This window comes from Streptomyces seoulensis, from assembly GCF_004328625.1.
GTDB lineage: Bacteria > Actinomycetota > Actinomycetes > Streptomycetales > Streptomycetaceae > Streptomyces > Streptomyces seoulensis.
Window position 1 is genome coordinate 5,899,647 of sequence record NZ_CP032229.1, and the last position, 57,671, is coordinate 5,957,317.

Annotated in this window: 35 protein-coding genes and 2 pseudogenes (2 of these 37 cut by a window edge); 18 read left to right on the forward strand and 19 right to left on the reverse strand. The window is 73.6% G+C overall.

Annotation, left to right across the window (positions count from 1 at the left end; translation table 11 throughout):
* Nucleotides 1-1,426 carry the 5' portion of a non-ribosomal peptide synthetase gene (locus D0Z67_RS27150; RefSeq protein ID WP_051888056.1) on the reverse strand. The gene continues 230 nt to the left of window position 1, outside the view, so the window shows 1,426 of its 1,656 coding nt (coding positions 1-1,426); the start codon lies at nucleotides 1,424-1,426; the stop codon falls past the left edge of the window.
* 396 nt (nucleotides 1,427-1,822) lie between these two features.
* Here D0Z67_RS27150 and D0Z67_RS27155 point away from each other — a divergent pair, with 396 nt between their 5' ends.
* The 11 genes and pseudogenes from D0Z67_RS27155 to D0Z67_RS27205 all read left to right on the forward strand — a co-directional run.
* Entirely contained in the window at nucleotides 1,823-3,571 is a 1,749-nt protein-coding gene (locus D0Z67_RS27155; RefSeq protein WP_078873610.1) for an asparagine synthetase B family protein, read from the forward strand.
* 93 nt (nucleotides 3,572-3,664) lie between these two features.
* Entirely contained in the window at nucleotides 3,665-5,248 is a 1,584-nt protein-coding gene (locus tag D0Z67_RS27160; RefSeq protein WP_037775919.1) for a condensation domain-containing protein, read from the forward strand.
* The gene (locus D0Z67_RS27165; protein WP_051888054.1) at nucleotides 5,245-6,558 is read left to right on the forward strand and encodes an MFS transporter; all 1,314 of its coding nucleotides are present in this window, start codon (nucleotides 5,245-5,247) and stop codon (nucleotides 6,556-6,558) included. Before D0Z67_RS27160 ends, D0Z67_RS27165 begins: the two co-directional genes overlap by 4 nt.
* The gene (locus D0Z67_RS27170; protein ID WP_031183276.1) at nucleotides 6,555-7,847 is read left to right on the forward strand and encodes a condensation domain-containing protein; all 1,293 of its coding nucleotides are present in this window, start codon (nucleotides 6,555-6,557) and stop codon (nucleotides 7,845-7,847) included. The genes D0Z67_RS27165 and D0Z67_RS27170 overlap by 4 nt, the downstream gene beginning before the upstream one ends.
* Nucleotides 7,848-8,051: 204 nt before the next feature.
* Nucleotides 8,052-9,068, forward strand: a complete 1,017-nt coding sequence (locus tag D0Z67_RS27175) for an amino acid--tRNA ligase-related protein (RefSeq protein WP_078873608.1) — start codon at nucleotides 8,052-8,054, stop codon at nucleotides 9,066-9,068.
* Between the two features lie 51 nt (nucleotides 9,069-9,119).
* Nucleotides 9,120-9,965, forward strand: coding sequence for a class I SAM-dependent methyltransferase (locus D0Z67_RS27180; RefSeq protein ID WP_051888052.1), 846 nt, complete (start codon nucleotides 9,120-9,122; stop codon nucleotides 9,963-9,965).
* Nucleotides 9,966-10,033: 68 nt separating this feature from the next.
* Nucleotides 10,034-10,927, forward strand: a complete 894-nt coding sequence (locus tag D0Z67_RS27185) for an FAD binding domain-containing protein (RefSeq protein ID WP_051888050.1) — start codon at nucleotides 10,034-10,036, stop codon at nucleotides 10,925-10,927.
* Nucleotides 10,924-13,770 (forward strand): molybdopterin-dependent oxidoreductase, encoded by a 2,847-nt coding sequence (locus D0Z67_RS27190; RefSeq protein ID WP_051888049.1) that lies wholly within the window; start codon nucleotides 10,924-10,926, stop codon nucleotides 13,768-13,770. Before D0Z67_RS27185 ends, D0Z67_RS27190 begins: the two co-directional genes overlap by 4 nt.
* Nucleotides 13,767-15,023, forward strand: a complete 1,257-nt coding sequence (locus D0Z67_RS27195) for a His/Gly/Thr/Pro-type tRNA ligase C-terminal domain-containing protein (RefSeq protein ID WP_031183271.1) — start codon at nucleotides 13,767-13,769, stop codon at nucleotides 15,021-15,023. The genes D0Z67_RS27190 and D0Z67_RS27195 overlap by 4 nt, the downstream gene beginning before the upstream one ends.
* Nucleotides 15,020-16,129, forward strand: a complete 1,110-nt coding sequence (locus D0Z67_RS27200) for an LD-carboxypeptidase (RefSeq protein ID WP_031183270.1) — start codon at nucleotides 15,020-15,022, stop codon at nucleotides 16,127-16,129. Before D0Z67_RS27195 ends, D0Z67_RS27200 begins: the two co-directional genes overlap by 4 nt.
* A 66-nt stretch (nucleotides 16,130-16,195) precedes the next feature.
* Nucleotides 16,196-17,107 (forward strand): annotated as a pseudogene (locus tag D0Z67_RS27205) (XdhC family protein); the annotation flags it as partial.
* A gap of 51 nt (nucleotides 17,108-17,158) precedes the next feature.
* On the opposite strand, the pseudogene D0Z67_RS27210 reads toward D0Z67_RS27205, so the two are convergent.
* The 13 genes and pseudogenes from D0Z67_RS27210 to D0Z67_RS27270 all read right to left on the reverse strand — a co-directional run bounded on the left by D0Z67_RS27210 (nucleotide 17,159) and on the right by D0Z67_RS27270 (nucleotide 47,000).
* A pseudogene (locus tag D0Z67_RS27210) lies at nucleotides 17,159-18,165 on the reverse strand (IS5 family transposase).
* Nucleotides 18,047-19,426 (reverse strand): MFS transporter, encoded by a 1,380-nt coding sequence (locus D0Z67_RS27215; RefSeq protein ID WP_078873023.1) that lies wholly within the window; start codon nucleotides 19,424-19,426, stop codon nucleotides 18,047-18,049. The pseudogene D0Z67_RS27210 and the gene D0Z67_RS27215 overlap by 119 nt, the downstream one beginning before the upstream one ends.
* The gene (locus tag D0Z67_RS27220; RefSeq protein ID WP_031179235.1) at nucleotides 19,420-20,490 is read right to left on the reverse strand and encodes a GntG family PLP-dependent aldolase; all 1,071 of its coding nucleotides are present in this window, start codon (nucleotides 20,488-20,490) and stop codon (nucleotides 19,420-19,422) included. The genes D0Z67_RS27215 and D0Z67_RS27220 overlap by 7 nt, the downstream gene beginning before the upstream one ends.
* 13 nt (nucleotides 20,491-20,503) lie before the next feature.
* Nucleotides 20,504-21,979, reverse strand: a complete 1,476-nt coding sequence (gene argH, locus D0Z67_RS27225; RefSeq protein ID WP_051887447.1) for an argininosuccinate lyase — start codon at nucleotides 21,977-21,979, stop codon at nucleotides 20,504-20,506.
* On the reverse strand, nucleotides 21,976-23,214 hold the full coding sequence (locus tag D0Z67_RS27230) for an ATP-grasp domain-containing protein (RefSeq protein ID WP_031179237.1): 1,239 nt from the start codon (nucleotides 23,212-23,214) through the stop codon (nucleotides 21,976-21,978). The genes argH and D0Z67_RS27230 overlap by 4 nt, the downstream gene beginning before the upstream one ends.
* Nucleotides 23,211-24,287, reverse strand: coding sequence for a pyridoxal-phosphate dependent enzyme (locus D0Z67_RS27235; protein ID WP_051887448.1), 1,077 nt, complete (start codon nucleotides 24,285-24,287; stop codon nucleotides 23,211-23,213). The genes D0Z67_RS27230 and D0Z67_RS27235 overlap by 4 nt, the downstream gene beginning before the upstream one ends.
* A 14-nt stretch (nucleotides 24,288-24,301) precedes the next feature.
* A complete protein-coding gene (locus tag D0Z67_RS27240) occupies nucleotides 24,302-25,216 on the reverse strand; it encodes a GHMP family kinase ATP-binding protein (protein ID WP_051887478.1) in 915 nt (304 codons plus the stop codon).
* A gap of 50 nt (nucleotides 25,217-25,266) precedes the next feature.
* Nucleotides 25,267-29,679: a non-ribosomal peptide synthetase gene (locus D0Z67_RS27245; protein ID WP_051887449.1), complete on the reverse strand. Its 4,413-nt coding sequence runs from the start codon at nucleotides 29,677-29,679 to the stop codon at nucleotides 25,267-25,269.
* Nucleotides 29,676-32,918, reverse strand: coding sequence for a non-ribosomal peptide synthetase (locus D0Z67_RS27250; protein WP_051887450.1), 3,243 nt, complete (start codon nucleotides 32,916-32,918; stop codon nucleotides 29,676-29,678). Before D0Z67_RS27250 ends, D0Z67_RS27245 begins: the two co-directional genes overlap by 4 nt.
* Before the next feature lie 6 nt (nucleotides 32,919-32,924).
* Nucleotides 32,925-34,490, reverse strand: coding sequence for an amino acid adenylation domain-containing protein (locus D0Z67_RS27255; RefSeq protein WP_051887451.1), 1,566 nt, complete (start codon nucleotides 34,488-34,490; stop codon nucleotides 32,925-32,927).
* Nucleotides 34,484-46,492, reverse strand: a complete 12,009-nt coding sequence (locus tag D0Z67_RS27260; RefSeq protein ID WP_078873027.1) for a non-ribosomal peptide synthetase — start codon at nucleotides 46,490-46,492, stop codon at nucleotides 34,484-34,486. The genes D0Z67_RS27255 and D0Z67_RS27260 overlap by 7 nt, the downstream gene beginning before the upstream one ends.
* Before the next feature lie 10 nt (nucleotides 46,493-46,502).
* Nucleotides 46,503-46,718 (reverse strand): MbtH family protein, encoded by a 216-nt coding sequence (locus tag D0Z67_RS27265; RefSeq protein WP_165507376.1) that lies wholly within the window; start codon nucleotides 46,716-46,718, stop codon nucleotides 46,503-46,505.
* Nucleotides 46,719-46,739: 21 nt separating this feature from the next.
* On the reverse strand, nucleotides 46,740-47,000 hold the full coding sequence (locus tag D0Z67_RS27270; RefSeq protein WP_031179245.1) for an acyl carrier protein: 261 nt from the start codon (nucleotides 46,998-47,000) through the stop codon (nucleotides 46,740-46,742).
* 354 nt (nucleotides 47,001-47,354) lie between these two features.
* On the opposite strand from D0Z67_RS27270, the gene panD reads away from it, so the two are divergent.
* Nucleotides 47,355-47,774 (forward strand): aspartate 1-decarboxylase, encoded by a 420-nt coding sequence (panD, locus tag D0Z67_RS27275; RefSeq protein ID WP_037774297.1) that lies wholly within the window; start codon nucleotides 47,355-47,357, stop codon nucleotides 47,772-47,774.
* 103 nt (nucleotides 47,775-47,877) lie between these two features.
* Here the strand turns inward: panD and D0Z67_RS27280 are convergent, their stop codons facing one another.
* The gene (locus D0Z67_RS27280) at nucleotides 47,878-48,723 is read right to left on the reverse strand and encodes a calcium-binding protein (RefSeq protein ID WP_031179247.1); all 846 of its coding nucleotides are present in this window, start codon (nucleotides 48,721-48,723) and stop codon (nucleotides 47,878-47,880) included.
* Nucleotides 48,724-48,865: 142 nt separating this feature from the next.
* Between D0Z67_RS27280 and D0Z67_RS27285 the strand changes: the two genes are divergently transcribed.
* Both D0Z67_RS27285 and D0Z67_RS27290 read left to right on the forward strand, forming a co-directional pair.
* Entirely contained in the window at nucleotides 48,866-49,171 is a 306-nt protein-coding gene (locus D0Z67_RS27285) for a UBP-type zinc finger domain-containing protein (protein ID WP_031179248.1), read from the forward strand.
* 109 nt (nucleotides 49,172-49,280) lie between these two features.
* Nucleotides 49,281-51,068 (forward strand): cellulase family glycosylhydrolase, encoded by a 1,788-nt coding sequence (locus D0Z67_RS27290; RefSeq protein WP_031179249.1) that lies wholly within the window; start codon nucleotides 49,281-49,283, stop codon nucleotides 51,066-51,068.
* Nucleotides 51,069-51,138: 70 nt separating this feature from the next.
* Here the strand turns inward: D0Z67_RS27290 and D0Z67_RS27295 are convergent, their stop codons facing one another.
* Nucleotides 51,139-52,104 carry a DUF1152 domain-containing protein gene (locus tag D0Z67_RS27295; protein ID WP_031179250.1) on the reverse strand — a complete coding sequence of 322 codons (966 nt, stop codon included), beginning with the start codon at nucleotides 52,102-52,104 and terminating at the stop codon, nucleotides 51,139-51,141.
* 185 nt (nucleotides 52,105-52,289) lie between these two features.
* Between D0Z67_RS27295 and D0Z67_RS27300 the strand changes: the two genes are divergently transcribed.
* Together D0Z67_RS27300 and D0Z67_RS27305 are read left to right on the forward strand one after the other, a co-directional pair.
* Nucleotides 52,290-53,111, forward strand: coding sequence for an aldo/keto reductase (locus tag D0Z67_RS27300; RefSeq protein WP_031179251.1), 822 nt, complete (start codon nucleotides 52,290-52,292; stop codon nucleotides 53,109-53,111).
* A 36-nt stretch (nucleotides 53,112-53,147) separates the two neighbouring features.
* A complete protein-coding gene (locus tag D0Z67_RS27305) occupies nucleotides 53,148-54,155 on the forward strand; it encodes an aldo/keto reductase (protein WP_031179252.1) in 1,008 nt (335 codons plus the stop codon).
* A 6-nt stretch (nucleotides 54,156-54,161) separates the two neighbouring features.
* On the opposite strand, the gene D0Z67_RS27310 is transcribed toward D0Z67_RS27305, so the two are convergent.
* Nucleotides 54,162-54,818 carry a TetR/AcrR family transcriptional regulator gene (locus D0Z67_RS27310; RefSeq protein WP_031179253.1) on the reverse strand — a complete coding sequence of 219 codons (657 nt, stop codon included), beginning with the start codon at nucleotides 54,816-54,818 and terminating at the stop codon, nucleotides 54,162-54,164.
* Nucleotides 54,819-54,886: 68 nt separating this feature from the next.
* On the opposite strand from D0Z67_RS27310, the gene D0Z67_RS27315 reads away from it, so the two are divergent.
* Nucleotides 54,887-55,774, forward strand: a complete 888-nt coding sequence (locus D0Z67_RS27315) for an SDR family NAD(P)-dependent oxidoreductase (protein WP_031179254.1) — start codon at nucleotides 54,887-54,889, stop codon at nucleotides 55,772-55,774.
* A gap of 22 nt (nucleotides 55,775-55,796) precedes the next feature.
* Here the strand turns inward: D0Z67_RS27315 and D0Z67_RS27320 are convergent, their stop codons facing one another.
* Both D0Z67_RS27320 and D0Z67_RS27325 read right to left on the reverse strand, forming a co-directional pair.
* Nucleotides 55,797-56,657 (reverse strand): RNA polymerase sigma factor SigF, encoded by an 861-nt coding sequence (locus tag D0Z67_RS27320; RefSeq protein ID WP_037774299.1) that lies wholly within the window; start codon nucleotides 56,655-56,657, stop codon nucleotides 55,797-55,799.
* 95 nt (nucleotides 56,658-56,752) lie between these two features.
* Nucleotides 56,753-57,361: a TetR/AcrR family transcriptional regulator gene (locus D0Z67_RS27325; RefSeq protein WP_031179256.1), complete on the reverse strand. Its 609-nt coding sequence runs from the start codon at nucleotides 57,359-57,361 to the stop codon at nucleotides 56,753-56,755.
* A gap of 70 nt (nucleotides 57,362-57,431) precedes the next feature.
* On the opposite strand from D0Z67_RS27325, the gene D0Z67_RS27330 reads away from it, so the two are divergent.
* Nucleotides 57,432-57,671, forward strand: partial view of an NADP-dependent oxidoreductase gene (locus D0Z67_RS27330; RefSeq protein ID WP_031179257.1) — the start only. Its footprint extends 654 nt past the window's final position; the window shows 240 of its 894 coding nt (coding positions 1-240); the start codon lies at nucleotides 57,432-57,434; its stop codon lies beyond the right edge, outside the window.

Here is a 57,671-nt window from a genome sequence, read left to right on the forward strand (position 1 = left end):
CGCGTTCGACGGGCCCGGCCGGCGGGTCGCCCGCCGGTCCGGGAAGGGGCGGGGCGGGCAGCCGGGCACGGTCGACCTTGCCGTGCGCGGTGAGCGGCAGCCGGTCCACGGTCTGGAACCGCGCGGGCATCAGATGGGCGGGGAGCCGAGTGGCGAGCCGGTCTCGCAGGCCCGCCGTGTCACCGGCGACGTAGGCCGCCAACTGGGTCTCTCCGGAAGCCTGTTCGGCGACCACGGCGCACTCGCGCACCCCGGCCACCCGGCCAAGCACCGACTCCACCTCGGCGGGGTCGGCCAGATGACCTCTGATCTTGATCTGGTCGTCGGCCCGCCCGAGGAACCGCAGGAGACCGTCGGGGTCCCGAGTCACCAGGTCGCCCGTGCGGTAGGCCGGCCCGGCCAGGCCCTCGACGGGGACGAAGGCACGCGCGGTGGCGTCCGGATCGTTGAGGTACCCCAGACCCACACCCGGCCCCGTCAGCCACAGCTCGCCGTCGACGATCCGTGTCCCGAAGCCCGGCAGGGCGGTACCGATGGGCGGCTGGTCCGGCCAGGAGGCGGGCGGGCCGGTCAGGGTGTGCGCGACGGCCACATGCGTCTCCGACGGACCGTAGTGGTGGTGCAGCCGGCAGCCGGGCAGTTCCTCGAAGAACCGCCGCAGGCCGGGGGTGATCCGCAGGGCCTCGCCCGCCACGGCGACCTCCCGCAGAGCGCGGGGAAAGCTTCCCGTGTACGGCGCGAGAGCGGCGAGCCGGTCGAGTACGACGGGTGGAACGAACAGTCGCTCGATCCGGCGTTCGACGAGCAGTTCCGCCAGCCGCACCAGATCCCGGCGCTCCTCCTCGTCCGGCAGACACAGCACCCCTCCGGAGCAGAGCGCCGTGAACATCTCCTGCACGAACACGTCGAAGCCCAGCGGAGCGAACTGCAGCGTGCGCAGCGGCAGGCGCGAGGTGCTCGCCAGGGTCCACTCGACCAGGCCGTCCACCGTCCGGTGCGGCATCCCCACGGCCTTGGGCCGTCCCGTCGAGCCGGAGGTGAACACCACGTAGGCCAGCCCCTCCCGTCCCATGGCCGGACCGGGGCCGGTGCGCAGGTCCAGCCCCGGTCCGACCACGAGACGGGCCCCGCTCTCGCGGTGGATCTGCCGGACCCGGGACGGCGGGTAGCCGGGGTCCACGACACAGAACGCGCCGCCCGCCCGCAGGACCGCCAGCACGGCGACGGGGAGTTCCCCGGTCCGTCCGGTGCCGACGACCACCACCTCGCCGGACCGCAGCCCCGCGTCGGTCATGCGCGCGGCCAGCCGCCCCGACCGCTCCCACAGCTCGCCGCGGCTCGTCACCGAGCCCGCCGTCTCCACCGCGGGCGCCCCGGGGCAGTCCCGGGCCCCCTGCCCGACCAGCTCCAGAACGCGTGATCTCACCAGGCGTCTCCTCCACCGGGACAGGACACTTCGGACCGCTCGCGAGGGCTCGGCGCTGCCGGAAGCCTCGGTGCGTCAGCAGTGCACCAGAGCGGTGTTCCGGGGCTCGGGCCACGAACGTTCCCAGGCCATCTCCGTCACCGTGCCGTCCGCGTTCCCGGCGGACCGGGACCGCCGTCCGGGACGGAATCCCGACGGCGGGCCGGCCGGTACGGCCCGCCCCTAGCGTGACGGGCGTCAGGACGACGCGGGCCGGCCGGTCCGGGCCTGCGGGTTCCGGGGCGGCGCGCGGCACGCGGCAGGCGGCCGAGAACGAGGTGGGACCGGGTGGCGGGCATCGCGGGATGGACCGACGGACAGCGTGATCTGTCCGGCGAACACGCAGAGTTGGCCAGGATGGTGACCGGTCTGCGGGGGCGGGCCCGGGACGGGGGCGCCGCCTGGACGGAGCGTCGCGCGGCACTCGTCCAGAGCACCGACCCCGCCTGGCGCGGGCCCACCGGTCCGGCCACCGTCGAGCAGGACGGCCGCACCGTCGTCGTCGCCGTGTGCGACGGGCACCTGCGCGACGCCGCCGGCCTGTGGGACGCGCTCGGCGGCCGCCGCGACCACGGTCCGCGCCGGCCCTCCGACTCCGAGGTCATCGCCCGCGCCTACCTGCGCTGGGGGAGCGGACTGGCCGAACGGCTCGAAGGACTCTGCGCGTTCGCCGTCTGGGACGCCCGCTCGGGCGACCTCCTGCTCGGCCGCGACCGGATGGGCGTACGGCCCCTGAGCTGGACCCGCACCGGCGACGGCGTGGTCTTCGCCTCCGACGTCGCCACCCTCACCGCCCACTCACGGGTCACGCCCGAGGCCGACGCCGACGCCCTGTGCGCGCTGCTCACCCTGATGCGCGAGGACGGCCGCGGCGCGCTGCGCGGCGTCCACGATGTACCCCCGGCCACCGTGCTGCGCTTCGCCCCGGACGGCACGGTCCGCACCCACACGTACTGGACGCTGGAAGCCCACGAACACGTCCTGGACGCCGACGCCACGGCGAAGGAGGCCGACCGGCTGCTGCGGGCCTCGGTGTCCGCCGACATCGCGGGCCAGGACACGGCCGTCCTCCTGTCCGGCGGACTCGACTCCAGCGTGCTCGCCGGACTGGTCGCCACCGGCACCCGGCGCCGGCCCGTCACCGCCACCGTGTCCTTCGCCCACACGACCTCCCGCATCCCCGACCGCCCCTTCATCGAGGACGTCGTCCGCTTCTGGGACTGCGACCACGAGGACGTGGTGGTCGGCACCGACGAGGTCCGCGACCCGGCGACGCTCGCCGAGGTGCTCGCCGCCAAGGACTACCCCACCCCCTGGGGGGACAAGAACGTCACCCCGTACCTGCTGAGCAGGTCCCTCTCCACGCACGCCCAGGTGGCGCTCTCCGGCGAGGCGGCCGACACCATGTTCGGCGGTCTCTACGGGGACCTCGACGGCATCCCCGAACCGACGACCTTCCCGTGGCTGGAACAGGCCCGGCGCTTCGGGGTCACCCACGGCATCGGCACCGGACTGTTCGACCCCGCCCTGCTGCGCGCGATCGACGTCGACGGATACCTGGAGCGCGTCTTCCGCACCGCGCTCGACCGGGTTCCGGTGCTCCCGGACGACTCGCCGGGCCGTCGGGCCGTACGGCAGATCGACCATCTGACCGTCACCCGGCTGCTGGAACAGACGATGCTGCACACCGAACGCCTCGCCGCCGCGGCCGGCGTGCAGATGCGGTTCCCTTTCGCCGACCACGCGCTCTACTCGTTCATGTACAACGTCCCGGTCGCCATGAAGTTCAGCGGCGGACGCACCAAGAGCATCCTGCGCGACCTGGCCCGCGGCCTGGTTCCGCCCTCCGTGCTGGAGCGCAAGAAGTCCACCTTCCCCGCCCTCTACGACGACCGGTACAAGGCCGACGTCACCGCCCGTCTGCGCGCCCTGCTCGACGACTCCTCGGCGCCCGTGCACGCCGTCACCGACCTCGCGGCCGCCACCCGGGTCGCGGAGGACCCCCGGCTGCTCGACCGGGGCGGCTGGCTGGGCCGGGCGGACGTGGAGATGCTCCTCCAGCTCGACGCCTGGCTGCGCCGCCACCAGGTGCGTCTGCGGCTCTGAACCGGCGGGCCCGCCGGCAACCGGGGGTGCCCGCGAGGACGGTGCCCCCTCGACGAAACCACCACACGCGAACACCCTGGGAGACGAGCTTCGATGAACACCACCCGGCACAGCGTGCCCCTCTCCGTGGGGCAGGAGGCCATGAACGTGGCCTGGCGGCTCGAACCGCGGAAGTGGACCAACATCATCCCCGTCCCGCTCGCGGTCGAAGGCGAGCTGGACCTCGGCCGGCTGCGCGCCGCGGCCGACGTCCTGGGCACCACGTTCCCCCAGCTGCGGGGCCGGGTGACCGGAAGCCCCGGCGCCCACCGCCTCGACTGGGGCGACGCCCCGCCGATCCCCGTCACCGAGAGCACGACGGACCTCGGCCGCGACGAAGCGGTACGCGCGGCCTGGCAGGTGCCCTTCGACCTGCGCACCGGCCCCCTGGCCCGCCTCCAGGTCGTCACCGGCCCCGGCTGGCGGGTCCTGCTGCTGACGCTGCATCACATCGTCGGCGACGGCGCGTCCGTGCTGCTCCTGCTGGAGGCGCTGCGCCAGGCGTACGCCGGTGAGCCCGTGACCGTGCCCGACGACCCCGGCGTCCTGGAGGCACACGCCCTGCGCACGGTCCGGCTGGCGGAGGGCGAGGAGGGCGAACGCCGCCGCGCGTACTGGGCCGCCGAACTCGACGCCGGGATGGCCCCCCTCACCCTCCCCGCGACCCCCGCGGAACCGCCGCGCTACACCATGGTGAGCGACCTGCTGCCCGACGACCTGGTCGCGGGGCTGCGGCACCGCGCCGAGACCTCCGGCGTCTCCTACGTCACCGCCCTGATGGCGGGCTACTACGCCCTGCTGCGCCGGCACAGCGGCTCCTCGGACATCCTGTCCTTCCTGCCCCACCACGGCCGGACCGACCCGGAGACGCGCCAGCAGGTGGGCTACTTCGTCAACCTGCTGCCGATACGCGCCCGGATGAGCCCGGCGGACACCTACACCGACGTCATGCGGCAACTGCGCGGGCGGGTCAAGAACGCCCTCGCGCACGGCGAACTCCCGCAGCCGACGATCATGCGCAGTGCCGGACTGGTGGGCCCGCAGGCCCGCGAGCTGACCCACCGCGGCATCTTCCAGTACTGGCACGCGGGCCTCCGTGACGGCCTGGACGTGATGGACCTCCCGCTGACCGCGCCGGGAGCCCGTGCGAGGCTCAGCCTGCTGGACATCGAGAGCACCGCCGGGTTCACCCTGGCCGTCATGGTCCGTCAGGACAGCGCCGGCACCCATGTGCTGTGGAAGGACCCCGCCGGAGCCCTGGGCGAACCCCTGCTCAAGACGCTCGCCGCCGACTACCACGAGGTGCTCTGGACGATCGCCGACGACCCCGGCAGCCCGCTCGCCGAGATCGTCGCCGCGCCGGGCGCCGGGACCGCGTCCGCCACCGTGGGAACGGCCGTCGGCCGCACCGACGCCGACGCCCTCGCCACCATGACCGAGCTGTGGCAGGACATCCTGGGCATCGACGGCATCGGACCCGAGGACAGCTTCTTCGAGCTGGGCGGCCATTCCCTCCTCGCCGAGAGCCTGATCATCGACGTCTCGCGCCGGTTCGGGCGCGAGGTGGAGCTGAGCGTGCTGTTCAGCCGGCCGCGACTGGGCGAGTTCACCGAACACGTCGTGGGACCGAAGGAGTGAACGATCCCGGCACCGCCCGCGCCGGGGTGTGGACCCGCCCGGTGCTGCGGGCCGTGCTCGCCGCCGAGGGCGTGTCGATGCTCGGCAGCTCACTGACCGTGGTCGCCGTGCCGTGGCTGATGCTCACCACGACCGGATCGGCCCGTGACATGGGCCTGGTGATGGCCGCCCAGCTGGCGGGGACCACCGTGGTCGGCGTCCTGGGCGCCTCCTGGGCGGGCCGCGCGGGACCCCGCCGCGTGATGCTCCTCGGTGACGCCTGCCGGGGGACACTGATCGCGCTCGTACCGGTGCTGATCTCGGCGGGGGCCCTGGCCGTGCCCCTGACCGCCACCGCGATGTTCGTCTTCGGCGCGATCATGGCGCCCTACGCCGCCGCACAGCAGGCGATGCTCCCGGACGTCGTCGGCGAGGACGAGACGCTTCTGAGCCGGGCCACCGCCGCCCTCCAGGGCGCCATGCGGCTGAGCATGACGCTGGGACCGCCCCTGGCGGGGCTGCTCGTCGGGCTGCTCGGCCCCGTCCCCGTGATCCTCGCGGACGCCGCCAGCTTCGCCCTGTCCCTGCTCGTACTGCGCCGCTTCCTGCCGCGCACCACCCCTGCCGCGCCCAGACCCTCGCGCCTGGGCGCGGCAGGGGTACGCGCGCTGTTCGCCGAGCCGCTGACGGCCACCTGGTCCCTGGCTCTGGTCTGCTCCGAGTTCGCCTGGCAGGGACTGTTCGCGGCCCTGCCGGTCGTCGCGCTGGAGTTCGGCGACCGGGGGCCCACGGTCGCCGGGGTGCTGTCCGGGGCGTTCGGTGCCGCCGCGCTGACCGGGACCCTGCTCGTCGGACCGCTGCTGCGACGCCTGCCGGCACCGGTCCTGGCGACCGGCGGACGGGTGCTGCTGGCCCTCTGCTTCCTCGGCCTGCTCCTGCCGCTCGGCCTCGCCGCCGTGCTCGGCTGCCTCGTGCTCGCCGGGCTCCTCAACGGCGTCTCCAGCGCGCCCGTGGCTGCGGTGCGCGCGCTGCGGCTGCCCGCCGCCGTGCGCGCGGAGGCGCTCACCGTGGGCACCGCCGTCGCCCTGGCCGGAGGCACCTGCGGACTGCTCGTCAGCAGTACGACGATCCAGCCGGGCGGTGCGCGCACGGTGTTCGCCGTACTCGCCGTGGCCCAGGTCACGGCCGCCGTTCTGCACGTGGCCGGCCTCGTCGCGCTGCGCCGCACCACCGGCGCCGCTCCCCGGCGCCCGCCCGACGCGCCGCCGCCCTCTTCTTCCCGCGAGGCCGACCGGCCCGCGGGCCACCCGGTTCCCGAGGAGTTCCGTTGACCACCCAGACCGGCGCGGCGCCGGACGGCCTCTGGCGCGGCGTCCCGCACCGCATGAGCATCGGCCTGCGCCACCAGCTCCGCGACGACGGCTCCCTGCCGTCGGAGAACCTGACCTGCTTCCTCTTCGCGTTCCCCGGCGTCCGCGTCGACGTTCCCCGGCTGGAGCGCGCGCTCGCGCGTGCGGTGACCGCCAACCCCGCGCTCAGCCACCACTACCGCGTCGACCCCGACCACGGCCCGCAGTACCGGGAAGCGGAGTGGCGGCCGAGGATCGACGTCGTCCAGCCGCCCGGCCGGGGCTGGGAGAGCACCCGTACGGCGGCCCGCCGTATCGCGGACGCCGAGCTGGACAACCCCTTCGACCTGCGCGACGGACGCCTGCTGCGGGTGACCGCCGTACGCCGTCCGGACGGGGACGGCACCGTCCTGGTCGTCACGATCGACCACACCGTCTGCGACGGGATCTCCTACGCCCAGTTCCTCGACGACCTGTCCGCCGCCTACCGGGACGAGGACACGGCGGCACCGGACCGCCCTCGCGCCTCCCTGGCACGGGTCGCCGCCGCGGAACGCCGCGCCCTGGCCGGCGCCGCCCGCGAGGAACTCTGCGACGCGTGGCGCGGCAGACTGCCCGACGGCATCCCCGAACTGGTCCTCGCCCGGCCCACCCCCTGGACGGCGTGCACGGCGGAGGGCGACCAGGCCACGACCGTGCTGAGCGGTCCGGAGTACGAACGACACGTCCGTCACGCCGCCGAACTGTCGGTGTCCAGCTTCATGCTGGCCACCGCCAAGCTCCTGCACGCGATGCGTCCCAGCGTGCTGGGAGACGAACTCTCCTTCTTCTCCCCGCTGCCCGGACGCTTCGTCCCCGCCGCCCGGGGCGTCCTCGGCAACTTCGTCAGCGTCCTGCCGGTCACCGTGCCGGCCCCGCGCTCCGCCGACGTGGCGGCCACCGCCGAGGCGGTCCGCGAAGGCGTGCTGTGGACGCTGCGCCACCAGGGCGTCCCCTTCGACGTGATCCGGGACGCGGTCGGCAACGGCGACGCCGGGAACGGGGAGTTCTCCTATCAGCGCCGGTCGGTCTTCATCTCGGGCAACCCCGTGATGCGCCTCGAACTGGACGGCTTTCAGGGCCAGATGAGCGTGCCGACCCTGTCCGACGCCATGTTCGACATCAGCCTGTGGATCGCGGACACCGGCACCGAGCTGCGCGCCAGCAGTGTGTTCCGCACGTCCCTCCTCGACCGTTCCCTCGTCGAGACCTGGCTGAGCGCCCTGCACTGATCCGCCCCGCGCCGTTCCCACCGCATTCCCTCCGCCTCCCCGCCGCCGGCGGGAGCCGCGGAACGAACGGCAACGCAACCGGAATCACCGGGTGCCAGGCTGCGACAAGCCGAGCGGCCGACCGAGCGACGACGAACCGCACGGTGACCGATGGTCGCACCCCCCGGACCCGTCCCCTGACGGCGCACAAACGGAGGTCCACTCATGTCGAAAGTCGAACCACACCCGTCGCCGGGACAACTCACCGACGGCCTCCCGCGATTCCTGCGGATCCTCGACGACCCGCTCTACGCGTCCCTCGTCGACCTCCAGGACCTGGTGAACTACGAGACCGCCGCGTTCTGGCGGGGTCGGCAGGTCAAGGCGCTCCACCTCCCCGTCACCACCTCCTCCATCTCCTCGCCCATGGGCCTGGGCAGCGACTCGCTGCCGGTCCAGGTCGACCTCTTCGGAGTCCCCACCTACCTCGCCGACTCCATGCAGTTCCTGCTGGAGTACGGCTGCCGCATCGCCGACCAGGGCTGCTACTACCTCATGCCGAGCTTCCGCGGCGAGGAGACCGACGCCACCCACCTCAGCCAGTTCTTCCACAGCGAGGCCGAGATCCCCGGCGGCCTCGACGACGTGATCGCGGTGGCCGACGCCTACCTGCGTCACCTCACCGAAGCGGTCCTGCGGGAGATGGAGGCACCCGTCGCCCGGATCGCCGGCGGCGTCGGCCACCTCACCGACTTCCTCGCCAAGCCGACGCCCCGGATCACCTTCGACGAGGCCGTCGCCGCACTGGACGGCGACCCGGAGTACTTCGAGTTCCACGACCAGTGGCGCACCATCACCCGGGCCGGTGAGCGCCGGCTCATGGAACTGCACGGCTCCGCGGTGTGGCTGACCCACTTCGACCACCTCTCGGTCCCCTTCTACCAGGCCACCGACGCCACCGGCACCAAGGCGCTCAACGCCGACCTGCTCATCGGCCCCGGCGAGGTCGTGGGCTGCGGCGAACGGCACACCGACGCGGCCCACGCCCTCGGCGCGCTCGCCGCGCACGGCGTCCCGTCCGACGACTACGACTGGTACCTGCGCATGAAGCAGGAGAAGCCCCTGCACACCAGCGGGTTCGGCATGGGCGTCGAGCGCTTCTTCATGTGGGTGCTGCGCCACCCCGACGTGCGCGACCTGCAACTCCTGGAGCGCGCCAACGGCCTGGCCGCCACCCCCTGATCCTTTCGTCCCTCACCCGCCATCACACCGTCTTCCGACAAGGAGCACCCCATGAACCTCGGCGACCTGACCGCCCAGCAGATCCGCGACATGAACTACAACGAGCTGATCTCCGTCGTGCGCGAGACCAACCGCCCGCCCGGCGGCGTGAAGACCATCTCCCACCTCGCCACCGGCGCCCACCTCGACAAGGACAGCCACGTCCTGGAGATCGGCACCAGCACCGGCATCACGGCCATCGAACTGGCCCGCCTGGTGGGCTGCCGCGTCACCGCCATCGACATCAACGAGCGCAGCATCGCCGAGGCCCGCCGCCGCGCCGAGAGCCTCGGTGTGGACCACCTCATCACCTTCGAGGTCAACGACGCCACCGCCACCGGCTACCCCGACGACACCTTCGACCTGGTCTTCTGCGGCAACGTCACCTCCCTCATCCCGGACCGCGCGCGGGCCCTCGCCGAGTACTCCCGCGTCGTCAAGCCGGGCGGCTTCATCGCCGCCATCCCGATGTACTACGTCAAGCAGCCCTCCGAGCAGCTGCTCGCCGACGTCACCGCGGCCATCCAGGTCACCGTGGAGCCGCTGGAGGAGTCCTACTGGCTCGACTTCTTCCTCGGCGAGGGCCGTATCCCGTTCAGCCGGGAGCAGTACACCTTCGACTGGATCTCCGACGAGGTGGTCGAGTCCTTCGTCCGTGACATCCTCGCCCGGCCGCACCTCGACGAACTGAGCGCCGACGCCCGTGAGGTCCTCGCCGAGCAGTACGCCGTCTACATGCGGCTGTTCCGCGACAACCTCGCGCAGATGGGCTACACCGAGCTGCTCGTGCGCTGCGAGGCCGACGAGCTGGGCGAGCCGGAGCTGTTCGACTCCAGCCCGGTGCTCCCCAGGCCGTGACGCCGCCCGGCACCGGAGCCCCGCCGGGCTCCGGTGCCGGCCCTCCACCCCGAGAGCGAGCCCCGTCCGTGAAGCTGCCCCCCTTCGACCACGTGGCACCCCGGTGCCTCGCCGAGGCGGTGTCCCACCTCGCCGCCGCCCCGCCGGGCGATGCCCTGCCGCTGGCGGGCGGCCAGAGCCTCGTCCCGATGCTGGCGTCCCGCACCCGCGCGTCCCGGCTCCTGGTCGACCTCCGCGACGTGGGGGAGCTGACCGGGGTGAGCGCGCCCGACGGCTCGCTCCGGATCGGTGCCATGACCCGCCAGCACACGCTCGCCACGGACCCCTTGATCCGCTCCCTCTGCCCCCTGATCGCGGAGGCCGCGGCGAGCACGGGGCACGCGTCCGTCCGGCACCGGGGCACCTTCGGGGGGACGCTCGCCCATGCCGCGAGCGCCGCCCAGCTCGTCGTCGCCGCGTACGCCCTGGACGCACAGGTCCTGGTCACCGGCCCCGGCGGACAGCACCTGACCGCCCTCAGATCCTGGTTCGGCGGGCCGCACAGCCCCGGAGTGCGCCACGGCGAGATCGTCACCGCCGTCCACCTGCCGTCGCGCGGGCCGGGCAGCGGACACGCACTGCGGCAGCTGGGGCATCCGGCCGGCGGACGGCCGGTCGCGTCGGTCGCCGCCGTCGTGGACACCGCGCCGGACGGCGCCGTGCTGCGGGCCGAACTCACCGTCGGTACACGGGTGTCCGCCCCCACCGCGGTGGACGTCACGCACCGGCTCCGGGAGGCGGCCGGCGTGGCCGCCGCTGTCGTCCCCGACGGTCCGGGGGAGCCGGACCGTCAGGGGCCCCCGGCCGCGTACTGCCGGCACGTGACCGGTGTCCTGGCGGAGCGCGCGTTGACCGAGGCCATCACCAGGGCACGCCGCGCGGACACCGCGGCACTGCCCGCACCGAGGCGGGAGACACCATGACCTGCGCACCCGGCACCGCCCCGGAGCCGCCCGAGGGTGAGCCGCACGCCTGCGGGACCCTCGCGGACCATCTGCGCGACTGCCTGGGCCGCGCGTCCGTCCGCCTGGGCTGCGAGGACGGCGTCTGCGGCTCCTGCACCGTGCTCCTCGACGGCCGCACGGCCCGCGCCTGCACGGTGCTCGCGGCGCAGGCGGACGGCCTGACCGTACGCACCGCCGAGGACACCGGCGACGCGCTGATGCGGCACCTGCGCGAGGTGCTGTGGGCCGAACACGCCTTCCAGTGCGGGTTCTGCGCCACCGGCTTCCTCATGGAGATCCACGCCCTGCTCACCGAGCACCCCGACCCCTCTGAGGAGCAGATCCGGGACCGGCTCGCGGGCAACCTGTGCCGGTGCACCGGCTACGAGAGCATCGTCCGCGCGGTCCTCGTCGCGGCACGCACCTGGACACCCGGCCCGGCGCCCTCCCACCCGGCCACCGCCGCGACCACCGACCCCACGGTCGGCACCAGCGCGCTGCGGGCGGAGGACCGTACCGTCCTCGACGGCCGCGCCCGCTACATCGCCGACCTCGACGTGCCGGGCACCCTGCACGCGCGCTTCGTGCGCGGCACCCGTCCGCACGCCCGGATCACCGGCCTTGACCTGACGGCCGCCCGGGCCGCACCCGGCGTCGTCGCCGTCCTCACGGCCGCCGACATGCGGGACGGCCTCAACCCGATCACCATCGCGTGCCCCCTTGAGGGCTACACCCCGCCGGCCTTCACCCCGCTCACCGGGGACCGGGTCCGGTTCGAGGGCGACCCCGTCGCGCTGGTCGTCGCGGAGAGCCAGGCACAGGCCGAGGACGCCGCCGCGGCCGTGGGCATCGGGTACGAGGACCTGCCGCCCGTGACGGACGCACGGGCCGCCGCCGACGGCGCCCACCCGCCGCTCTTCCCCGACCTGGACGGCAACGTCCTGTACACCGAGCACCGCAGGCACGGCGACGTGGACGCCGCCTTCGCGTCCGCCGCCCGGGTGGTGCGCCACCGACTCCGCCAGGACCGCGTGCAGAACGCGCCGCTCGAACCCCGGGGCGGCCTCGCCTCCTACGACCCCGCCGACGGCAGCCTCAGCTACGACGTGGCGTCCCAGTCGCCCACGTCCCACCGCGCGTACCTGTCCGACGTGCTCGGCATCGACATCGGCTCGGTCCGGGTCCGGGTCCCCCCGAACATGGGCGGCTCCTTCGGGATCAAGGGCGGGGTGTTCCGCGAGGACATCGCCGTGTGCTGGGCGAGCAGACACCTGGGCCGTCCCGTCCGCTGGATCGAGGACCGCCGGGAGCACCTGATCGCGGCCGGACAGGCCAGGGGCGAGGAGATCGACGTCGAAGCGGCCCTGGGGGAGGGCGGCGAACTGCTGGCCCTGCGCGCCGACCTCGTGGTCGACCAGGGCGCCTACCCCGTCCCCCCGGTCGCCAGCGCCGTCTTCGTCGCCATCGTCGGCTGCCTGATCCCCAACGCCTACCGCGTCCCGGCGTACGAGTTCACCGGCCGGCTGGCCCTGAGCAACCGCACCCCGTACGTCGCGTACCGGGGTCCCTGGGAGATGGCGACCTTCGCCGCCGAACGCACCATGGACCTGATCGCCCGTGAGGTGGGCGAGGAACCGGCCGACTACCGGCTGCGGCACCTCAACCCGGTGGACGGCCCCGACCCCCGCATGATCACCGGCGCCCGGCTCACCGACGTGCCCGAACTCGGCTCGACCCTGCGGCTGGCCCGGCGGGAGGCAGCCGTGGAGACGTTCCGCGAGCGCCAGGCGCGGGCGCGTGCGGAGGGCCGGCTGCTCGGCCTCGGCATCGCGACCCTGCTGGAGCCGGCCCCCGGTCCCTGGAGCCTGCACGAGGCGATGGGCGCCCACATGGGGCCGGAGCCGGTCCGCGTGCTCTTCACCGCCGAAGGCCGCGTCGAGATCAGGACGGGACAGATCCCGCACGGCCAGGGGCACGTCACCACGCTCTCGCAGATCGCCGCGACCACCCTCGGCCTGCCGCTGCACGCGGTCGACGTCGTGCACGGGGACACCGACCGGGTCCCGTTCAGCCTGGCCGGGACCGGCGCGAGCCGGGCGGCGGCCCTCGCGGGCGGGGGAGTGCTGCGCGCCGCCCGCCGCCTGCGGGCCGACCTGCTCGCCGCCGTCGCGCGGCGCACCGGACACGCACCCGGTGCTCTGGACATCGTCGCCGCGCACGTCGTACACGTCCCCGACGGCCGCACCGTGGGCACGGTCGCCGCGCTGGCCGGAGCCCACGTCGCCACCGGCGAGGGACGCTCGCGGCTGGACGTGAGCGAGGTCTTCGACAGCGAGGAGACCGGCTGGGCGGAGGCGACCCACTGCTGCTGGGTGGAGATCGACCCGGACCTCGGCACGGTCTGTGTCGACCGCTACCTGATCGTCGCCGACAGCGGACGCATCATCAATCCGGCGATCGCCGACGGACAACTGCGCGGCGGCGCCGTGCAGGGCATCGGCACCGTGCTCCAGGAACGGTCGGGCTACGGCCCCGACGGCCGCCAGCTCTCCCGCGACCTCACCGAATACCTGCTGCCCACCACCCGGACCGCCCCGGCCATCGACATCGTCCACCTGGAGTCGCGGCGGGCCGGCGACGTGCCCTACCGGGGACTCGGCGAGGGCGGCGCGGTCCTGGCGCCCTCGGCCGTGGTCGGTGCCGTCGAGGACGCCCTCGCGCACCTCGGTGTCCGCCTCACCGAACGTCACCTGCCGCCGTGGCGTGTCCTCGACCTGCTGGCGGCCTTCCGGACCCTCACGCCCGTACCGGAGTACCGATGAGACTGAGCAAGATCCCGCACGCCGACCCGCTGGGCGCCCCGCTCCCCGACCCCGGCGACCCCGAGGCCGACCTGCCGCACCAGCTCGGCCTGGCCCGGTTCACCGACGCGGGATTCCCCTGGTTCTCCCCGGTCGGCCAGCGCCTGGTCACCCGCATCCAGGCAGTCGTCCGCCGGGAGATGGAGCGCGCCGGATACGCCGAGTTCCGCGGCCCCGCCGTCCATCGCGTCGAGACACTCGCGCCGGCCGGCTGGCTGGAGCGGTTCGGCGGTGAACTGATCGGCTTCAGCGCCCCGTTCGACCAGTACACCCTGGCCGCCACCAGTGAGGAACCCCTGCTGAGCTACATCGGCCCGGCGGGGCTCGCCTCCCACCGCCAGCTCCCGATGCGGCTGTTCGAGTTCCGGGAGATCTTCCGGTTCCGCGACCGGCCCCAGAGCATCTACAACTCCCGCCAGTTCCAGTGCTGTCTCTTCGCCAGCCTGGACACCGACCACGCCGCCTACCTCCAGAGCGCGGCACACGCCCAGCGCACGGTCCGCGCCGTCCTGGACCGGCTCCGGCTCCGCGCCGAACTGGTCCGGGACGAGACCACCGGTGGCTTCGAGTTCATCTTCCCCTACGCCCGTGGCGACCGGCCCCGCAGCCGCACCATCCCCTACCACCGCGACGCCGGGCGCGCCACGACCGCCGAGGACGAGATCCCCCAGGGCGGGATCGCCATGGGGTACGGCTACACCCACACCCCCGCCTTCGACGTGCGCTTCCGCGACGAGGACAACCAGGTGCGCACCCCGGTGATGGGGACGTACGGCCTGGGCATCCAGCGCTGCGTGCTCGCCCTGCTGGAACAGCACCGCGTGCCCGGCGGTGTCGCCCTGCCCGCCGACGTGCGGCCGTTCGACGTGATGGTGGCCGTCCAGGGCAGGGACCCCGCCACGACGGACGCGGCCGGAGAACTCCACCGCGTCCTGCTGGAGCACGACGTCAGCGTCGTGCTCGACGACCGGCACGGCGCCTCGATGGGCAGCCGGATGCGCTTCGCCGACGCGGTGGGTGTCCCCTGGCGGGTGGTCGTGGGCCGTGACGACGCGAAGAGCGGGTCCTTCCGCCTGCGCGGCCCGCGCGGCGCGCGGGACCCGGAACGGTCTCTGACCGTGGACGGTCTGCTCGCCCACCTCGCCGCGCGGGGACACGAGGAGTGGACCGTCCGGCCCGGAAACGACGACGAGCGAATCGGAGCGACCGCATGAGCACGATGAGCACGACGAACGGCACCACCGCCGCCGCGCACGGCACGAACGGACCGGCCGCGCCGGCACCAGGCGGCGACGCGGCGCGCTGGCCCGTGCCGCTGCCCGCCGACGCCACGCTGGGGGTGTGGGCCCCCAGTTCACCGGCCCCCGTCCTCTTCCCCCGCCGCTTCGCCCGTGGCCTCGACGCGCTGCGCCGGCGCGGGCACACCGTGGTCCTCGGCGACTCCTGCCGGTCAGCGCAGGGGCCGGGCACCCGGCCGCCCGAGGCGCTGGCCGAGGAACTGCACACCCTGCTCGCCAAGACCGACGGCGTGATCGCCGCCGTCGGCGGCTGGACGCTCACCCCGGTCCTTCCCCACCTGGACTTCGACGCCATCGGGCGCGCGGCCAAGCCGCTCGTCGGGTACAGCGACCTGACCTCCCTGGTCAACCTCGTGCCCCACCGCTCCGGCCTTGTCGCCTTCCACGGCCCCATGGTCGTCTCCGAGTGGGGCGAGGCCGACGGCCCCTGGGAGCCGACCGAGTCCGAGTTCGACCAGGTGCTCGGCGCACAACACCACTGGACGGAAAGGACGGTGGCCACTGCGGGGGAGTGGTCGGACGAGAACCTCTTCTGGGACCGGGAGGACGACCGCCGCCGGCAGGGCAACAGCGGCGGCCAGCAACCGCGCGTCCTGCGGACCGGCGAGGCGTCCGGCCCTCTCTGGGGCGGCTCCCTCGTCGTACTCGGTCTGCTGCTCGGCACCCCGCTGTGGCCCGAACCCGCCCCCGGCTCGCTCCTGTTCCTGGAGGCCGACGGCATGGCTCCGGACGAACTCTGGGCCCGGCTGGAGCAGTTCCGGCTGGCCGGTGTCCTCGACCGGGCCGCAGGCGTGATCATGAGCAGGATCGCCAACCCGCACTCCACGTCGTCCGGTTACGCCGGATACGACGAGGTCCTCCTGCGCTGCCTGCCCGGCGACATGCCGGTCGCCGCCGGCCTCCCCCTGGGCCACGCCGATCCGATGGTCACCCTGCCGGTCGGCGGCCGGGCACAGCTGAGCTGCCAGGCCCCCACCACCGCGCCCCGGCTGCGTCTTTTGCGGCCGGGTCCCACCCCGTAGTCCACGCGAGCAGGGCGGTTCGGCAGGGCCCGAGCAGCGCTGACGAGCTGACGAGAAGAGCCCCCCGTGCTTAACATCGCCGACACGCTCGCCCATTGGTGCAGTACCGGCCGCGCCTGCGCCGTGGCCACGGTGACCACCGCCACGGGCAGCACACCGCTGCCCGTGGGGACCTCGATGGCCGTGGACGCCGAGGGCAACGTCGCGGGCAGCATCTCCGGCGGCTGTGTGGACGCGGCCGTCCACGAACTGTGCCGACGGCAGCTCGACGAGGACGGCGCGGCCGAGGAGGTCCGCTTCGACTCCTCCGACGACGACGCCTGGGCGGCCGGTCTGATCTGCGGGGGCAGCATCGGCGTCCATGTGCAGCGCGTCCATCCGGCGGACCGGCTGCACTTGTCCACCACGCTCACCGGGGCGGTGGGCGGTCGGCCCCCGGGTCTCCTGCAGATCACCAGGAGCGCCGACCCGCTCCTGGCAGGCCGCATCCTGCCGCTCTCCGGCGACCCGGCCTCCGCCCCGGCCGGACGGGTCCCGGCGGCCCTGGCCGTGCTCGCCGCCGCCGCGCACCGCGCGGGCGTCACCGGCCTCGTGCGCGCTCCCGGGGGAGAAGGCCGCGCCCCGGCCGAGGCCCTGGTGCACAGCAGCCGGCCCGCACCGGCGATACTCGTGTTCGGCGCGGTGGAGTTCGCCGACGCCCTGAGTCGGGCCGGCCGGTTCCTGGGCTATCACGTCACGGTGTGCGACGCCCGCCCGGTCTTCGCCACCGCCGAGCGCTTCCCGCACGCCGACCGAGTCGTCGTGGACTGGCCGCACCGGTTCCTCGCCCGTACCGCAACGGACGAACGCACCGCCGTGTGCGTCCTCACCCACGACTCCAGGTTCGACGTCCCGCTGCTGCGCGACGCGCTGCGGCGGCCGCTCGGCTACATCGGCGCCATGGGCTCACGCCGTACCCACGAACGCCGCCTCGAACTCCTGCGCGCGGAGGGCGTCGGGCCCGGGGCCCTCGCCCGCCTGAACGGGCCGCTAGGGGGTGTCCGGAAAGTCGTTGAGCCAGAGGCGGAGGCAGGCAAGGGTGACCATGGCCCGGTAGTGAATGGCTCGTTTGTCGTAGCGTGTGGCCAGGGCCCGGTTCTGCTTGAGGCGGCTGAAGCAGCGCTCGATGACGTTGCGCCGCCGGTAAGCGGCTTTGTCGAGGCGGCAGCGGCTCTCGCCGCGGCGGATGCGTCCGTTGATCTGGTCGATGCGTTCCGGGATCGCTGCCGCGATGCCGCGTCGTCGCAGGTAGGCGCGGATCTTGCGGGCCGAGTAGCCTTTGTCCGCGACGACGCGGCCGGGCCGGGTGCGCGGCCGGCCCGGCCCAGGACGCGCGATCTTGATCTGGTCCATGACCGGCTCGAGCTGAGTGCAGTCGTTCACGTTCCCGCCCGTCAGCGTGAACGCCAGGGGCCGGCCCAGGCCGTCGCAGGCCAGGTGGATCTTGCTGGTCAGGCCGCCCCGCGACCGGCCGAGCGCCTCGCCTTCCCAGGGCCCCCTTTTCGGGCCCCGGCGGCGTGCTGATGGGCCCGGACCGTGGTCGAGTCCACGCACACAACCGTCCAGTCGACCCGCCCGACGGCGTCGGAGTGCTGCTGGACGTGGGCCAGCAGACGGTCCCACGTGCCGTCGGCGGACCAGTTCCGGAACCGTTCGTAGACCGTCTTCCAGGGCCCGTACCGCTCGGGCAGGTCACGCCAGGCAGCCCCGGTGGACAGCTTCCACAAGATCCCGTTCACCACCTGCCGCCGGTCCCGACCAGGCCTGCCCATCCGACCCGGCGCCAGCAACGGAGCGATCAACGCCCACGACTCATCGGTCAGTTCATGCCTACGCACCACGAACGGACCAACGAGCCACCGACTTTCCGGACACCCCCTAGGGCTGGACATCGGCGCCGCGACCCCGCAGGAGACCGCGGTGTCCATCGTCGCCGAGATCCTCGCCCACACCCGGGGCAGGCCGGGCCTCCCGCTCGGCCGGACCACCGGCCCCATCCACCCCCGGGGCGTCGAAGTCGCGCATGCCGCGCAGCGGTGAGCACACCACCCACACGCCGGCCAGCGAGGTGCCAAGGGCCGCGATCCACAGGGTGCCCCTGATCCCGGCCCACTCGCCGAACACGCCGCCGGCCAGCGCCCCGAGCGTCAGCGCGCCGAAACCGATGAAGCGGACGGTGGCGTTCACCCGGGCCAGCATGGCCGGGGGGCACATCGTCTGGCGGTAGCTCACCTGGGCGACGTTGTACACGACGACGCCGTAGCCGGTGAGGAGAAGGCCGGCCAGGGCCGGGGCGAGCAGGACGCCGCGCCCCGCGAGCGGCACCAGCAGCAGGGAGGGGAAAGTCACCACCGGCACCAGCCAGACGGCACGAGCCTGCCCCACCCGGCGCACGACCCGGTAGGCCGACAGCGCCCCGAGCACCCCTCCGAGACCGAGCACGCTCATGACGGCCCCGGCCGCGGACCCGGCGAGGCCGAGCACCCCGGTCAGGAAGAGGACCTGCACCGCGCCGAGCACCCCGGTGAAGAAGTTCGCGGTGGCGGTGCAGCCGGTGATGGCCAGCAGGGTGCGGCTGCGGGCCACGAACCCCAGCCCGGCGCGCACTTCGGCGAGCAGCGCGGGGCGCGCCCCCTTCGCCCGAGCCGCCGGGTCCGGGGCCCGCACCCGGCGCAGCAGCAGGGACGACGCCAGGTAGCCGAGGGCCGTCGCCAGCACCGGGTAGGCGGGCCCGGCGAGCTGGGCCAGCGAGCCGGCCACGCCGGGCCCGGTGATCTGGGCGAGGGACTGACTGGACTGGAGCCGGGCGTTGCCCTGGAGCAGCCGGTCCCGGCGGACCAGGGCCGGCAGGTGGGACTGGTAGGCGACATCGAAGAGCACGGCCAGGACCCCGCACAGCAGGGCCACGCCGATGAGCTGGGCGACCGTGAGCAGGCCGCCCCACCAGGCCACCGGAATGGTGCACAGCAGCAGCGCCCGGCCGGTGTTGACGCGCCGCATCAGGTGCCGCTGCCGCAGCTGTGTCACCCACACCCCGGCCGGGAGGCCGATCAGCAGGTAGCCGACCGTCTCCGCGGCCCCGAGCAGACCCATCTCCAGCGGGGTCGCCGCGAGCGTGGTGGCGGCCAGCAGCGGCAGCAGGGCGTTGCCGACGTAGGTGCCGAACTGGCTGACCGAGTCCGCCGCCCAGAACAGTCCGAAGTCGCGGGGGTGGGGCCGGCGGCCGCACGCCGGCGCGGTGACCGGCTCGCTCACCATCCGGCCCCGGGGCGGGCGGCCATGGTGTCCGCGAGTGCCGACACGGCCCGGTCGATGTCGGCGGCGGTGACGCCCGAGTGGGTGACCGCGCGGACGCGGCCCGGTCCCAGCTCGGCGAGGTGCACCCCACGGGCGCGGGCTCCCTCGATGACGGTCTCGGTGGTGTGCGGGGTGTGGCGCGTGTCCACGGTGAAGAACACCATGTTGGTCCGCGGCGGCTCCGGGTCCAGCCGCAGACCGGGGATGTCCGCCAGGCCCTCGGCCAGCCGTCGGGCGTGCGCGTGGTCGTCGGCGAGCCGGTCGACCATCTCGGTCAGGGCGATGATCCCGCACGCCGCGACGATGCCCGCCTGGCGCATGCCCCCGCCGAGCATCTTGCGGTAGCGCCTGGCCGTGGCGATGGACCGCTCGTCGCCCACGAGCACCGAACCGATCGGGGCGGACAGCCCCTTGGACAGACAGAACTGGACGGTGTCCGCCGGGGCTGCCAGCTCGGCGGCCGGCACGCCGAGCGCGATGGCCGCGTTGAAGATTCGGGCCCCGTCCAGGTGCAGGGCGACACCGTGCTCGCGGGCGAGCGCGCCGGCCGCCGCGAGATAGCCGGCGTCGAGCGGGATGCCGCCGCGACGGTTGTGCGGAGTCTCCAGGGCGAGTACGGCGGGCAGCGCGAACTGGGGGTCCTCCCGGTCCACGTCGAACGCCTCGGCCACCGCGGCGAGCGGCAGGGTGCCGTCCGGGGCGGCCGTGACGGGCTCGTAGACGATGCCGCCGAACACCGAGGCGCCGCCCGCCTCGTAGACGTAGATGTCGGACTCGGAACCGACGACGGCCTTGCCGCCGCGCGGGCTGTGGGTGAGGAGGGCGGCGAGGTTGGCCATGGTGCCGCTGGGCATCAGGCAGCCGGCGGCCTTGCCGAGCGACTTCGCCGACAGTTCCTCCAGTTCGATGACGGCGGGGTCCTCGCCGTACACGTCGTCGCCCAGGCGTGCCGTCGTCGCGGCTTCGAGCATCCGGGGGGTGGGCAGGGTGAAGGTGTCGCTGCGCAGTTCCACGACATGGCTCATGGGTCGAGGCTCCTCAGGATCGGTGGATCAGGGCGGACACGGCGTCGTCGAGCGCGCGTCGGGCGGACTCCCAGTGGACCCGGCGGGCGTCGGCGGCGGCCGCGAGTGCGCCGAGACCTCGGTCGGCCTCGTCGAGGGCCGCGAGTACGGCGGCCGGGGCGGGTCCGCCGCCGGCGCCGGCCGCGGCGGCGACCGAGGCGGGGTCCAGGGCGTCGAGCAGGCCGGGGGAGCGGTCGGCGAGGTGCTCGGCCGCGGTCTCCTCGAAGGTCCGGCCCCCGGCCAGGGCCGCCGTGCTGATCTCACCGACCATGTGGTGGGCGGTGCGGAACGGCACCCCCGCCACGACCAGCCGCTCGGCGAGCGCGGTGGCGGCGGTGTGCCCCTCCGCCGCACGCCGCAGCATGGTGTCCTCGTCGGGTTCCGCGCCCTCCACCATGAGCCGCAGCAGGACCACGGCGTCGGTGGTCGCCTCCAGCGCCGGCCACACGTGACCGACCGCCTCGGTGCCCACGGCGATGGCGTTGGTGTACCGCGCGGTCGACATGGCCGTGGTCGCCGAGGTGAGCGCCCCCAGGGCGGCCGCCGCCTTGCCCTGGATGTTCTCCAGCAGGAACGGGTTGCGTTTCTGCGGCATCATCGAGCTGCTGCCGACCAGGTCGTCCGGCAGACGGAGCAGGGGATTCTCGGCACTGGTCCAGGACTGGAAGTCGTGCGCGGTCCGGGTCAGCAGGACGCCGAGCACCGCGCAGGCGCCGAGCAGCCGCAGCACCAGGTCCCGGGAGGCCACCGCGTGCAGGGAGTTGCCGAGCGGCGCGGTGAACCCCAGCAGTTCCGTGGTGCGCGCCGGGTCGACGGGCAGGGTGGTCCCTCCGGTGGCCCCGGCGCCGAGGGGATTCTCCCCCAGCTCACGGCCCGCGTGCTCGAGCTGGTCCAGGTCCCGTACGAGGGCCGCGGCGACCCCCGCCAGGTAGTGGCCGTATGTCACGGGCACGGCGGGCTGATGGTGGGTGTACGCGGGCATGACCGTGGTGTGCCAGCGCCGCCCCTGCGCGACGAGGACCCGGCCGAGGGCGTCGGTCTCGGCGAGCAGCCGGTCGTAGGGAGTCCTCAACCGGAGCCTGAGCACGGTGGCGTTGAGATCGTTGCGGGAGCGCCCGCTGTGCAGGACGCCACCGGTCTCCTCCCCGAGGGTGTCCACGAGGTGACCCTCGTAGGCGAGGTAGCGGCCACGCGGGGCGGGGAGGTGCCGCAGCGGGGCGAAGTCGGCGGCGCGCAGCTCCTCGATGCCGCGCAGCAGCCGGGCGGCGGTCTCCGGCCCTATGACGCCCTGTTCGGTGAGCATCACCACATGGGCGCGGTCCACCTCACTGGTCGGCCGCAGCTCCCCGGCCACCGGGTCCGGCGGGACACGTAGATGCCTGTCGAAGAGGATGTCCGCCGCCGCCGGGGTCACGGCGGAGGTCAGACGTCCGGTGGTGGAAGCGGTCATACCGGGATCTCCTGGTCCGAACGGGCGCGAAGGGCGGTGCTGAGCAGGGTCAGTGCCTCGTCCGCCGCCCGCGCGGCCGACACCGCGTCGGGGGCGGTGGCCACGGTGTGGCCGACGCGGTCGCGGTGGTCGTGCCACGGGGTGAGCACGACGCCGCTCCGCCCGGTCAGGACGGCGGAGGTGACGTAGTGCGGCGGATCGGCGAGGGCCGGCGGCGGATCGCCGAGGACCGAGGGTTCCCCGACCACGAGGAAGCGCAGTGCCGCGTGATGCGCGGTGCGGGCCTCCAGACCGGGCCGGCGCCCCAGGGCGGCGCCCACCTGCGCGGCGACCATGTCGATCCCCCGCGCGGAACGGATCAGCTCGGGGATCATGCCACCGGCGAGCCGGGGGTTGACCTCGATCAGCACCGGCCCCCGGGCGGTCAGCCGGAGTTCGACGTGGGCCGCGCCATGACCCAGTCCGAGCGCCTCGACGGCGGCCACGGCCGTGTCCGCCAGCAGCCGCGCCGTACCGTCCGGCACCGGCGCGGGCACGTCGTGCCCGGTCTCGACGAAGTGCGGTGCCTCGCCGAGGTGTTTGCCCACGACGGCCACCGGGGTGCGTTCGAACACCTCGACCGAGAACTCCGGGCCGTCCAGGTACTCCTCCACGAGAAGTCCGGGCGCGGTGGGGATGCCCCGCTCGTTGTGGGTGCGGGCCAGCAGCACGGCGGTGTGCCGGACGGCCTCCTCAAGGCTCCGGCAGAGCCGGACACCGGTGCTGCCGGAACCGTCGGCGGGCTTGAGGACCACCGGCAGCCCCGTACGCCGGACGGCGTCGAGGGCGGCGTCGGCGTCGGTCACCAGGGTGTGGGCGGCCACCGGCACTCCCGCCGCCGCGAGCGCGGCCCGCTGGTGGCCCTTGTGCCGGCACCGGGTCACGGCGGCGGGATCGGGTCCGGGCAGGCCGAGCGCGTGGGCCGCCTCGGCGGCGACCGGGACGAAGTAGTCCGAACTCGTGGTCACCCCGGCGGGCCGCCCGGCGCCGAGCCCGGCGATCGCGTCGAGGACCGCCCCCGGAGTCGACGTATCGGCTTCGACCAGGGTGATCCCCTCGGCCTGGGCGTAGCCGTAGCGGCCGGGGTCCTCGGCCAGCAGGACCGGCCGGACCCCGAGGTCCCGGGCCCGCCGGGCGAACAGCGGCCCGGTGCCCGAGGTGTTGGACTCGACGAGGACCAGGACGGGCTCGGTCACCGGACCTCCCCGAGTGCGGTGCCGCGACCCTGCCGGGCCTCGCGCAGGGCGTCGTCGAGGGAACGCCGGCGCCACAGCATGCGTGCCCATCCCCCCACGGCGTCACCGGGATCGGTGACGGTGCGCGGAGAGGCGGTGGCCGGGACGTCCAGCAGACCGCGCTCGGCCAGCCACTCGTCCCGGTACACCGTCTCCTGGTACCGGTGCCCCTCGTCCGGGAGGAACGCCACCACCTGCGAGCCCGGGTTGCGCTCGGCGTACCAGCGGGCCACCAGGAAGGACGCGCCACTGGTGGGGCCCATGAACAGGGCGTGCCGGGCGTGCAGTTCGCGGGTGGCCCGGCAGACCTCCGCCGGCCCGGCCCAGTGCACCTCGTCGTAGGCGTCGTGGCTGACGTTGGGCGGTACGAGGCTGTTGCCGAGGCCGCGCACCACGCGGGGCCCGTCGGCCTGGCCGAAGATGGTGCTGGGCGAGGTGTCCACCCCGATGAGGCGCATCCGAGGCTGGAGCAGCCGCAGGAAGGCGGCGGTGCCTCCGGTCGACCCCCCGGACCCGACGGGTCCGACGAGGCAGTCCACGGCACCCACGGTCTCCGCGATCTGCTCGGCCACCGCGGCGTAGGCGTTGGGGTTGTCGGGGTTGTGGTACTGGCCCGGGACGTAGTGGTCGGGGTAGCGGGAGCGCAGTTCCGCCAGCCGGTCCAGCCGGGCCTGCTGGAAGCCGCCGTTGGGGCTCGGTTCGGTGCAGATCTCGACCTGGGCGCCCAGTTCACCGAGCCGTCGGCACAGCGCCGGGTCGATGGCGGGATCGCCCACGATCACCAGCGGGTAGCCGCGCAGCCGGCACACCATCGCGAGGCCCAGGGCGAAGGTGCCGGAGGAGGTCTCCAGCACCGTGGTGCCGGGCTTGAGGTCGCCGCGCTGTTCGGCGCGGTCCAGCATGAAGCGGGCCGGAAGCAGCTTCATCAGGGTGAACGCGGCCACACAGAGGTTGGGGCCGATGCGGATGAGCCGCGGCAGCACGGTCGCGTCGACGACCGACCGGCTGGCTGCGGGCAGGGTGGGTGAGCGCATGCTCTCCGTCCTCGTCATGTCGTGGTGAAGTACCAGGTGTCGTCGATCCCGAGGCCGGCGATCCGCTTGCGGGCGTCGTCGGTGCGGGTGACGAGGTCGGGCAGGGCGGGGTCGAAGATGAGCCCGGCCACGTCCCCGCTGTGCGCGACCTGGAGCCCGGCCGCGCCCACCGCCTCGGCGACCCGGAGGAGTTCCGTGAGCCGGGGGACGGGCAGATGGCGCTGGTTGAGACGGGCGCTCGCGGTCGCCACCCTGCCGAGCAGGGCGACGTCCCCCGTGCGGACGGCACGGCGGACGCTGCCCAGCAGGGGGCGGAACGCCTCGATCTCCCAGACCGAGTAGCGCGCCGGCGGCAGCCCGAGCGTGTCGGTGCCGGTGCTGTCCGCGCTGGTGCCGAAGCCGAGGACGGCCAGCGGCATCAGGGGGCCGCCCATGTCCTCGATGACCTCACCCTCACGGTGCGCGAACAGCACGGCCCGGTGGGCGTACATGAGCGCGTCGGATGCGGTCTCGGCGGCCACGGCCAGAGCGGCGTACTGCGCGGGGCTGGGGCGGCGTCCGGCGGCGTCATGGACGGCGCCGATGGCCGCCACGACGTCCGCCGTCGACGACCCGAAGCCACGGCTGGGCGGGATGTTGCTGGTCAGCGTGAGCGTGCCGCCGGTGTCAACGTCGCCCAGGGCGCGCAGCGCCAGCTCGGCCGCCCGGCGGGCCTTGGTCCGCCAGGGCTCGCGCACGGTGATCTCGGAGGTGCTGTCGGACGGTTCGAAGAAGGCGTGGGACTCGTAGAGGGGGCACGGAAGGGTGACGAGGGCGCGGCGCAGGCGTCCGCCGGACTCGAAGACTCCCTGAAGGATCTCTCCGTGGTGTCCGACGCTGTGGTGCGCCCCCCGGATACGGACCGCCGTCCCGGCCGGCCCTGTGGACATGTCGTGCAGCATGGCTTCCCTCGGGATTGGTGGATGGGACGCCGGAGCGGTCACGGCCGGCCGGCCGGCTGCGCGGGCAGTGTGCGCACCGCGACGAAGCGGGCTGGGATCTGGTAGTCGGGCAGGGACTCGGCGAGGTACTCGACGAGTTCGCCGTCGTCCGGCACGACGGAGCCCGTGCGCGCCACGAGGTAGGCGTGCAGCTCGCCGTCGGCGCTGACGACCGCCGCCTCAGCGATCCCCCGGTGCGCGGTCAGACGGGCACGCGTCTCGTACGGCGCGACGCGGAAGCCCGAGACGGTCGGCCAGGTCCCCGACGGGCCCAGGACCTCGAAGCCGGCGGTGGTGTGCCGGGCCCGGTGGCCGGTGGGGGCGGGTTCCGCGCCGTCGCCGCACGCGAGGTGCAGCTCACCGGGGACGCCGGCGGGCAGCGGCTCGCCCCGGCCGTCCAGCAGCGTGGCCGCGACGCCGGGCACGGCGTGGCCGACCGGCACCACGACCTCGGAGTCCGCCGGGGCCGTGCCGTGCGGCCGGTACAGGGCCAGCGGCAGCTCCGGGGTGCCGAACCCCACGGCCACCCGCACACCGGCGCGGGATGCCGCGCGCAGGGCGCCGGGGTCCAGATCGGGCCCGATCGCGAGGACGGCGGCGGTGCCGTGCGCCACGGCTTCACAGTGGTGGGCGAGCAGCGTGTTGACGGTCGTATCAGACAGCAGGACGGCAGAGAAAGGCCTGTGACGAGTCGTCAGCAGTGCGGCCAGCTCGGCGGCCGAGCGCGGAGGTGTCTCCGTGAGGACGAGGGTGCCGCCACGGGCGAGCGTGGTCCACACCTCAAGGAGGAACAGGGCGCTGTCGGCCTCGGCGGCCTGCGGGACCTCGTCCGCCGCGAACCCGAGCGCGTCGAGTGCGGCGAGCGCGCCGGCGAGCGCGCCGTGCGTGATCTCGGCACGGCCCGCCAGGGCCAGTACCTCACCGCCGGCCGGGCGCCGGCCGACCGGCCTCGTGGAGGGTGCCCCGCCCCGCGTCATGCCCTCGGTGAGGAGGGTCTCCCCGGCGCCGGGCTCGGTGCCGGGGGCGAGGACCCGCGCCGGGGTACCGGTACGGGCGGCGGCCAGGAGCGCCGCGACCAGATCGGTGCCGGGACGCAGCGCCAGGGCGACGCGAGGGCTGGGCCCTGCCTCCCGGCCGGGCAACGACCGCGCCAACTCCTCCGCAAGAAGGCCGAGTTCGCCATAGGTGACGATGCCGTGGGCCGTCCTCAGGGCGGGTGCGCCGGGGCGCTCGGTGATCTGCCGCTCCACGAGGTCCAGGACGCCGCCGGCGGCGGGCTCGGCCTGCGCGGCGGGCACCGGGTCCGCGCCGGTCAGCGGGAACCTGGACACCCGCAGGTCGGGCCGGTCGAGCGCGGCGCGCAGCAGATCGCGGTAGGCGCGCACCATGCTCCGCATCGTCCCGGCGTCGAAGAGGTCGGTGGCGTACTCCCAGATGATGGTCAGCGAGTCGTCCTCGCTGCTGGGACGCTTGCCCACGCGCTGCTCGGCCCGGGGGATGGCCACGATGTTCAGGTCGGCCTTGGCGGACCCGTTGTGCTCCATGCGCACCTCGCCCTTGAGACCGGCGAAGTCGAGGTCGGGCACGGCGGAGTCGTGGAAGCTGAACATCGCCGAGAACAGCGGGTTGCGCGAGAGGTCACGCGCGGGGGCGACGGCCTTGACGAGCCGCTGCAACGGCACGTCCTGCCAGGCGTATCCCTCGACCGCGGTGCCGTGGACCTGCTCCAGCAGCTGCCGGAACGTGGGGTCGTCCGCCAGACGGACCCGCAGCGGCACCGTGTTGACCATCATCCCGATCAGCCGCTCGGCCTCGGCCAGCCTGCGGTTGGCCACGCCGACGCCGAGCACGAAGTCGGTCTGGTCCGCGTAGCGCGACAGCAGGGCGGCGAACGTGGTCAGCATCAGCGAGTAGAGGGTGACCCCGAACTTCCTGGCCCCCTCGCGCAGGCGGTGGTACTCGTCGGGGTCGAGGGTCAGCCGCACGACGTCGCCGCGGAAGGTGAACTCGGGCGGCCGGGGCCGGTCGGTGGGGAGTTCGAGGGCCGCGGGGGCTCCCTCCAGCTCGTGCCGCCAGTGGTCCAGATAGTGTTCCATGACCGGGCCGTCCAGCCAGGACCGCTGCCACGCGGCGAGGTCGGCGAACTGGAAGCGGGGCTCCGCCGGGGCGGTGGCACCCTCGGCGAACACGGCGTACAGCCGCGTGAGTTCACCGACGAAGACGGCGAACGACCAGCCGTCGTGCACCAGATGGTGCTCCACATGGATGAGCCGGTACGAGTCCGGGGCGTCCCTGGCCACGACCCACCGGGCCAGCGGAGGCTTCTCCAGGTCGAACGGTTCGGCCTGCTCGCGGGCCGACAGGTCGAGCCACGCCTGCTCACGCTCGGCCTCCGGCAGCGCCGTGAGATCGACCAGGGGCACCTCGATGTCGATGGCGTCCATCTCGACCGGGCACTGCGTGGGGACCCCGTCGACCTCGCGGAAGGCGGTGCGCAGGATCTCGTGCCGCCGGACCAGCTCGACGAGGGCGGCGCGCAGCGCGGCCATGTCCAGGCGTCCGCGCAGCGTGAGCGTGGCCTGCATCCGGTACGCCTGGTTGCTGGGCGAGAGCTGCTCCAGGAACCAGACCCGCTCCTGCGGGAAGGACAGCGGGATAGGCCGGGTGCGGTCGGCATGCCGCATCGGCGGCGGGGCGGGGACGGCCTCGGCGTCGTCGAGGGGGGTGTCGCCGTCGACGAGCGCGGCGATCCGGCGGGGGGTGGCGAGCCGGAAGAGGTGGGAGAGGGGGATGTCGGCGCCGAGATCGGCGCGGATGCGGGCGGCGAGCCGCCCCACCAGCAGGGAGTGGCCGCCGAGCTGGAAGAAGTCGTCGGTGGCGCCGGCCGGTGTGCCGCCGAGCAGTTCCGACATCAGCGCGGCGACGGCCGCCTCGGTGGGCGTGGCCGGCTCGTCACCGCTGCTGACCTCCGACCGGTACGGCGACGGCAGCGCCTCGCGGTCCACCTTGCCGCTCGGCGTGAGCGGGAGCGCGGGCAGCACCACCACGGTGGACGGCACCATGTGCGCGGGCAGGGTCTCGCCGCACCAGCTCCGCAGCTCGGCGGGGTGCGCCTGCTCGCCGGAAGCGGACACATAGCCGACCAGGACGGTGCCCCGGGCCACCACGACGGCGTCGCGGACGGCGGGATGGGCCCGCAGCACCTCGGCGATCTCGCCCGGCTCCACCCGGAAGCCCCGGATCTTGACCTGGTGATCGGCGCGCCCGGCGTACAGGTAGCGGCCGTCGGGCAGTTGGCGGGCCAGGTCGCCGGTGCGGTAGGCGCGGGCGCCGTCGGCGGGGACGAAGCGCTCCGCCGTCAGGGCGGGCCGGCCGAGATAGCCGCGGGTCACGCCGACGCCGGAGACGACCAGTTCGCCGACCTCGCCGGCGGGCACCGGCACCCCGGCCTGGTCCAGCAGGTCCACCCGCACGCCCGGCAGGGGGCGTCCGATGTCGGGCGTCCCGGACCCGCTGACCTCACCCGTGGTGGCGACGATGGAGATCTCGGTCGGCCCGTACGCGTTGAAGACGCGCCGGCCCCGGCCCCAGCGGGCCACTAGCTCCGCGGGGAGTGCCTCGCCGCCGCAGACCAGGGTGCGCAGCGCGGGCAGTTCGGCGTCGGGGAGCGCGGCGAGGACGGACGGCGGCAGCAGGGTGAAGGTCACCCCGAAGCGGTCCATCAGCTCCACCAGTCCGGGGCCGGACATCACGCTGTCGGCATCCGCCAGCACCAGTGCAGCCCCGCTGGTCAGAGCGACCCCGGTCTCCAGGACCGAGGCGTCGAAGCTCGACGGGGCGAACTGCAGGACGCGGTCGCCGGACCCCACCCCCCACTCGGTGAGCATCCCGGCGACCGTGGCGGCGGCACTGCCGTGTTCGACCAGGACACCCTTGGGCTTCCCGGTGGAACCGGAGGTGTAGATGACGTAGGCCAGGTCACCGCGGCCGGCGCCGTCCAGGTCGGCGGAGCCGTCGGGCAGCGTCTCGTCGGCGGCTTCCGGGGCCAGGACCCGGATGTCGCCCGGCAGTCGCCGCGCCGTGTCCTCGTCCGCGATCACCAGGGTGACGCCGGAGTCGCGCAGCATGTACTCCAGCCGGTCCTGCGGATAGGCCGGATCGAGCGGAACCCAGGCGGCGCCGGACCGCATGACGCCGAGCAGCGCGGTGGGCAGGGCCGGCCCCCGGCTCACACAGACGCCGACCAGCGTCCCCGGACCGGCGCCGGCGGCCCGCAGGCGGTGCGCGAGCACGGCCGAGCGGTGCCGCAGCTCGCCGTAGGTCGTGGTGCCGCCCGACCACAGCAGGGCGGGCGCGTCCGGGGAGCGCAGGGCGTGCTCGAGGAACGCCTCGTACAGCAGGGGAGTCTTCATCGCTTCGTACCTCGTTCGTCGTCCACGGGGCTGGGGGCGGGGGAGGCGTCCGCGAGGAGCCGGTGCGCCTCGTCGTCGGACATCGCCTCGATCTCGGCGAGGATCAGGTCGTGCAGGTACTCCGCCGTCCCGGCGACGGTCGGACGCTCGAAGATCACGCTCAGCGGCAGCGCGGTGTCGAACGCCTGCCGCATCCGGTTCACGGCCCGGGTGGCGATCAGGGAATGGCCGCCCAGGGCGAAGAAGTCGTCGAAGACGCCGACGCGGGGCAGGGACAGCACGTCCGCCCAGATGTCGGCCACGACGCGCTCGGTCTCGTCGCGCGGGGCGACGTGGTCCGCCGTCTCGTGGTCGGCGGGGTCGGGTTCGGGCAGCAGCGAGGGGCTGAGCTTGCCGCTGGCCGAGCGGGGCAGCGCGGGGAGCACGGTGATCGTGGCGGGCATCGCGTACCCGGGCAGCCGCTGGGACAGGTGCTCGCGCAGCTCGGGCACGGCCGCCGGGACGCCGCCGAGGGTGAGGTAGGCGGCCAGCCGGAGGTCGCCGGACGGCGCGCGGCGGGTCACCACCGCCGCGTCGGCCACCGCGGGATGGTCGCGGAGCGCGGCCTCGACCTCCCCCAGCTCCACCCGGACACCGCGCACCTTCACCTGGCGGTCCATCCGCTCCAGGTAGCTGAAGGTGCCGTCCGGATGCAGCCGGCCCCGGTCACCGGTGCGGTACACGCGCTCGCCGGACCGGTAGGGATGCGGGACGAAGGCGCCCGCCGTCTTCGCGGGATCGCCCAGGTAACCACGGGCCAGACCGGTCCCGGCGATGCACAGTTCGCCGGGCACGCCGGGCGGCAGGGGAGCCAGGCGGTGGTCGAGAACCAGTACCTCGTTGTTGTCCATCGGCCGTCCGAGACTGACCGCGCCGGTGCCGTGCGCGTCCCGTGGGCCGCAGATGTGGAAGGTCGAGTCGATCGACACCTCCGTGGCGCCCCAGGTGTTGTCCAGCGTGACCGCGTCGCCGAACGCCTCGCGGAATCGCCGCACGAGCGAGGGGCGCAGGGCCTCACCGCTGGAGAGGACGCTGCGCAGGTTCCGGCGCAGCGCGACGGTGTCGTCCGGGGTGAGTTCCTCCAGGAAGAGGTCGAGGACGCTGGGTACGAACTGGACATGGACGGCCCGGTGGCGCACGGCCGCGTCGACCAGGGCGCGCGGATCGCGGTGCAGGCCCGGCGGCAGCAGTGCCACCGTGCCGCCGTGGATCAGCGGCCAGAGGATCTCGACGGCCGCGTCGTCGAACGGCAGGGTCGTCTTGTGCAGGACCGTCTCGCCCGGACGGAGTCCGTGCCTGCGCTGCATCCACGCCATGCGGTTGGCCCAGCCCCGGTGCGTGCAGGCCACGCCCTTGGGACGGCCGGTCGAGCCGGACGTGTAGTAGACCGCGCAGAGGTGGTCGGGGTGGACGGAGACCGGCGTCGGCGCGGCCCGCTCCAGCGGGTCGACGGTGAGCGGGACGGCACCCGCGGCCGTGACGGTGCCGGCGTGGTCCCCGGCGACCAGGCAGACCGGCGCACCGGCGTCGGTGAGGAGGGTGGCGATCCGGGAGTCCGGGGTGGCGGTCTCGATGGGCAGGTAGGCACCGCCCGCCTTGAGGATGCCCAGCAGACCGACGACCATCGCGACCGACCGGTCGATCAGCAGGCCCACCGGTGTGTCGGGCCCGACCCCGTGGGCGGTCAGCCGGCGGGCGACGGCGTTGGCCGCCGCCTCCAGGTCCGCGTAGCTCGTCGGGGTGCCGTCGGCGTCCACCAGGGCGACCGCGTCGGGCTGGGCGGCCGCCCGGAGGGACACCGCGTCGTGCAGGGTGTGCGGGGGAGCGTCGTCGGACGGGCGCAGGACCAGGGCGCGCAGGGCGTCCTCCTCCGCGCCGGACAGCAGCGGGATGTCGTCCAGCGGGGTGTCGGGCCGCTCGGCGACATACCGCAGCAGCCGCTCCAGCCACTGGCCCAGGCGCTCCACCGTGGCGTCGTCGTACAGGTCGACGTCCCAGTTCACCCCGCACCACAGCCCGGCGGCGCTCTGCTCGAAACTGACGCAGAGGTCGTACTTGGCGCCGTGGTACGGCATGGGGAGTTCGGTCACGGTCAGCCCCGGCAGCCGGGGTGTGCGGCGCCGGCCGGTGCGGAAGTTCACCAGGATCTGGAACAGCGGTGTACGGGACGGATCGCGCTCGGGGGCGTTCTCCTCCACGAGCCGGTCGAAGGGGACCTCGGCGTGGTCGAACGCGTCGAGCGAGACGTCGCGGAACTCCTCGACGAACCGGCGGAACGTCAGCTCCGGCCGCGGACGGCCGCGCAGCGGCAGCACGTTGATGAGCAGACCCAGCAGCCGTTCGGTCGCCGGGTCGTCACGGCGCGCGTACGTGGTGCCGGTGGTGACGTCCTGCCGGCCGGTGTAGCGGTACAGGACGGCCTGGACGGCGGCGCTCAGCAGCATCGCGGGAGTGGCCCCCACGGACCGGCCGAGCGCGGTGAGCGGTTCCGCGACCCTCGGCGGCAGCGTGAACGCGGTCCGCACCGCTCCGCGCCCGGCCCGGACGGCGGGGCGGGGGTGGTCGGTGGGCACCTCGAAGGCGGTGAAGTCCGCCAGCACGGCACGCCAGTGCCCGAGGCCGTCCGGGGCCGCCTCGTCGGCGAGGGCGTCGAGGCGCGCGGCCACGGTGCCGTAGGGCTCGGCGGGCGGGAGGACGGGGGAGGGGGCTCCGGCGGCGAAGGCCGCGTAGTCGGCTGCCAGTTCGTCGTAGACCAGAGCGCAGGACCAGTCGTCGGCGGCGACGTGATGGAGCGTGAGGACCAGGGTGTGCTCGCGGGCGCCGTGCCGGATCAGCAGCGCGCGTACGGGCGGCTCGCTCGCCAGGTCCATGGGCGTGGCCGCCTCAGCGGCCAGAGCCGCCTCCAGCGCGACGGCGTCGGCCGCCTCCGCCTCCCGCAGCCGGAACCGGTCGGGCGGGTGGATCACGCCGACCGGACGCGCCTCCCCGGCCACCACGCCGGTACGCAGCACCTGGTGCCGGGCGACCAGGGCGTCCAGCGCCCGGCGCAGCGCGTCACGGTCGAGGGGGCCCGCGAAGTGCAGGCGGAGCGGGATCAGGTAGTCGGAGGGGCAACTGCTCAACTGGTCGACGAACCAGGTCCGTTCCTGGTCGCGGCTGAGCGGGACCCGGACCCCGGTGTGGCCGGGGGTGGCAGACATGTGCGATCAGATCCTCTCGGGCAGGGCGGCCGGGCCGGCGGGCAGGGGAATGACGTCGAGCACGGCGAGACTGCCGCGCCCCCAGGCCGGCTCGGGCAGCCGGCGCCGGTCCTCTTTTCCGTTGGCGTCCAGGGGGAGTCCGTCGAGCGCGACGTACTCGGAGGGCAGCATGTGGCGCGGCAGCCGCCCGGCCAGGAAGCGGTGCACCTCGGCCGCGTGCAGCGGGCCGGCGGCGCGCGGGACGACATAGGCGACGACGCGTCTGTCGCCGGGCGGCGCGACACGTGCGGTGACCAGGCAGGCGTGCACCCCGGGCGCCTCGCCGAGCGCGGCCTCGATCTCTCCGGGCTCGATGCGGAAGCCCCGTATCTTGACCTGCTGGTCGGCCCGGCCCGCGAACTCCACGGTGCCGTCGGGGCGTTTGCGGGCGAGGTCACCGCTGCGGTAGGCACGCCGGCCGGTCCCGGCGTCGGTGACGTAGCGGTCCGCCGTCAGCTCGGCGCGGTCGTGGTAGCCGCGGGACACCGTCTCCCCCGCGATCCACAGTTCTCCGGTCTCACCGGGGGGCAGCGGACGGCCGCGTTCGTCCATGACGTGCAGGCTCGTGCCGGGGATCGGGGTGCCCAGCGGCAGCGGGGACTCCACCTGGTCCGGGTCGGTGAGCAGGCGGCGGCAGACGGCGACGGTCGTCTCGGTCGGCCCGTAGATGTGCGCCACCGTCAGCCCCGGGTTGGCGCTCAGCACGCGACGTACCCGGGCCGGGGACACGACGTCCCCGCCGGTGATCACCGTACGCAGCGGAGCCAGCGCCTCGGGCGCGTCCTCGGCGATCCGGTGGAAGAGGCCCGCCGAGAGCCAGAGATCGGTCACGCCCTCGGCGGCCAGGACGCCGCCGAGTTCCGCCGGAGTCAGCATGCTGTCCGGCGGGAAGGCCAGGCAGGCCCCGCGCAGCAGCACCCCCCAGATCTCCAGCACCGACGCGTCGAACGAGAAGGAGCTGCTCTGCAGCATGGTGCGTCCGGGCCCCAGCGCGACGAAGTCCTGCCGCAGCGCGAATGCGGTGACGTTGCGCTGCTCGACCAGGACCGCCTTGGGCAGTCCGGTCGATCCCGAGGTGTACATCGCGTACGCCAGGTCGGCGGGGTCGGCCTGCCGGGCCGCGCCGGAGGGGAGCGGGCCGGTGTCGTCCGCGTCGTCGGCGTCCGGAGCCGGGGCCAGGACCACACAGTCCGCGAGAGCGGGCGGCAGGTCGGCGTCGGCGACCAGGACCCGGATGCCGCTGTCCCGCCGCATGTGCGCCAGCCGCTTCCCGGGGTAGGCCAGGTCGAACGGCACATAGGCGCAGCCCGCCCGCAGCACACCCAGGATCGCCACCACGAACTGGGGCGACGGGGTGGCGGCCACCCCGACCAGCTCCCGGTGCCGTACGCCGAGCCCGGTCAGCCGGCGGGCGAGGCGCGTCGCCGCCCGGTCCAGTTCGCCGTACGTCATCCGGGTGCCGGGCGCGCGCAGCGCCACGGCGTCCGGGGTGCGCACCGCCCACCGCCGGAAGGCGTCGTCGATCGTCACCATCGTGCGTCCTCCAATCCGACCCCGAGGTCGTGCAGCAGTTCGCGCAGGAAGTCCTCACCGGCATCGGAGTTGGCGGTGACGACGAGCCCCAGGCCACGGTCCGGGTCGGACCAGGTCAGGGAGCGGAAGCCGGGTACGCCTCCGGTGTGGCCGAACCAGCGGCGGTCGCCGTACGCCTTGCCGGCCGTGCCGAGGCCGCCCGGAGTGCCGGGATGGGTGCGGAGCATCTCCGCCGCCGCCTCCGCGCTCAGGAAGACCGGCCGGTCACCGGTGACCGCCCGCTGGATCTCGATGGCCGCCCGGGCCAGGTCGCGCGGTGTGGACCACAGCCCGCCCGCGGCCGACTCCGGGTACAGGTGCCAGCCCTCCGGGTACGGCGCGCCGGACGCGTCGTGGTTACGGGCGACGGTCGTGCCGGGCAGGTCCGGGACACGGGGAGCGAAGTCGCTGTCCCGCATGCCCAGCGGTCCGAGGACGAGCGTGCGCATCAAGGGGGCGAACTCCTCTCCCGTGACGTCCTGGAGCACCTGCTGCACCACGGTGAAGTTGCTGCTCGAGTACAGGTACGGCGAGCCGGGCGGGCCCACGGGACGCACCGGCGGGGTGAGGGCCGGGCCGGTGCCGCCGAGCACCTGCGCCGCGGTGGGCATCGGCAGGCCCGCGCGGTATCCGTCGTAGGACTGCGTGCCGAGTCCCGAGGTGTGGGTGAGCAGATGGCGCAGGGTGACGCCGTCGCCGGGCAGCCGCCAGGAGGTGAGCATCCGGTTGACGTCGGTGTCCAGGTCGAGCCGTCCGTCCTGGACCAGGGCCATCACCCCCAGCGCGGTGATGTGCTTGCTGACCGAGCCGACCTGGAAGACCGTCCGCTCGTCGACCCCGGCCGGGTCGTCGGCCGCGAGGGTGCCGAAGCCCCAGGCCCCCTTCAGCCCGCCGTCGGAGATCACCGCGACGGCGACTCCCGGGACCCGGTGCCGCAGCATGGGCAGCCTCGGTGCCGGACTCCCGGCGAACAGCCGCCGGACGAACGGCTCGGCGGGCCGGCCGGCCGGGGTGCCGCCCAGGGCGGTGAGATGCCGCAGGTGCCCCTCGGCCAGGGCGCGTACCGTGCCGGGGTCGAAGTGATCGGCCGCGTAACGCCATTCGAGGCGCAGTTCGCCGTCGATCACCGCCGCCTCGATCTCCACGAGGTGGGAGCGGAGCTGTCCGGGGTCCACGTGCTCGCCGAGTGTCCCGGCCACCGGGCGCAGGAGCGCGTCCGTGGGCTGGGCGGTGTCGCGGCGGCCGTGGTAGTTGAACGAGAGCTGGGCCGGTGGCGCCGTCGCGTCGTCCCCGCGCAGATACCGGGCGAGACCGTGGCCGAGGCCCCGGCCCGCGGGGGTGCGGGTGTGCTCGGCGACCGCGTCGGTCCAGGCGTCCAGGTCGTCGGAGCCGGGGCGGCCGAGCCGCAGCGGCTGCACGCTGGTGAACCAGCCGACGGTGCGGGTGAGGTCGATGTCGTCGAAGAGCGGCTCACGGCCGTGCCGTTCCACGTCGATGGCGACGCCGTCACCACCGGTGGCCTCGGCGAGGGTACGGGCCAGAGCGGCGAGCATCAGGTGCTCGGGCTCCGCGCCGCGCCGCGCGGCGGCCTGCCGCAGCAGGGCCGCCGTCGGAGCGGCCGCCAGGACGGCCTTCTCGGTGCGGGCACGCCCCTCGGTGTTGGTGCCGTCCTCGCGGTCCATGGGCAGTCCCGCCGCGTCCGGCCGGGGGAGTGCCCAGTAGGCGGCCTCGGCGTCGAACCCGGTGCTCTGCGCGTGTTCGCGCAGCCTGCGGGCCCAGTGCCGCACGGAGGTCGTCTTGGCGGCCGGACTCCCGCCTTCCAGCAGGGTGTTGAGATCCTCCACCAGGATGTGCCAGGACACGGTGTCGACGGCCAGGTGGTGGGCGACCAGCAGGAGCCGTCCGGAGTGCCTGAGCAGCACGCCGTGCAGCAACGGGCCACGGGCCAGGTCGAATCCGGCGTGCGCGCCCTCCACCGCCGCGTCCGTCTCCTCGGGGGCGTCCACGACCGTGAGCGGATCACCGCGGCCGTCGGCCGGCTCCAGGACCTGGTGCCAGTGCGCTCCCCGGCCGCTCCAGCTCAGCCGCAGCGCGTCGTGGTGGCCGATCAGGGTGCGCAGCGCCGCCCGCAGGGCGTCGGGACCGACCTCCGGAGCGATCTCCAGGAGGCGGCTCTGGTTGAAGCGGCCGCGGGGGCCCAGCGCGGCGTACTGCCGCTGGATCGGTCCGAGGGGGACCTCGCCGGTGACCGGGCCCTGCTCGGCGTGGACGGCGGCCGGACCGCCCAGCGCCGCCGCGTCGTCGCAGGCCGCGGCGAGAGCGGCGACCGTGGGATGCTCGAAGACCATCTTCGGCGTGATGAGCAGGCCCGCCTCGCGCGCCTTGGCCACGGTGTGGATCAGCAGGATGGAATCCCCGCCCAGCGTACGGAAGTTGTCGTGCACGCCGACGCTCGGCACCCCGAGGACCCGGCACCAGATGCGGGCTATGGCCTCCTCGGTCGGCGTACGCGGAGCGGTACCGGAGTCCGGCGCCGCCTCCCGGGCCGCGGGGTCCGGATCGGGCAGCGCGGCCCGGTCCACCTTGCCGTTGGCGTTGAGCGGTACGGCGTCCAGGGCGACCAGGAACCTCGGCACCATGACATCGGGCAGCTCGGCGCGCAGCGCGGCCAGCGTACGGTCGGCGTCGCCGTCCCCGACGGTCCAGCCGACCAGGGTCCGGGCACCGGCCACGGTACGGACGTCGGCGACCGCGTCCCGGACACCGGGGGCCCTGCGCAACGCGTCCTCGATCTCGCCGAGTTCGACGCGGACACCGCCGATCTTGACCTGGTGGTCGGCCCGCCCCATGAACTCCAGCACGCCGTCGGCCCGCCGGCGCCCCACGTCTCCGGTGCGGTAGAGCCGCGAGCCGGGCGGCCCGAACGGGTCCGGCACGAACCGCTCGGCGGTCAGAGCGAACCGTCCGTGGTAGCCGCGGGCCAGGCCGGGGCCGCCGATGAAGAGCTCTCCGGTGGCCCCCGTGGGCAGCGGGGCCATCGCCTCGTCGAGCACGTGGACGGTGTTGTTGTCGATGGGCAGTCCCAGGGCGACCGCGCCCGTGTCTCCCACCGCGTCCCCGGCGGTGCACACCCGGCAGGTGGAGTCGATCGACACCTCGGTCGCGCCCCAGGTGTTGTCCAGGCTCACCCGGTCCCCGAAGACCTCACGGAACCGGCGCACCAGCGCGGGGCGCAGCGCCTCGCCGCTGGTGAGGACCGAACGCAGCCGGGACATCGACCGGGCCCGGTCGGGGGTGAGGATGTCCAGGAACACCTCCAGCACACTGGGGACGAACTGCACGTGCACCACGTCGTGCCGGGCGACGGCCTCGGCCATCGCGTGGGCGTCGCGGTGCGCGCCGGGCGGAAGCAGGACGACCGTGCCCCCGGTGATCAGCGGCCAGAGGATCTCCACCGCCGCGTCGTCGAAGGAGAGCGTGGTCTTGTGCAGGACGCCCTCGCCGGGGCTCAGCCGGTGCCGGCGCTGCATCCACGTCATGCGGTTGACCCAGCCGGCGTGGTGCGAGGCCACCGCCTTGGGGGAGCCGGTCGATCCCGAGGTGTAGTACAGCGAGCACAGGTCGGCCGGGAGCGCCTCGGGACGGGGGCCCTGACCGGGTGCCCCGGCCCATGCCTCCGGGTCGTCCAGCGCGAGCACGGTCGCGTCCACGTCGTCGGGCAGCGACGCGCGCAGGCGGGTCTGGGTCAGCACCACCCGCGCGCCGGAGTCGGCGAGCATGTACGCCTGGCGCCGGGCGGGATGGTCGGGGTCGACGGGCACGAAGGCGGCACCGGCCTTCAGGATGCCGAGCAGCCCCACGACGTGCTCGAAGGAGCGTTCGGTGCACAGGGCCACCAGATCGCCCGGCCGCACACCCTCCCGGTACAGGCGGCCGGCCACCCGGTCGGCCCGCGCCCCGAGTTCGGCGTAGGTCAGGGTGTCCTCGCCGAACCGGACGGCGACCGCGTCCGGCAGCGCGGCGGTGCGGCTCTCCACCAGGGAGTGCAGGGTGCGGTCGTCCGGGAACGGGACCGTCGTGTCGTTCCACTCGTGGACGACCCGTGCGCGCTCCTCCGCCGACAGCATGGGCACGTCTGCGGCGCCCGCGTGCTCCTCGGTCAGGCCGGTCAGCAGATGCGTCAGCTGGTCGAGCAGCCGGTCGGCGGTGACCTGGTCGTAGTGCGACTTCTCGCAGCTCAGACTGAGCGTGAGCCGGTCGGTGCGGGTGGCCTCCAGGACCAGGGGGTAGCCGGTGTCGCGGGCGGTGTCCTCGGCGACCGGTACGACGCCCTCCGGCAGACCGCCCGCTCCGGTGTCGGTGAAGACGACCAGGCTGTCGAAGAGCCGTCGTCCCGGCGCCACCTCACTGACCCGCCGCACGGCGGGCAGCGCCACGTGTGCCCGCCCCGCCACCTCCGTGACGCGGTGCTGGACATCGCGCAGCAGCTCGGCGAGAGGGGCGTCCGGAGCCACCTCGACCCGCAGGGGCAGCGTGTTCATCAGCAGCCCCACCATCCGCTCGATCCCCTCGACGTCACCGAAGCGGCCGGAGACGGTGGTGCCGAAGACGACGTCCCGCTCCCCGCTCGTCCGGCTCAGCAGCAGGGACCACGCGGTGTGGACCAGGGTGCCGACCGTGACGCGGTGGCGCCGTCCGGCACGCTCCAGGGCGTCGTGGACGCCGGCCGGGAGGACGCGCCGGGCACTCCACACCCCCTCGGTGGCACCCGTGGGACGGCTGCCGGGCAACGCTGTGGGCCGGGTGAAGCCCGCCAGGTGGGACCGCCAGTACGCCGCCTCGCGCTCCGCCTCCTCGGGGGTGTCGCGCTCGGCGAGCCGGCGCAGGTACTCCCGGTACGGGGGAGGGTCGGCGAGGACGGGCGGGCGGCCGGTCTCACGCCGGCTCCGGTAGCCGTCGAACGCCTCGGCGAACAGCGCGTGCAGGCTCCAGCCGTCGAAGACGACATGGTGGGTGGTCCACACGAAGCGGTGCCGGTCCTCGGCGAGGCGGATCAACAGGAAGCGGGCGGGCGGAGCCGCGGCGAGGTCGAAGACGGTCTCCTCCTCCGCCGCCGTGAGCGCGGCGGCCCGTCCGGCCGCCAGGTCCGGGGCGAGCGCGCCGAGGTCGGCGTGCCGGAACCCCGGCGGCGCGGTACGCCGGACGACCTGGACCGGACGGGGCAGACCGGCCCAGTGGAAGGTGGACCGCAGGATGGCGTGCCGGGCGAGCAGACCGGCCCAGGCGTCCTCGAAGGCGGCCGGGTCGAAGTCGCCCTCGATGTCGACGGCGAAGACGCGCACGTAGTCGCCGGTCTCCGCGAGCGTGTCGAGCAGCAGCCCGGTCTGCAGGGGCGACAGGGGCAGCACGTCCTCGACGCCCTCCCGGCCCACGGCGTCCAGCAGCCCGTCCAAGGTGTCCTCGTCCAGCCCGCTGAACTGGGACGGGACGCTCGCCGGGGCGACCGCGACCGGTGGCCCGGAAGCGAGGTCCGCGAGTTCCGCCACCGTGGGGTGGGCGAAGATCTGCCGGGTGGTCACGGAGAGCCCCGCCTCGCGGGCGAGCGCCGAGACCGTCACCGCCCTGAGGGAGTTGCCGCCCAGGGCGAAGAAGTCGTCGTGCACCCCGACGGCGTGCGTGTTGAGGACGCGGGCCCAGATGTCCGCGAGCGTCCGCTCGGCGGGATCGCGGGGCGCGACCCCGCCGGAGGGCTCCGCCTCGGACGCGTCGGGTGCGGCGAGCGCCGTACGGTCGACCTTGCCGGCCGGGCTGAGCGGCATCGCCTCCAGCACGACGAGCCGGTCGGGCACCATGGCGCGGGACACCTCGCCCCGCAGGAACGCCCGTACGTCCGACGCCTCGGGCGAGGTTCCGGCGATGTGACCGACCAGGTAGTCCTGGCCCGCCGCGTCCTGGTGCACCGTGACGGCGGCGAGCCGGACGTCGGGGTGGCGGGTCAACGCGTTCTCGATCTCGGCGAGTTCGATGCGATGGCCGCGGATCTTGACCTGGTGGTCGTCGCGGCCCAGGAAGCGCAGCCGGCCGTCCGCACGCCGCGCCGCCAGGTCACCGGTGCGGTACAGCCGCGCGCCCAGGGCGCCGAACGGGTCGGGCACGAACTGCCGGGCGGTCAGCGCGGGCCGCCCCAGATAGCCGCGAGCGACCCCCGCGCCGCCGAGGTACAGCTCTCCGGGCACACCGACCGGTACGGGCCGCATGGCCTCGTCGAGCACGTAGGCGGTTGTGTTGGGCAACGGGAGCCCGATGGTCACCTCCGCCCGGTCCGGAGGGACCTCGTCCCAGGTGGACCACACGGTCGCCTCGGTCGGGCCGTAGACGTTGATCAGCCGGGGCAGACACGCGCTCAGCTCACCGGCCAGGGCGTCGGGGAGTGCCTCACCCCCGGCGAGACCGACGGCGACACCGTCCGCGCTCCCGAAGCCGGCGGCCAGCAGCAGCCGCCAGCCGGACGGGGTGGCCTGGACATGGGTGACCCCGTGGGCGTGGATCAGGGCGCGTTGCGCGGCGGCGTCCCAGCGTGCCTCCTCGGGGACCACCACCACCCGGCCGCCCGTGGTGAGCGGCACGAGCATCTCCACGGTGGAGATGTCGAAGGCCAGTGAGGTCAGGCCCAGCCAGGTCTGGGGCCCGGCGGGCCGCAGCACGTGTGTCATGGCGGCGGTCAGATGCGCCAGGGACGCATGGGTGACCTCCACGCCCTTGGGGCGGCCGGTGGAGCCGGAGGTGTACAGCACATAGGCCACGTCGTCCGGTCCGGGCGGCTCCGGGGCGTCCCCGGTACCCCCGGGCGGCGTCGGCGCGTCCGCGCCGTCACCGATCCGGACCACCGTCACCCCGGCGGGCACGGACCCGGACGGCGGCTCCTCACTCACCAGGAGGACACGCACCCCGGAGTCCGACAGCACGAAGGCGGCCCGCGCGTCCGGGTACTCGGGGTCCAGCGGGACGTACGCGCCGCCGGTACGCCAGACCGCGAGCACCGCGGCGATCATGTCGGCCGAGCGGTCCAGCCGCAGCCCCACCCGGTCACCCGGCCGGACCCCCGCCGCACGCAGCCGCCACGCCGTCAGCCCGGCCCGCTCGTCCAGCCGGGAGTACGTCCACTCCTCGGCGCCGTACACCACAGCGGGCGCCTGCGGGGTGCGCAGCAACTGTTCCCGGAGCATGGCGGGCACGGTCGTGGCGTCGGGGAAGGGGTGTGCCGTGTCGTTCCACTCGCGGACCACCGTGTCACGCGCGTCGTCCGTCAGGACCGGGAGATCCCCGACCCGGGCGCCGGGCCGCTCGACGAAGGCGTTCAGCAGACGGCCGAAGGAGGCCAGCAGGCGCTCCGCGTCGCGGGCGTCGACCCGGGCGTCGTCGTGGATGAGCTGGAGCACGGTCCGCGCCGGGGCGGCACGGACGTTCAGCATCAGCGGATACCCGCTGCTCTGGTGCACGGGGCCCATGCGCACGGACAGCCCGCCCAGGTCGGCGCGTTCGGCCACCGCCAGGTTCTGCATGACCAGGATGCTGTCGAACAGCTTCTTGTCACCCGGTACGTCCGACCAGTCCTGGATGTCGACCAGCGCGGTGTGCTCGACGTCGCGCAGTCCGGCGAGCTGCCCGGCGAGACGGCCGAGCCAGTCGCCCAGGCGGTCCTCCTCCTCCCAGCGCACGCGCACCGGCAGGGTGTTGGAGAGCAGGCCCACGATCGAGTCGACCTGCGCCAGGTCGACGGAGCGCCCGGAGACCGTCAGCCCGAACAGCACGTCTTGGCGTCGGCTCCAGCGGCCCAGCAGCAGCGCCCAGGCGCCCTGGAACACGGTGCCGAGCGTGCACCCCCGCTCACGGGCGAGCCGGGCCAGGGCCTCGGTGACACCGGCGTCCAGGGTCAGCTCGGCCGTGCGGGCCGTTCCGGCGGGCTCGTCCTGATCCGGCCGCCGCACCACCGGGATCGGGGTGGGCTCGGCGAAGCCGGCCAGCGCGTCGCGCCAGTACCGTTCGACGGCACGCGGGTCCTGCCCCTGAAGCCACTCCACGTAGGAGCGGTGGGACACCGGCGCGGGCAGGCTCCGTGCGGGCCGCCCCGGCCGGCTGCGCGCCGTGAGGGTCGCGAAGACCTCGTTCAGCAGCGGGCCGACGCTCCAGCCGTCGGCCAGGATGTGATGGCTGTGCCACACGAGCTGGTGCCGGTCCGGGGCGGTGCGGATGAGGTGGAACCGCTGCGGAGGCACCCGGAACAGGTCGAAACCAGCCGCGCGTTCCTCGGCGAGGAGCGCCTCCAGCCGTCCGGGGAGTTCCCCGGCGGGGGTGCCGGTCCAGTCGAGGACGGTGAAGTCGGCCCGCACACCCCGGTGGACGACCTGGAGCGGCCGTTCGAGGCCCTCCCAGCGGAAGGAGCAGCGCAGCGCGTCGTGCCGGTCCAGCACATGCTGCCAGGCCGCGACCAGACCGTCCTGGTCGAGGTCACCCTCGATCTCCCAGCGGTACTGGTTGAAGTACGAGTCGCCGCCCTGGTCATGCAGGCTGTGGAACAGCATGCCCGCCTGGAGCGGGGTGCAGGGGTAGACGTCCTGGACGTCCTCGGCGGAGAGCCCGGCCAGTACCCGGTCCAGACCCTCGCGGTCGAGACCGGCCAGCGGGAAGTCCTCGGGGCGGACACCGCCGGCCGCCCGCCCGTCGCCGGACGGGACGGCGATCGCGGCCAGTTCGGAGAGCGTCTGATGGGCGAAGACCTGCCGCGCGGTGAACACGTAACCCGCTTCCCGGGCCCTCGACACGAGGAACACGGCGGTGACCGAGTCGCCGCCCAGGGTGAAGAAGTTGTCCTGAGCCGTCACCGAGGGGACGTCGAGCAGCCGGCTCCAGATGCCGGCCAGCACCCGTTCGGCCCCGTCGGCGGGCGGCCGGTGCTCCACCGGCGCCGCGCTGCGCGGAGCGGGCAGACGACGCCGGTCGACCTTGCCGTTCGGCGACAGCGGCATGCTCTCCAGCGGGACGAGGACGGCGGGCACCCAGGCGGCGGGCAGGGCGGCCGCGAGATGCCGCCGCACCTCCTCCTCCGGGGCGCCTCCGACCCAGTACCCGACGAGCCGGGCCCCCGCGGGGTTCCGGTCCACCACCACGACGGCGTGCGCCACGTCCGGGTGTGCGGTCAACCGGGCCTCGATCTCGCCGAGTTCGATGCGGTGACCGCGGATCTTGACCTGATGGTCGTCGCGGCCGAGGAAACGGACACGGCCGTCCGCCCGGCGTGCCCCCACGTCCCCCGAGCGGTACAGCCGCGCGCCGGGCGGACCGAACGGGTCGGGCACGAAGGCCCCGGCCGTCAGCCCCGGCCGGGCGTGGTACCCGCGCCCGATCCCGGGCCCCCCGATGTACAGCTCACCGGGCACGCCCACGGGGACCGGACGCATCGCGTCGTCGAGCACATGGACGGCGGCGTTGTCGACGCCGGTGCCGACCGTGATGTCCGCGCCCGGGTCGGTCACGTCGTCGTAGGTGGCCCACACCGTGGACTCGGTCGGCCCGTAGCAGTTGAACAGGCGCCGGGTGCCGGCACGCAGCTGGGTGGCCAGCGCGGGCGCCAGCGTCTCACCGCCGGTCAGGGCGACGGCCAGCCGGGGCAGGCGCCGGGTCGCGGCGAGCAGGACCCGCCAGCCCGAGGGCGTGGCCTGCACATGGGTGACACCGTGCTTCCGCGCCGTCTCGACGGCGGCCTCGCCGTCCTGCGCGGCCCCCTCCGGGGCCAGGACCACGCGCCCGCCGGTCGTGAGGGGCAGGAACATCTCGACCAGCGCGATGTCGAAACCGATGCCGGTCAGGCCCAGCCACACGTCGTCCGCTCCGGCGTCGAGCCGGTTCGCGGTGCCGTGGAGGAAGTTGACGAGCCCGGCGTGCTCGATCGCCACGGCCTTGGGACGGCCGGTGGAGCCCGAGGTGTAGATGAGGTACGCGAGATCGCCGGGCAGCGGCGCGGACTCCGGCGGGGCTTCCGCGGTGGGCCCGTCGGCGCCGGGGTCGAGCACCGGCACCCGGCCGAACGGCTCGTGCCGTCCCGGTCCGGCGACGATCAGCGAGACGTCCGCGTCCTCCAGCATGGCGCGCAGCCGGTCGTCCGGATGGTCGAGGGGCAGCGGAAGGAACGCGCACCCGGCCTTCCACACTGCCAGCAGCGTGGCCACGAGTTGCTCGGACCGGGGCAGGTGGATACCGACCAGCGCGCCGGGCCCCGGCACCGCCGCGCGGAGCCGTGCGGCCAACTGCGTGGAAAGCTGGTCCAGTTCGCGGTAGGTCAGCGCGGTGTCGCCGGAGGTCACGGCGGTGGCGTCGGGCGTGGCGGCGACGGCGGCGGCGAAGAGGTCCAGTACGGTTCCGTCGGGCGCCGCCGGTCCCGCGCCGAGGGATTCCTCGACAACCCGGTCCCGTTCCGCCGGGGAGAGCAGCTCCACCTCGGCGACGGTGGTCTCGGGGTCGTCCATCGCGCGGGTCAGCACCTCGACCAGGGAGTCGAGCATGCGTTCCACCGTCGCCGGCTCGAACAGGGTGCTCTCACCCACCAGGTCGATGCGGACGCCTTCTTCCAGGTTGGCCGCGACCAGCGAGAGGTCCACCTTCGCGGACGCCATGCCGATGGGCTCGCGCTCCACCGTGACGCCGGGAAGCTCCCACACGTGCTCACGCGACTCGATGCACTGGTACATGACCTGGGACAGCGGATTGCGGGACGCGTCCCGGGGGTGCCCGGAGTCGGCCACCAGCTGCTCGAAGGTGACGTCCTGGTGCTCCAGCGCTCCGAGGACGACCGTGTTCATGCGGTGCGTCAGCGCGGTGAAGCCTGGACGGTCGCTGACGTCCACGGCCAGCGGCAGCGTGTTCGCCATCATGCCGACGAGCGGTTCGGTGTCGGCGACGATCCGCCCCGAGACCGGTGTCAGCACCGAGAACCGGTCCTGGCCACCGCTCCAGCGGTGCAGATGGCCGGCGAAGACCGACAGCAGGGCCGTGAAGAGGGTGACGTTGTTCCGCCTGGCGAACTCCCGCAGCGCGGAACTCAGTTGAGGCGAGAGCAGTCTGCGGGCCCCGTGCCCCCAGAACGACGGCGTGGGGGGACGCAGGTGGTCGGCGGGCAGTTCGAGGACCGGGGGCACGCCCTGAAGCGCCGAGCGCCAGTAGGCGAGCTGACGTGCCAGGAGATCACCCGAGAGCCGGGCGGACTGCCAGGTCGAGTAGTCCGTGTACGAGGCGGAGAGCTCCGGCAGCGCCTTCAGCGGGTCGGCGGCTCCCCGCGCGCACTCCGTGTACAGGACGCCGAACTCGCGGGCCAGCACACCGCACGACCACTCGTCGGCCACGCAGTGGTGCATGTTCAGCACGAGGATGTGCGTGGTGTCGTCGCAGGCCGCCAGCACGGCGCGGAAGACCGGACCGTGCTCCAGGTCGAAGGGGCGCGCGATCTCCTCCTCCGCGAGCCGTACCGCCGCCGCCGGCCGCGCGACGGGAGGAAGGCTCGACAGGTCGACGGTGCGCAGCGGTGCCGGTCCGGGCGGCAGCGGGCTCTGGCGGGGCGGGTTGTCGTCCCGGAACACCATGCGCAGGGTCTCGTGCCGCTCCACCAGAGCGTCCAGCGCCCGTCGGACGGCGTCGCGGTCCAGCGTCCCGGTCAGGCGCAGGACCCGGTGGACGCTGAACGTGGAGTTGTCCGAGAGCAGCCGGTCCGCCACCCACAGGTTGTGCTGGACGGGCGCCAGCGGGGCGCTCCCGATGCCAGGACGGCGCGGTATGGAGTCCGGGGACGCCGTCACGGTCCGCGACCTCCCAAGCAGCCGCTGCCTGAGCAACTCGCTCTTCTCGGGCGTCAGTTCCCTCTTCTTCGCGTCCGGCTCTTCCACTCCGGCCGCTTCCTCGGTCCGCGTCGTCATGGCTGTCGGGTCACCGCGCCCGGCGGAGACTGAGCGGCCGCATGTCGGTCCACACCTGTTCGACGTGGGCGAGGCAGTCCTCCTTGGAGCCGGACGTGCCCTCGTCGAACCAGCCGGCGGGCAGCTTTTGCTCCTCCGGCCAGATCGAGTACTGCTCCTCGCCGTTCACCACTACGCGGTACGTCTGTGCCACCGGTTCCTCACCTCTCGAAGAGTCGTCAGGGATGTGCGTTCGGCTCGCCGGGTGTCAGGAGTCCCGGCGGCGCAGCGCCACGACGGCGAGCGCGTCGGCGGTACCGGACCGGAACAGGTCCCGGACCGTGATGCGCGCGCCGAGCCGGGAGCTGATGAGGGACACCGCGCGGGCGGCCGTCAGCGAGTCGCCGCCGATGTCCAGGAATCCGCTGTCCGTGCCGGGCACGCCGTCCGAGCCCAGTACCTCCGCGAATATCTCCGCGATCTGCGCGGCGGTCGCCCGGACCTCCGGTGTCGTGACATCCACCGTCATTGTCTTTTCCCTTCGGAGTCGATGACTTCGGGGTTCGGTAATCGCATCCCCGGCATGTCCGTGAAGCCGGGATCACTCTGACTCCGAGGGGCGGTCCATTCCCAGACCGTCGCCCGCTCATCAACCTGCACGACATGAAAGTGAGTGGGCGACATACAGCGCGGAAGAAGGAGTGCGCGCAGGTCGGAGCGGCCGGGCGCGGTCCGGAGCGGGTGTCACGAGAATTCGTGTCTGCCGGTCGGAGAATTCTCGTGGAATGCTCGTCGTGGACCGCGCAGAACCGTTTCCCGTACGTTCCGCCGCTCTCTACGCGCAATTCGAATTCAGAACGCGCCACACCGAAAGGCGACAGCCGTGTTCCGTACCATGCTCAAGTCCAAGATCCACCGAGCCACGATCACCCAGTGCGATCTGCATTACGTCGGCTCCCTCACCCTGGACGCCGACCTGATGGACGCGGCCGATCTGCTGCCGGGCGAGCTGATACACATCGTCGACATCAACAACGGCAGCCGGCTGGAGACCTATGTGATCGAGGGTCCCCGGGGCAGCGGCATCATCGGCGTCAACGGCGCCGCCGCCCGCCTGGTCCAGAAGGGCGACCTCGTGATCATCATCGCCTACGCCACGGTGGCCGACGCCGACGCCGCGAGGGTCGAACCCAGGGTGGTCTTCGTGAACGACCGCAACGAGGTCACCGACACGGGCGCCGCCCTCAACACGGCCCCGGACGGCCACGGCCTGACCGACGGCACCCTGATCGAGACGGCCTGAGGACGCGCCGGCAGTCCGGCGCCGGGTGCGGCGGGCCGGCGGAGCGCGGACCTGGCCGCCCGCCGGCCGCGCCCCACCTCGCGCCGCGACGGGACGACGCGGCTCAGCCCTGATGCACCTCGTTCCGCCCCGCCCCACCCGACAGCCGGTCCCTGCCGGGGCCGCCCCACAGGACGTCGTCGCCACTGTTGCCCCACAGCGTGTCGTCCCCCGCCTCCCCGTACAGCGTGTCGTCGCCCTTGCCGCCGTAGAGGACGTCCGCGCCGCCACCGCCGTGCAGGATGTCGTCGCCTTCGTCGCCGTGCAGGGTGTTCTCCTCGTCGGTGCCGGTCAGGGAGTCGTTCCCGGTTCCGCCGAAGCAGTCCTGTCCGCAGTGGGTCAGGACGTCGTTCCCGGAGTCGCCGTACGAACCGAAGCCGAACGGACCGCCACCGCCGTCGAGCCGGTCGTCACCGTCGCCGCCGTGGAGCACGGCGGACGCGGGCCCCCGGAGGATGTCGTCGCCCGGACCGCCGTCGACACGGGCGTACGCGTGGCTGTCCGGGGCGAGCGTGGCCGTGTCGTCCAGGTCGCCGAGGTCGACGTCGTAGTCGTCCGAGTCGTCGGAGTTCTCCGGGATGTGGACCGCGCAGCGGACGGTGGTGTGGTCGGCCGGGGCCGGGTACGCGCACTCGTCGTACGTCACCGCGCTCGCGTCCAGCGCGATGGCGTAGCGGTCGTGGAAGGTGAGGACGTAGTACGAGTCGAACTCGCCCCGCTGCTCGATGCGTTCGCCGACCGTCAGGTGGTTGATTCGGCCGGGAGCGGCCTTGTACCAGAGCTCGCCGTCCTGGTGGACGACGGTGGCCGGGGGCGCCGCCGCGTGTGCGGCCGGCAGTGCGAGGGCGGTGCCGCCGAGGGCGAGTGCGAGTGTGCCGGTGGCCGTGGCGATGGTGCGGAACGTGCGCATGCGAGTTGCCTCCCCGATGTCGGCGCGCGGTGACGCGCGCGGTCGCCTTGTCGGACAGGGGCGGGAGCGGCGAAGTTGCCCTTGCCGATCATGAACAGTGGCGTACCGGACGGTGTACGCGGCACGCGATTAGGCTGGGGCCATGACCACCTGGGTGCCGCGCACGGACGGCGGCCGGCCGGAGGGCCGGTACTGCGCGCACGGCGAGCAGCCCGACCCGCCCCCGGCGACGGCCGGCGGCTGCCGTGAGTGCGCGGCCGCCGGAAAGCGGTGGGTCCGGCTGCTGCTGTGCCTCACCTGCGGACACCTCGGCTGCTGCGACAGCTCGCCCGGCGCCCACGCCACCGCGCACTACGAGAAGACCGGACACCCCGTGGCCAGGTCGGCCGAGCCGGGGGAGGACTGGGCGTGGTGCTACGCGGACGAGGTCTACCTGCGGCAGCGCTGAGCGCCAACTCCCACCTGTGCGCGGGGTGTTGACGTGTGCACGCTTCGTGGCTTCCATGGGATCGGTCCCCAAGTGGGAGCGCTCCCACACCTCAGGAGAGGACTCCGCGATGCGACACCCGCTCGTAAGCCGCCTCCGCCACGCCCTGCTCGCCCTGCTGCTGGCGGTCGCCGCCCTGATCCCGCTCACCACCGTCTCCGCACAGGCCGCCGCCGCACCGGGCGCCGGACCCTGGCACACCAGTGGACGGCGGCTGCTCGACGCGCAGAACCAGCCGGTGCGGATGGCCGGCATCAACTGGTTCGGGTTCGAGACGTCCAACTACGTCGCGCACGGCCTCTGGTCGCGCGACTACCGGTCCATGACGGACCAGATGAAATCGCTCGGCTACAACACGATCCGTCTGCCCTACAGCGACGACATCTTCAAGGGCACCGCCCCGAACGGCATTTCGTACGCGAACGGCCTCAACTCCGACCTCCAGGGCCTCAATTCGCTCCAGGTCATGGACAAGATCGTCGATTACGCGGGCTCGGTCGGCCTGAAGGTGATCCTCGACCGCCACCGGCCCGACTCCGCCGCCCAGTCGGCGCTCTGGTACACCTCGGCGGTTCCGGAGAGCACCTGGATCAGTGACCTGAAGGCGCTGGCGACCCGCTACCGGGGCAACTCCGCCGTGGTCGGGATCGACCTGCACAACGAGCCCCACGATCCGGCCTGTTGGGGCTGCGGGGACCAGGCCACCGACTGGCGCCTGGCCGCCGAACGGGCCGGGAACGCGGTACTGGCCGCCAACCCCGACCTGCTGATCTTCGTGGAGGGTGTGCAGACGGTCAACGGCAAGAGCTACTGGTGGGGCGGCAACCTGGCCGGCGCCGGTGCCGCGCCGGTACGGCTGGACGTCCCCAACCGCCTCGTGTACTCCGCGCACGACTACGCCACCAGCGTCGCCCAGCAGCCGTGGTTCAGTGACCCGTCGTTCCCCGCGAACATGCCGGCCGTCTGGGACGAGCACTGGGGTTACCTCTTCAAGCAGAACACCGCCCCGGTGCTGCTCGGCGAGTTCGGCACCACGCTGCAAGCCGGGGTGGACCAGAAGTGGCTCGCCGCCCTCGTCGACTACCTGCGCCCCACCGGGACGGCGGGCGCCGACAGCTTCGCGTGGACGTTCTGGTCGTGGAACCCCAACTCCGGTGACACCGGCGGGATTCTGAAGGACGACTGGCAGAGCGTGGACACCGTCAAGGACGGCTACCTCGCGAGCATCAAGGCTCCCGGCTTCGCCTCGGGCGGCTCCGGCGGCGGGGGCGACACCACGGCACCCTCGGCCCCGGCCGGGCTGACCGTGACCGGCACGACGGCGTCCTCGGTCTCGCTGCGCTGGTCGGCGTCCACCGACGACACCGGCGTGACCGGGTACGACGTGTACCGGGGCACCGCCAAGGCCGGCTCGGCCACCGGCACCTCGTTCACCGACACCGGCCTCACCGCGAACACGAGCTACGGCTACACCGTGCGGGCCCGGGACGCGGCGGGCAACACCTCCGCCGCCTCGGCACCGGTCACCGCGACGACCTCGGGTACCGGCGGGGGAGACTCCGGCTGCGCGGCGACCTACAAGGTGAGCAGCGACTGGGGCGGCGGCTTCAACGCCGACGTCACCGTGAAGAACACCGGCAGCACGGCGACCAGGAGCTGGCAGGTCACCTGGACCTGGGCCGGCTCCCAGACCGTCGGCAGCATGTGGAACGCCACCTACACCCAGACCGGCGCCACGGTGACCGCCACCGCCGCCGGTCACAACGGCGCGCTCACCCCCGGCGCGACCACCTCGTTCGGCTTCGGCGCGACCCCGGGAGGGGCGGCCGTACCGGCGCTGACCTGCCGGGCGAGCTGAGCCCTGGCCACGCGTGGGCCGACCGACTCACTGGGGTCGGTCGGCTCTCGGAGTCGCCGACGCGGAAGTCTCAGTGCGGGAACGCCCGTGACGGGCGCTGACGGGGGAGGGTGGTGCGGAACTCCTCGATGACGGTGCTCACTTGACGCATCAGCGACGTCCGCTCCAGCAGGTCCAGGTACAGGTTCCGGCGGGCCAGGCCGGGGAGGTCCACGCAGAAGTACATGGCCATGAGCGGGTTGACGAACAGCTCGCCGCCCTTGGTCCTCTCGGTGAACCGGACGTCACCGAAGTCGCCGCGCACTGCGGCGGCCACCGAGCCGTTCACGATGCTCGGGTGACTCGGGGTGTGGCGCTGGGCGTGTGCCACCGCGTCGAGGTAGAGCGCGCCCTCCCGTCCTGTGCCGAGCAGCGAGAACGCGCCGAGGTAGGAGCCGTCCCGGTCCAGGGCGGCCAGGTTCTCCAGGACGAGCGCGTGGCTCACACCGTGATACGCGTCCACCCCGAAGCCGAGGCAGGCGACCAGCCGGTGGGGGATCTCGTCGAGCCCGCTCACGGCGGCCAGACTCGCCATGTCCTCCTCCGGCGTGCCGAGGCCGTGCTCGTCACCGCGCATCAGGATGTCTGTCCCGCCGTCCACCAGCACCACCGCGTCGACCCCGCCGAGGTGCGCGATGAGCGCCCGGTACGCCGCCCGCAGCGGACCCACCCCGATGCTCGGGAACGCGTACACGGTGGACGGCAGGTCCTGCGTCGACAGCCACTGCGCGAGCGTCCGTTCCGGAAAGTAGTCGCCGCGCACGGGGGTGTCGGGCTCGACGGCGGCGACATCCTCGTCCACCCACACGTCGAGGCTCAGGCCGTACAGGTCGGCGAAGGACAGGCTGGCGAGGTGCACCTCCTTGCCCGCCGACCGCAGCGCCAGCGCGAGCGGCAGCCCGGCGTACACGTCGAAGCCGCCGCCCGCACCGGCTATGAGAACGCGCCGCGCGTCGCGCAGACGGGTGAAGAAGGCTGGTTCCCCCAGAGAGATCACCGCACGACGCTAGCAGGGGGCCGCGCGGGCCATGCCGGGGCCGGATAGCGCCGACCTGGGTGTTGCGTGCGCAGCTATAGCGCGTTTGCAATTAACCCGCGTGTGCAATTAACGTCGGACCGAAGCCGCGCACGGCTCGACGGGCGCGGCTTTCCGACAGCAGGCTAGGAGAGGTGCGGTACCCCATGACGATCCCCGACATCACCCTGAACAACGGCGTACGGATGCCCCAGCTCGGCTTCGGCGTCTTCCAGGTCCCCGACGACGAGACCGCCGAGGCGGTCGGCCACGCCCTGCGTGCCGGCTACCGCAGCGTCGACACCGCCGCGATCTACGGCAACGAGCGCGGCGTCGGCCGGGCGATCGCTGAGTCCGGTATCGCCCGCGACGAGCTGTTCGTCACCACCAAGCTGTGGAACGACGACCAGGGTCACGACAGCACCCTCACCGCCTTCGACGCGTCCCTGGACCGCCTCGGCCTCGACCATGTGGACCTGTACCTGATCCACTGGCCCACCCCGGTCCGCGACCGCTACCTCGACACCTGGCGCGCCCTGGAGCGGATTCTCGCGGAGGGCCGCGCCCGCGCCATCGGCGTCTCCAACTTCCAGGTGCCGCATCTGCGCCGTCTCATGGAGCACTCGGGCATCGTCCCGGCCGTCAACCAGATCGAACTGCACCCCGCGCTCCAGCAGGCCGAACTGCGCGCCTTCCACGCCGAACACGGAATCGCCACCGAGGCGTGGAGCCCGCTCGCGCAGGGCGCCGTCCTCGGTGACGAGGCGATCCTCTCGGCCGCGCGTGCGCACGGGGTCACCCCCGCCCAGGTGGTGATCCGCTGGCACCTGCAGACCGGCAACATCGTGATCCCGAAGTCCGTGACGCCCGAGCGCATCCGCCAGAACCTCGACGTCTTCGGCTTCCGGCTGAGCGACGCCGAACTCGACGCCATCGCCGCCCTGGACCGCGGGCTGCGCACCGGGCCGGACCCCGACACCCTCAACTGACCCGGAGCCGCGCCCCTCGCCCCCGAAAGACCTGACATGAGCATCCGTCACCTGCTGCCGGGCCGCATCGGCTTCGGCGCGGCCCCGCTGGGCAACATGTTCCGCTCCCTCACGGACGAGGAGGCGCGGGCCACCCTGCGGGCCGCCTGGGACCACGGCATCCGCTACTTCGACACCGCGCCCGTGTACGGCGCCGGCCTCGCGGAGACCCGCCTCGGCGAGTTCCTGTCGGGGTTCGACCGTGCCGAGTACGTCCTGTCGACGAAGGTCGGCCGCCTGATCCTGGACGAGTTCGAGGAACCGTCCACCCGCGAACTGGGGGAGAAGGGCAACCTGTTCCGGTACGGGCTGCCCCACAAGATCCACAACGACTACGGCGCGGACGCGACCCTGCGCTCCGTCGAGGACAGCCTCAGGCGGCTGCGCACCGACCGGCTCGACATCGTCTGGGTGCACTCCGTGGCCCAGGACTTCTACGGGGACGAGTGGATCGGCCGCTTCGAGCAGGCGCGCACCGGCGCCTTCCGCGCCCTGACCCGGCTGCGGGAGGAGGGCGTCATCGGGGCGTGGGGTCTCGGCGTCAACCGGGTCGAGCCCCTGGAGCTGACCCTGGACCTCGACGAACCGGCCCCGGACGCCTTCCTGCTGGCCGGCCGCTACACGCTGCTGGACCACGAGCGCGCGCTCCAGCGCCTGCTCCCCGCCGCCCGGCGACGCGGTGTGGACATCGTCGTCGGCGGTCCGTACAGCTCGGGCATCCTCGTCGGGGGCACCCACTTCGAGTACGGCGAAGCACCCGCCGAGGTCGTCACCAAGGTGGAGCGGATCGACGCCCTCGCGCGGGAGCACGGCATCGGCGTCAAGTCCGCGGCCCTCCAGTTCGTCCTCGCCCACCCCGCCGTGGCCGCCGTCGTGCCGGGCGCCAGCAGGCCCAGCCGTATCGCGGAAGACCTCGCCGCCCTCGACGAGCCCGTCCCCGCCGCGTTCTGGCAGGCCCTCTGCGCGGAGGGGATCGTCTCCCCGGAGGCACCGGTACCCGCCTGACGTTGTCTACGGGGTGGCGGTCAGCCCCGCGAGATACGCGGTCAGTACGCGCCGCATCCGGGGTGCCACCTCGACCACCGCGTGGCCGAGCAGCGGGTCGGAGGCGTACAGCTCGGCCAGCTTCGGTCCCGGTGTGGCCATCTGCCACAGTGCGCCGGCCAGACTGGTCGCGGTGGCGATCGTGTCGACGGCCTCCAGTTCGGCCAGGCCGAGCAGCCGGTGCAACTCGGCGCCGATGAGGCCGACTTCGCGCAGCGTGGCCAGTTTGAAGGTCCGGACGGACTCGATGGAGACGTTGCGTTCCAGGTTCAGCGGCGCCTGGGCCAGCAGGTCGCAGAAGAGGGGGCGCGCCGCGAGGGTGTCGGCGAGGGCGCCGGCCACCTCCGCGGGGGACGCCTGACCCCGGCGCCCGAGGTCGGCGCACAGCTCGGCGGACCACTCCCGCCAGCCCTCCGCCGTGAGCCTGAGGAAGATCTGTTCCCGGGTCTCGAAATAGCGCAGGAGTGCCGACTTGTGCATCCCCACCGCGGCGGCGATGTCCGTGAGCGTCACCTCGCGAATCCCGCGCTCGGCACCGAGCGTGCGAGCCGCTTCGAGGATCGCCTCCTCCCGTGCCTGCTTGGCGTGGGCGCTCCGCGCCCGCTGGAAGACGGGATCACTCATGCGGACATCATAGGGCCGCGTAAGGAAACATCGTTGCACTAATAGCGCAACGGTGTTTCACTAACTCCATGAGCGAAAATTCCAGCACGGAGAAGGTCTGGTTCATCACCGGCGCGTCGCGCGGGTTCGGGCGCGCTCTCGCCGAGGCGGCACTGAAGGCGGGCGACCTCGTCGTGGCGAGCGCGCGCCGGCCGGAGACCCTGCGGGAGCTGCACGACGTACACGGTGACCGCGTGCACCCGGTCGCCCTCGACGTGACGGACCCGGACGCGGCACGTGCCGCGATCGAGGCGGCCGTCACCCGCTTCGGCAGGATCGACGTCCTGGTCAACAACGCGGGGTACGCGAACGTGTCGCCGATCGAGACGGCCGACGACGGCGACTTCCGCGCGCAGTTCGAGACCAACTTCTGGGGCGTCTACCACGTCACCCGGGCCGCGCTGCCGGTGCTGCGGGCCCAGGGGTCGGGGACCTTCGTGCAGTTCTCGTCCGTCGGCGGCCGGGTCGGCGGGTCACCAGGCATCGCGTCGTACCAGGCGGCCAAGTTCGCCGTGGACGGCTTCAGCAGGGTGCTCGCGGCGGAGACGGCCCCGTTCGGGCTGCGCGTGATGGTGGTCGAGCCGAGCGGCTTCGCCACCGACTGGGCGGGCTCGTCGATGACGGTCCAGGACATCCCGGAGGCGTACGACGCGACGGTGGGTGCGATGAACCGCCGGGTGCGGCAGAGCACGGCCGGCGCGGCGGGCGACCCCGAGAAGGGTGCCGACATCGTCGTACGCGCCGTGCACCGGGACGAGGTCCCCGGTCATCTGCTGCTCGGCGTCAACGCCGTGACGATGGCTCTCGACTACTCCCGTGCCCAGCTCGCCGAGGCACGGGAGTGGGAGGCGGTGAGCCGCTCGGCCGACTTCGCCGAACCGGCCCCCGTGCCGCTCCCGTCCGGCGAGGGCGCGTAGGGCGGGTGGCGTCGAGCCGTGGTCAGCTGGTGGTGAGCATGCCCGCGCGCAGGCCGGTCAGGATGCGGGTGAGCAGCCGGGAGACGTGCATCTGGGACACACCGAGGCGCTCGCCGATCTCCTTCTGGGTGAGTTCGTCGACGAACCGCCAGTGGATGATCATGCGGTCCCGCTCGCCCAGGGCGGCGATGAGCGGCGCCAGGGTGCGGAAGTCGTCGACCAGGGCGAGGCCGCCGTCCTCGTCGCCGATGAAGTCGGCGAGCGCCCCCTCGCCCTCCTCGCTGCCGGTGATGACCGCGTCCAGGGAGGCCGCCGTGTAGCCGTTGGAGGCGATCCGGGCCTCCCGGACCTCGTCCTCGGGCAGGCTCATCAGCTCGGCCAGCTCGCTCGTGGTCGGCATCCGGCCCAGCCGGCTGTGCAGCTCCTCGTTGGCACGCGCCAGCAGGGTGCGGGCCTCCTGGAGGCGGCGCGGCACGTGCACCGCCCACGTGGTGTCACGGAAGAAACGCTTGATCTCGCCGACGATGTACGGGACGGCGAAGGAGGTGAACTCCACCTCGCGGGAGATCTCGAACCGGTCGATGGCCTTGATCAGGCCGATCATGCCGACCTGGACGATGTCCTCCATCTCCCCGCTGCCACGCCCCCGGAAGCGCGCGGCCGCGAAGCGGACCAGGGACATGTTCATCTCGATCAGCGTGTTCCGCGCGTACTGGAACTCGGGCGTGCCCTCTTCCAGTTCCGCGAGCTGGTCGAAGAACAGCTTGGACAGGCCGCGCGCGTCCCGGGGGGCCACCCGGGTGGGGGCGGTGACCCGGGGCAGGGCGGCGGGCGGGGTTCCCTGCTCGGTCATCCGGCCGGTGCTCAGCACGTTCGTCGTCATGATGATCCTTCCAAGCTGTGGGAAGCCGCCCGGAAAAGGATAAAGCGCCGACCGACAAGCCCGCGCGTACCCCTTCGTGACGGATACATGTATCCCTAGCCCTTCGCCCCGTGTCCCGTGGTCCCCTGAGCCGGTCTCACCACGGCCCACGCCGCCTCGATCATCCGGAAGATCTCGTCCACCGCGTCCTGCGGCTCGGCGGCCTCGCGGGCCAGCGTGTAGGCGTCGATCACGAATCGCGCGACCGTCCGGCAACTCGTCGTCGCGGGAGGCAGGTCGAGGCCGGCGGCGATGGCGGCCGCCAGGGACTCCGCGTGGCGCAGCCGCATCGACTCCTCGTACTCGAGCAGCGCGGGCGAGGCGACGATCATCCGCCAGACCGGGGCGGCGTCGTCCCCCGTGCAGTGCCGCACCAGAGCGTGGATCTCCTGACGCAGCGCCGGGATGAGCGGTTCGTGCGGGGCGCGGTCGGTCACCGCGCGGACGAGGCGCTGCTCGAAGTCCTCGTCCTGCTCGAACACCAGGGCCTCTTTCGAGGCGAAGTGGGAGAAGACCGTGGTCACGGCGACATCGGCCTCGGCGGCCACCTCGCGGATGCCCACCGCGTCGTACCCGCGCTCCAGGAAGAGCCGCAGGGCGGTGTCGGCGATCTTCTGGCGGGTCGCGGCCTTCTTGCGCTCGCGGCGGCCGGTCGGCACGATCATGGCTTGATCGTAGCAGTTGCGATATCGCATCAGCTCCAAAAAGCTAACGGTTAGTGTTACGTTCGACGGCATGAGAAAAGTGAGCTTCGCCGAGTTCGGCGGTCCGGACGTCCTGCGGCTCGTGGACGCCGAGGAGCCCCACGCGGGCCCCGGCCAGGTGCGCATCGCCGTACGGGCCGCAGGGGTGAACCCCGTCGACTGGAGAATCCGGGAGGGCCAGGTCCTCGGTGCCCATCCGGTCGAGCTGCCCTCGGGGGTGGGGCTGGACGCCGCCGGGGTGGTGGACGAGGTGGGCGACGGCGTCGAAGGA

Excerpts from the sequence above, each read along its gene's own strand:
- D0Z67_RS27155 (WP_078873610.1), top strand. The coding sequence starts at position 1,823 with ATGGTGACCGGTCTGCGGGGGCGGGCCCGGGACGGGGGCGCCGCCTGG.
- D0Z67_RS27160 (WP_037775919.1), top strand. The coding sequence starts at position 3,665 with ATGAACACCACCCGGCACAGCGTGCCCCTCTCCGTGGGGCAGGAGGCC.
- D0Z67_RS27175 (WP_078873608.1), top strand. The coding sequence starts at position 8,052 with ATGTCGAAAGTCGAACCACACCCGTCGCCGGGACAACTCACCGACGGC.
- D0Z67_RS27180 (WP_051888052.1), top strand. The coding sequence starts at position 9,120 with ATGAACCTCGGCGACCTGACCGCCCAGCAGATCCGCGACATGAACTAC.
- D0Z67_RS27190 (WP_051888049.1), top strand. The coding sequence starts at position 10,924 with ATGACCTGCGCACCCGGCACCGCCCCGGAGCCGCCCGAGGGTGAGCCG.
- D0Z67_RS27195 (WP_031183271.1), top strand. The coding sequence starts at position 13,767 with ATGAGACTGAGCAAGATCCCGCACGCCGACCCGCTGGGCGCCCCGCTC.
- D0Z67_RS27200 (WP_031183270.1), top strand. The coding sequence starts at position 15,020 with ATGAGCACGATGAGCACGACGAACGGCACCACCGCCGCCGCGCACGGC.
- D0Z67_RS27215 (WP_078873023.1), bottom strand. The coding sequence starts at position 19,426 with ATGGTGAGCGAGCCGGTCACCGCGCCGGCGTGCGGCCGCCGGCCCCAC.
- D0Z67_RS27220 (WP_031179235.1), bottom strand. The coding sequence starts at position 20,490 with ATGAGCCATGTCGTGGAACTGCGCAGCGACACCTTCACCCTGCCCACC.
- argH (WP_051887447.1), bottom strand. The coding sequence starts at position 21,979 with ATGACCGCTTCCACCACCGGACGTCTGACCTCCGCCGTGACCCCGGCG.
- D0Z67_RS27235 (WP_051887448.1), bottom strand. The coding sequence starts at position 24,287 with ATGCGCTCACCCACCCTGCCCGCAGCCAGCCGGTCGGTCGTCGACGCG.
- D0Z67_RS27240 (WP_051887478.1), bottom strand. The coding sequence starts at position 25,216 with ATGTCCACAGGGCCGGCCGGGACGGCGGTCCGTATCCGGGGGGCGCAC.
- D0Z67_RS27245 (WP_051887449.1), bottom strand. The coding sequence starts at position 29,679 with ATGAAGACTCCCCTGCTGTACGAGGCGTTCCTCGAGCACGCCCTGCGC.
- D0Z67_RS27250 (WP_051887450.1), bottom strand. The coding sequence starts at position 32,918 with ATGTCTGCCACCCCCGGCCACACCGGGGTCCGGGTCCCGCTCAGCCGC.
- D0Z67_RS27255 (WP_051887451.1), bottom strand. The coding sequence starts at position 34,490 with ATGGTGACGATCGACGACGCCTTCCGGCGGTGGGCGGTGCGCACCCCG.
- D0Z67_RS27260 (WP_078873027.1), bottom strand. The coding sequence starts at position 46,492 with ATGACGACGCGGACCGAGGAAGCGGCCGGAGTGGAAGAGCCGGACGCG.
- D0Z67_RS27270 (WP_031179245.1), bottom strand. The coding sequence starts at position 47,000 with ATGACGGTGGATGTCACGACACCGGAGGTCCGGGCGACCGCCGCGCAG.
- D0Z67_RS27280 (WP_031179247.1), bottom strand. The coding sequence starts at position 48,723 with ATGCGCACGTTCCGCACCATCGCCACGGCCACCGGCACACTCGCACTC.
- D0Z67_RS27285 (WP_031179248.1), top strand. The coding sequence starts at position 48,866 with ATGACCACCTGGGTGCCGCGCACGGACGGCGGCCGGCCGGAGGGCCGG.
- D0Z67_RS27290 (WP_031179249.1), top strand. The coding sequence starts at position 49,281 with ATGCGACACCCGCTCGTAAGCCGCCTCCGCCACGCCCTGCTCGCCCTG.
- D0Z67_RS27300 (WP_031179251.1), top strand. The coding sequence starts at position 52,290 with ATGACGATCCCCGACATCACCCTGAACAACGGCGTACGGATGCCCCAG.
- D0Z67_RS27305 (WP_031179252.1), top strand. The coding sequence starts at position 53,148 with ATGAGCATCCGTCACCTGCTGCCGGGCCGCATCGGCTTCGGCGCGGCC.
- D0Z67_RS27310 (WP_031179253.1), bottom strand. The coding sequence starts at position 54,818 with ATGAGTGATCCCGTCTTCCAGCGGGCGCGGAGCGCCCACGCCAAGCAG.
- D0Z67_RS27315 (WP_031179254.1), top strand. The coding sequence starts at position 54,887 with ATGAGCGAAAATTCCAGCACGGAGAAGGTCTGGTTCATCACCGGCGCG.
- D0Z67_RS27320 (WP_037774299.1), bottom strand. The coding sequence starts at position 56,657 with ATGACGACGAACGTGCTGAGCACCGGCCGGATGACCGAGCAGGGAACC.
- D0Z67_RS27325 (WP_031179256.1), bottom strand. The coding sequence starts at position 57,361 with ATGATCGTGCCGACCGGCCGCCGCGAGCGCAAGAAGGCCGCGACCCGC.